Consider the following 57,671-nt stretch of genomic DNA (forward strand, 5'->3'; position numbering starts at 1 on the left):
ACGCTGGAGTCGCTCCACCTGGGCCTGCCGCTGTACGCCAGCGCGGTGCTGATGGTGGTGATCTCAGTGGGCATCATGCTGCCCTCCGCGCCGGGCTACTTCGGGCCCATGCAGGTGGCCTGCCAGGCCGGCCTGGCGATCTTCGGGGTGGACGCCAGCACCGCGTTCACCTACTCGTTCCTGTACATGGTGACCCAGCACCTCCCGGTGCTGGGCTTCGGGTTCTTCTACATGTGGAAGGAGAACCTGACCCTGGGAGACATTTCCCGCGTGGGCTCGCGGGAGGCCGAAAGGCCGCGATGAGCCCGCCCGCCCGCCTCGCCCCGATGTTCCCGCTGGCCGGCTCCGCCGCGCTGCTGGCGCTGACAATTACCGCCGCCGGGCCCGCGCCGGTGCGCATGGCGGTGGCGCTGGTGGCGCTGTGGGTGCTGCCGGGCTGGAGCCTCGCGCGCCTGTCCGGGCGCCGCGAGCGCGAGCCGGCGCCGGCGCTGGCCTATGCGTTCGGCGGCAGCGCCGCGTGGCTGGCGCTCGCCGCCGCCCTGTGCTTCCTGCTGCGCCTGCCGCCCGCGGCGATCGCCCACCTCACCGCGGGCCTGCTGGCGCTCTCGGGCGCGTGGATGCTGCGGCCGCGCGCGCGGGGGCCCGGGGATGACGGGGCTGCCGGCGCCCCGGGACCGGTGTGGAACCTGGCGCAATCGGTGGCCCTGGTCGGCCTGGGCGCGTTCCTGCTGCGCTGCGGCGGGTCCATCGGCCAGAGCTACGATTCGCTGGACCACCTGGCGTACATGAAGACCATCCTGCAGGACGGCTCGGTGCTGCCGCTGCGCGAGTTCTACCGCGAGGTCACCTCGGGGGCCATCGACCTGCGCAAGGGCTTCCTGCACGGGCCCCTGGCGGTCACCGCCGCGCTGGGCGGGGAGAGCCCGGCGGGGCTGTGGCGGGCGTGGCCGGCCCTGGCGGGGCCGGCGGTCACCGCGTGCTTCTACGTGCTGGCCCGCACCGTGGCGACCTCGCGCGCGGGGGCGGCCGCGGCGACGGTGCTCTTCGCCCTCCTGTACGGCGCCCCCGGGCACAGCTTCCTCCTCAAGCTCGGCTACCCGAACAAGACCGCGGACGCGCTGGTGTGGCTCGCGTTCGCGGGCCTGATCGCGGGGCTGCGTGCGGCCGCCTCGCGCGGGAGTGCCGCGTTGGGCGCCGGCGCGCCGCCCGGCGGGGGGGAGCGCCCGGAAGCTGGCGCCGCGGATCCGGACCCCGGCCCTTTCCCGGTGCCGTGGCTGCTGGCGGCCTCGGCCATGGTCCACGTGTTCGCCCCGGCGCCCTGGTTCTTCGTCGTGGGGGTCTTCGTGGCCGTGGCCGCCGCGACGGGCTCCATGCGCACCCACGCCCGGAGCGCGCTGCGCTCCCTGGCGGTGGCGGCGCTCTGCTGCGTGCCCATCCTGGCGTGGCGCTTCCTGGTTTCCTACGACCCGGTGAATCCCATGCACACGAGGCTGCAGGGCCTGCTGGTGCTGCCGGCGGGCTACGTGCTGGAACCGCTCTCGTGGCTGCGAATCCTGGGGCAGGCCACCTGGCTGTCGCTGCTGGCCACGCCCTTCTTCCTGGCGCACCGGCCTTCCCCGCAGCGGCTGCTGGCGTGCGTCGGCGTGTGGTCCGCCGTGGGGCTGCTGTTCAACCCTCTGCTGATGCCGCTGGTCGCGCCGAAGCTGGGGTACCTGGCGGTGCGGCTGTACTCGCCGGCGCTGGCGCTGTGCGTGCTCGGCGCCTGGCTTGCCGACCAGGCCGCGGAGTTCCGGCCCGGGCGCCGGGTGGCCTCCGCCGGCGCGTGGCTGCTGGCGGCGGCACTGCTGCTGGGCCCCGACATCAAGGCCGGCGCCCTGGGCTACGGCCCGGCGGCCCTGGCGGTGGAGGAAGCCCATTCGTCCGCGCCCTGGCGCGCCACCCTGGAGTTCCTGGAGCGCGCCTACCCGGATCGCCGGGTGGTCGTCTCCGACGCGATCACCTGCTACAGCGTGGCGGGGCTCACCCGTCACGATGTGATCGCCACGCTCAACCAGCACTCCTCGCCCAGCGATCGCGAGGCGCTGGAGCGCATGCAGGCCGCCTCGGACATCCTGAGCCCGGGCTGTCCGCCGGCCCGCGCCGTCGAGTTGCTGCGCCGCTACGGCGTGGACCTGGTGGTGCTGAACTTCACCCATCCGGGCCCGCGGCTGGACTACATGGTGTCGGTGGACCCCGCGGAGTACCCTGCGGTGGAGCGGAAGTTCGCCTCCCGCCCGGACGCGTTCCGCGAGGTGTTCCGTGCCCCCGGGCAGCGGGTCTTCGAGGTCCTTCCCGCGGGGCTGGCGGCGTACGCCGCGGAGCCCGTGCCGGCGTGGCCGGACCTGGCGCCGCCGGCGGGGTCTCCGCAGGTGGACCTGGGCGGTGGCAACCTCCTGGGCTGGCTGCGCCTGGAACCCCGGGCGGTCGCCGGCGGGGAATCGGTGTTCGTGCGCTGCCTGCTTCGCCGCGACCGGCCCCCCCGCGCGGGAGAGCGGTTCCGGGTGGAGCTGAGCCTGGCCCGGGAAGTGCCTGCGCGGCCCGCGTGGCTGCCCCCGCGCCTCGGCCGGGTCTTCGCCCAGAAGCGGGCGCACCGCCTGTACCGGCTGAACTACTACCTTCCGCTGCGGGCGGAGGGCGGGTTGCCCGAGCACTGGCCCGCGGGCCGGTGGGTGCGCTGGGCGCCGCCGCTGTACGTCCCCGGCGGCGCAGAGCCCGGCCGTTACCTGCTGCGCATGCGCGCCGTGACGCAGGACTTCCTGCCCAGCGTGAACCTTCGCCACTACCTCGAGGACGACGACGCCACACCCGGCGGGGTGCTGGATTCCGTGCAGGTGCTGCCCCCGGACGCGCGGGGAGGAAGGCGGACCGATGGCTGACGCAACCGAAACGCCCCGAGCGGGCGGCGAGGTCCGCACCGACGCCTCCGGGGAGCGCCTGGACAACGTGTACGCCTGGGGAGGGGACGAAGCCGGCCTCCGCCGGACGCAGCGGAAGTACGCCGAGCGATTCGCAGGCCGGCGCCGGGTGCTGGACGTGGGATGCGGCCGGGGGTTCTTCCTGGGGCTCATGCGCGAACTGGGCATCGGGGGTGCCGGGATCGACATGTCCGAGGCGATGGTGGAGGCCACCCGGCTGGCCGGGTTTCCCGTCGAGCTGAGTGAAGGGAGCGCCTACCTCGAGCGGCACCCGGGTGAATTCGACGGGATCTTCGCCAGCCACGTCATCGAGCACATCCCGGCGCAGGAAGGGGAACGGTTCATCCGGCTCGCCGCCCGGGCGCTGGCGCCGGGGGGGCGGCTGATCGTCATCACGCCGCGGACGCTGGTGATGCGGAGCATCGCGAGCGGATTCTGGCGCGATCTCACGCACCAGCGCCCCTACCCGCTGGACCTGCTGGAGGCGCTGTGCGAGTCGGCGGGCCTCTCCGTGGCGGAGTCCGGCCCGGACCCCGACACCGCCACCCGGCTCGGCCCCAAGGACTGGCTCATCGCGATGCTGCGGCGGCCGTTCCTGGGGCCGGTGCTGCACGATTTTCTGTACGGTCCCGGCGCCCACTTCGTGGTCGCGGACCGGCCCGAAGCCCGAGGCTAGAGCTTGGCCAGGTTCCTGAAGCGCCAGAGCATCTCCAGTTCCATCGGCGTGGTCATGTCCATGACCATCCTGCAGCGCGTGCTCTCGGTGCTGCGCCAGATGGTGTTCACCCGGATGCTGGGCCCGTCCGGCGTGGGGGCGCTGGGGCTGGCGGTGGACACCATCATGGGCACGCCGCTCAACATCGTCACCCTGGGGTTGCCCTCCAGCTATGCGCGCTACGTGCAGCAGTACGAGCGCAAGGGACGGCTGCGGGACTTCTTCCTGCGGACCATGCGCCCGACGCTGGTGCTGGCCTCGATCGCGGCGGTGGGCTGCCTGGCATTCTCCCCGCAGGTCTCGGCGCTGGTGTTCCAGGAGCGCACGCAGACCTGGCTGGTGGTGGTCACCGCGCTGGCCATCGTGCCCGAGGCCATGCTGCGCCACCTGCGCGCAGGTTTCGCGGGCATGCGGATGTTCTTCGTCACCTCCTCGATGGACTTCTTCCCGGTGCTGGTGTTCAGCGTGCTGGGCGCGGTGCTGGTGCTGTGCGTGGCGCGCACGCCGGTGGCCGCGGCCGGGGCCCAGGCCATCGGGTCGTGGACCACGGCGCTGGTCTTCGGCGGCCTGCTGTGGAAGCACCTCAAGAGCGCCGAACCGGAGCACCTGCGCATCGAGGAGCCGGACTTCGTGCCCAAGATCGTCCGCTACAGCGGCTGGTCCATGCTGATGCCTCTGGAACTTCAGCTGCTGGTGCTGGTGGACCGCTGGATGCTGGTGCGCCTGCGCGGGCTGCACGACGTGGGCATCTACACCGCCGCGGCCAGCGTGTCCGCCTACGTGTTCCTCCTCGGCGCGCTCACCGCCAACGTGCTGAGCCCGAACCTGAGCCAGATGTGGGAGGAGGGGGACCGCCGGGTGGTGATGCGCCGCATCAACTTCGCGGTGCGGGCCACGTTGCTGGCGCTGCTGGGGGTGGCGCTGTTCCTGCTGGCGGTGAGCCCCTGGGTGATCCCGTTCATCTGCGGCAAAGGATTCACGGAATCGGCCAATCTCATGTGGGCCTTCGTGATGTACCACCTGTTCTACTCCGCCTTCTACGTGCTGGGGCTGTACCCGTTGCTGATCGAGAAGCCGCAGATGGGCCTGCTGGGGGTGACCATGGGCCTGGTGGCGGACGTGGGTCTGAACCTGCTGCTCACGCCGCGCTATGGCGTGACCGGGGCGGCCATCTCCGCCTTCTGCAGCATGGCGGTGATTGCCCTGGTGATGCTGGCGCAGTGCACCATCTTCGTCCTGGCGCTGTTGTTCCTTCCGGCACTGCGCTCGCGCCGCATCCTGCTGGCGGCCTACGCCGCGCTGATCCTGGTCATCCTGTTCACGCCGTGGCTGCTGGACGCCGAGGAGAAGGCGCTGCTCAAGGCGCGGGTGCTCGGGATGCTGCGGCGGCCCGGCGGGGCGTGAGGTGCCGGGGATGAGGGTGCTGTTCCTGGCCGACGGCCCGCGCGGCCCGCTGGTCACCGGGGACCGCCTGCGCAACTGGCGGCTGGTGGAGCGGCTGGCCCGCCGCCACCGGATCACCTGGTGGAGCCTGCAGGAGCCCGGCGCGACGGATCCGGGCCCGGCGCCCGCGGGCGTGGAGGCCCGGGACGTGCGCGTTCCGCCCGGGTGGCAGGAGCCCGGCGGCAAGCTCGCGAAGTGGCTGCGGGCGCTGACCTCGCCGGAGCCGCTGCTGCTCATGCCGCCGCAGCTGCGGGGGGTGGGCGCGGAGGTGGAGCGGGCGGCGGCGGATTGCGACGTCATCCACGTCTCGCACCTGCAGGCGTGGCGCGCCGTCCCGCCGTCCCTGCACCGTCGCTGCGTGGTGGACCTGCACGATTCGATGAGCTTGCGCTACGACGCCTTCTTGAAAGCGTCCCCGGCCATGCGGTTCCGGGACCGCTCATTCTTCTGGTACAGCTTCCTGGGCCAGGCGGAGAAACTGCGCGCCTACGAGCGGGGGATGCCGGCCCGAGCGGGCGCGGCCGTGGTGGTGGCGGCCCGCGACCGCGACCACATCGGCTCGGCCTCCATGCGGGTGATCCCCAACGGCGTGGACACGGAGTACTTCCGGCACGACGGCGGTGGGCGCGTCCCGGGCCGGCTGGTGTTCTTCGGCAACCTGCGCTACCGGCCCAACGCCGACGCGGCCGGGGTGCTGGCGCGCGAGGTGCTGCCCGCGGTGCGCGCCCGGGTCCCCGGCGCGCACGTGCGACTGGTGGGTGCGGACCCCGGACCGCCGGTGCAGGCCCTGGCGGGCCTGCCGGGCGTCACGCTGGTGGGCTGGGTGGACGACATGCGCGAAGAGCTCTCGCGCGCCGAGGCGTTCGCCTGCCCGCTGCGGGTGGCCTCGGGACTGCAGAACAAGGTGCTGGAGGCGCTGGCGATGGAACTGCCCACGGTGGCTTCGCCCACCGCGGTGGCGGGCCTGGAGCTGCGGGACGGGACGGACCTCAGGGTATGCCCCACGGGCGAGGAGTTCGCGCGGGTGGTCGCGGAGCTGCTGGAGGATCCCGCAGCGCGGGCCCGTCTCGCGGACTCCGGGCGCGACGCCGTGCGCCGGGCCTACTCGTGGGACCGCGCCGCGGAGGCGTTCGGGGAGCTGTACCAGGACGTGGCTGCCGCAGGGCAACCCGCATGAATGCGCCGCTGCTGGTGCGGCGGGTCCGCGAGCTGGGTCCGGGGATGGTGGCCTACCGCGTGGGGCAGCGCCTGCGCCGGCGCATGGCGCGCGCGCGCGCGGACCTGCTGGGCCCGCGCCGTCCGGGTTTCGTGGAGCCGCCGGACTGGGAGCGCACGCCGTTCTTCGTGCGCGCCGCCGGGCGCGCCGCGCTGGCGCAGCTGCTTCGGGAGCGCTGCCCCGCGGCGCTCGACGCGGTGCTCCGGGACGCGGACGAGGCACTGCTCGGCCGGGTGGAACTGCTCACCGGCGAACGGCACGACTTCGGGGCGCGGGTGGACTGGCACCGCGATCCGCGCTCCGGCGCACCGGCATGGCCGGTGGCGCACTTCACCCGGCTCGACGCGCTCCGGCTCGGGGAGTCGTGCGACATCAAGATCCCGTGGGAGGTGGGTCGGGGCACGCACCTGCTGCGGATGGCCCAGGCGCACTGGCTCACGGGGGAGGACCGCTACGCCGCGGGTGCGGCGGCGGGGATCGAGGACTTCACCGGGTCCAACCCGCCGGAGTTCGGGCCGCAGTGGATCACCCCCATGGAAGTGGCGCTGCGCATCGCCCACTGGGTGTGGATCGACCGGTTGTGCGCCGGCTCGCCGGCGTTCCCGCGGGGCACGCGCGGAAGGCTGTGGTGGGGGGTGCTCGAGGGGGCCAGGTTCGTATCCGCCTTCCGGGAGCGCGATCGGTTCAGCGGGAACCACTACTGGTCCAACGGGCTGGGATTGTGGTACGCGGGGGCATTCCTGGGGCGGCGCGGCCGGGCCCTGGCCCGCATGGGACGGGAGATCACGCTGGGAGAGCTCTTCGCGCAGACCCGCCCGGACGGGACCAGCATCGAGTGCAGCACCGGCTATCACCGGCTGGTGACGGAGCTGGCGTTGCACGGGCTGCGCCTGGCCGATCTCGAAGGCCAGGCGGGCCAGGCCGCCGCGGCGCCGGAGGCGGCGCGGGAGAGGGTGCGGGCCATGGTGGGCTTCGTCGCCGCGACGCTGCACCCCGGGGGGCGCGCGCCGCAGCTGGGCGATCACGACGACGGGCGGATCCTGTCGTTTGCGCCCCGGCCGCCGCTGGACCATCGGCACCTGCTGGCCGTGGGCGGGGCGATGTTCGACGAGCCCGCGTGGCGGGATGCCGGCGCGGCAGCGCTGGACGAGGCCGCATGGCTGGCGGGCCTGGATGCGGTGGGCGTGCAACCGGCGGGCGCGCCCGCGGAGGGCGCGGAGGCTGTTTCGGACGCGCCGGTCACGCGGGGCGCTCGCCGCATATCCGCCGCCGGGGCGTCCGGGTGCGCGTTCCCCGACGGCGGGATCTATGTCCTGCGCGCCGGCGCGGTCCACTCGGTGTGGGACGCCGGCCCGCTGGCCAAGCCGGGAAACGGCGTCCACGGGCATGCCGACACGCTTTCCGGCGAGGTTTCGGTGGACGGACGGCCGGTGCTGGTGGATTCCGGCACCTGCGCCTACACCTCGGACCCGGCGGTTCGCAACCGCCTGCGCGGCACGGCCGCGCACAACACGGTGCAGGTGGACGGATTGGAGATGGCCGAACCGGGCACGGGCCTCGACCTGTGGTACTTCCAAAACGGCGTGCCGTGCACGGCGCGGCTGGCGGAAGGTCCGCAGGGCACCACGCTGGAGGCCTCGCACGAGGGCTACCGCGCCCGCGGGCTGCCGGTGACCGTGCGTCGCACGGTGCACCTGGCCGCGGGCGGCTCCGAGCTGCGCGTGCTCGACCGCGTGGAGGGCGAGGGCCGGCACCGCGCCACCCTCCGCTGGCACCTGGCGGCGCTCGAGTGGCACCAGGCCCCGGACGGCGCGGTAAGCTGCGGCGTCGGCGGCCGGTTGGTGCGGCTGCGCGCGGGAGCGCCGGCTCGCGGGCCGCGGGAGACGGGGTCCGGGGAGCGCGCCGGAGCACCGGGCGCCGCGGGCCCCGCCGCGCCCCGCGCGCGGATGGTGGCGGGCGAGCACAGCGAGCGCTGGGGCGAGCTGCATCCCGCGCCGGTGCTGGAACTGGAAGTCACGGGGGAACTGCCCCTGGAATTCGAGACCATCCTCGAGGTGGAGGACGCGAACCAGGCATGAGCGTCTTGAGCGACATCCGCGGCCACGCCCAGAAGCTGCGCAGCTTCATCCCCGCGAGCCTGCGCTACGGGGCGCTGTACCGGCGCACGCTGACCGCCCTCGAGAAGAGCCAGTCCTTCGACGAGGACCGCCTGCGCGACCTGCAGCGCGGGGAGTTGCGCCGCCTGCTGCGCCACGCCTTCGAGCAGGTGCCCTACTACCGCGAGGCCATGCAGGCCGCCGGGCTGCGGCCCGAGGAAGTGCGCGGGCCCCAGGACCTGCTGGCCCTGCCGTTGCTGACCAAGGAGATCATCACCACCCGCATGCCCGAACTGGTGGCCGGCAACTTCGGGCCGGCGCGCTGCCTGCGGCGCACCACCGGGGGGACCAGTGGCACGCCCCTGGGCTTCGTGGTGGAGCGCGGGCGCACCGACCCGCTGGAGCGCGCGTTCATCGCCCGGGCGTGGGGCTGGCTCGGGGTGCGCTTCGAGGACCGCTCGGTGATCCTCAAGGGTCAGGTGGTGGCCCCGAAGGACCTGCGCGCCGGCCGCTTCTGGCAGACCTGCTACCCGGAGCGCGACTGGACCTTCTTTTCGTCGCACCACCTCACCGCCGAGAACCTGCCGGCCTACGCCCGCAAGATCCAGGAGTTGCAGCCGGTCTTCATCCAGAGCTTCCCGGCGGGCCTGGACGTGCTGGCACGCCATTGGATCCAGGAGGGCCTGCCGCCGCTGGCGGGGCTGCGCCTGGTGCACGTGGCTTCCGAGACCCTCCGCACGGACCAGCGCGAGCGCTTCGAGCGGGCCTTCGGCGCCCGGGTGTTCTCCAACTACGGGCAGAGCGAGTGCGCGGTGCTGGCCAGCGAGTGCGAGCACGACCACGCCTACCACGTGTTCCCGGAGTACGGCGTGACCGAGATCCTGCGCGTGGACGGCACGCCCACGGCCCCCGGCGAGATCGGCGAGATCGTGGGCACCGGCTTCAACAACTACGCGCTGCCCATGATCCGCTACCGCACCGGCGACCTGGCCGCGTGGAGCCGCCGGCGGTGCGTGTGCGGGCGCGCATTCCCGCTGCTGGAGCGGCTGGAGGGGCGGGGCCAGGACGTGGTGGTGGCCCGTGACGGGCACATCATGCCGCTCAACGCCCTCATCTTCGGCACGCATCTCGAGGAGTACGCCCGGCTCAAGGAGATGCAGGTGCGCCAGGAGCGGCCCGGCGAGATCACGCTGGCGGTGGTGCCGTACCCGGACTACTCGGGGGACACCGCGCGCGGCATCCGCTCGAAGCTCGAGGCCGTGGCCGACGGGGGGCTGACGGTGCGGGTGGAGGTGGTGCCCGACATCCCGCGCACGAAGAGCGGCAAGTTCAAGCTGCTGGTGCAGAAGCTGCCCGCCACCTGGTGGGGCGGCTACGCCCCGGTGGAGCGGGAGGACTGACGTGCGCGTCCTGTACGTCGTGCCGGATCCGGGGGTGACGCCGCGTGCGCGCGGCGGAGGGTTCCAGACGCACGTCACGGAGACCATCCGGAACCTGGAAGCCCTGGGCCACCAGGTGAGTCTCCTGGACAGCGGCAAGGTGGAGTTCGAGGCCGACGGGCGGCCGCGCGGCGGCGGCGCGTACGGCTGGAAGGAGCGCCTGCCCCGGGGGCTGCGCGTGGTGGGCCGCGACACGCTCTACCTGCTGCACAACCGGCGCTTCCGGCGGCGGCTGCAGGAGTGGGCGCAGCGGGAGGGGCCCTTCGACGTGGTGTACGAGCGGTACCACGCGTTCGAGTGGGCCCCGGGCGCCTGGGCCCGCGCGGCCGGGATCCCGTGGGTGCTGGAGTTCAACGCCTCGGTGGACGAGTTGAAGCTCCTCGGGGGGCTGGGCCTGGGGACCATCGGCCGGGCCGTCGAGCGCCGCGTGACGCGTCGCGCGCACCACGTGATCGCGGTTTCGGGGGTGCTGGGCGAGCAGCTGCGGGGCATGGGGGTGGAGCCGCACCGCGTGCACGTGCTCCACAACGGCGTGGACGAGCGGCGCTTCCGCCCCGACCTGGACGGCTCGGAAATCCGCCGCCGCTTCGGGCTCGAGGGCCGCGTGGTGATCGGGTTCGTGGGCAGCTTCGCCGCCTACCACGGGGTGGACCTGTTCCTGGAGGCCGCCCGCCGAGTTACGGCGGCGCGGCAGGACACGACCTTCTTCCTGGTCGGGGGCCGCAGGGGGAACCTGCGTTACGAGGCCCTGCGGGCGGCCACCGCGGAGGCGGAGCGCCGGGGCTCGGTGGTGTACGCGGGCGAAGTGCCCCACTCCGAAATCCCCTCGTACCTGGCGGCCATGGACGCCGCGGTGATCCCCATGGCCGCGGACTATGGCTCGCCCACCAAGACCTTCGAGTACATGGCCATGGGGCGCGCGGTGGTGGCCCCCGCGGTGCCGGCGCTGCGGGAGGTGCTCGAGGACCGCGTCACGGCCCTGCTCACCCGCCCCGGGGACGTGGACGACCTGGAGCGCGCCTGCGCCGCGCTGGCCTCCGACGCGATGCTGCGCGCACGGCTCGGGCGGGGTGCGCGCGAGGCGGTGGTGGCGCGGCACACCTGGTCGGGCAACGCGAAGTTCATCCACGACCTGCTGGAGCGGGCGGTGGCGGAGGGCCCGCGATGAGCCCGGGGGAGGGCGCCGCGCTGGCGTCGGCCGCGCGGGAGGCCGCGGTCCGCCTCCACGCGTTCATGGAGGCGCGCTTCTGGGACGGTGCCACGCTGGGCGGGCCGGACCAGGGCGTGCGCTGGCACCTGCGGATCGGGCGCTTCGTGAAGAGCTACCTCCCCCTGCTCCAGCGCCGGGAGCGCTTCGTCTTCCGGCAGGGCCAGGGCTACTGGGCGATGGCCAACCGGGAGCTGGCGCGCGCCACGGGTGAGGCGCGCTATGGCGCGATCGCCCGGGCGGTGGCCGACGAGTGCCTGGCTTCGCAGCTGCCTGACGGCTCGTGGGAATACCCGCTGCGCGCGCGGCGGCACCTGAAGGCCACGGTGGAGGGCAATTTCGGGGCGGTGACCCTCCTGGGCGCCTGGGAGGACACCGCCGACCCGCGCTACCGCGACGGCGCCCTGCGCTGGCACCGCTTCCTGGAGGAGCGCATCGGCTACGAGCCGCACCCCTCGGGCGGCCTGGCGGTGCACTACTTCGACCGGCCCCGCGGGCTGGTGCCCAACAATTCCGCCGAGATGGTGTGGGTGCTGGGCCGCTATGCCACGTCGCTCTCCGACCCGGCGTTCCTGGCGCGGGTGCCCGCGCTGGAGACCTTCCTGGAGGCGGTCCAGGAGCCAACCGGGGAGTTCCCCTACGAGCTGCCCGGCCGGCATGACGCCCGCCATCAGCCCCATTACCTGTGCTACCAGTACAACGCCTTCCAGGCGCTCAAGCTGTGGTGGCACCACGAGGCGCACGGCGACGCGCGCGCCGGGGGACTCGCGCGCCGGGCCACCGCGTACCTGCGTGGCGGGGTGCGGCGGGGCGGGGCGTCCCGGTGCGACTGCTTCCACGACCTGCCCGAGGTCCTCTACTACGCCGACGTGCTGGCGCTGGCGCTGCAGTCCGGCGCGCGCCACGGCGTGGAGGGGGCCGCGGAGCTCTCGGATCGCGGCCTGCGCTGGACGCTCTCGCGCCAGCTGCCCTCCGGCGGCTTCCGCTTCTCGCGCGGCGACTACGGCCTCCTCTCGGACCGCCGCTTCTATCCCCGCAACCTGGCCATGACCCTCTTCCACCTGCTGGAGTGGGCCCGCCGGGAAGGGGGACGGGAGTGAAGGTCCTGTGCCTCACGAATCTCTACCCGATCCCCGAACGGCCGGCGTGGGGCACCTTCGTGCGCTCGCAGATGGAGTCGCTGCGCCCGCTGGGGGTGGACTTCGACGTGCTCCTGGTGCGCGGCTGGGAGGACCGGGCCAACTACTGGCGCCAGAGGGGCGAGGTCCGGGCCGCGCTGGCGCGGGGCTACGAACTGGTCCACGTGCACTTCGGCCTCACCGGCGTGCTGCTGGAAGGCATGCGCACCCCGCCCACGGTGCTCTCCCTGTGCGGGGACGACCTGCTGGGGCGCGCGCGCCCCGACGGCAGCATCGCGCTTTCCAGCCTGCCCATGGTGTGGCTGTCGAAGCGGGCGGCGCGACGCGCGGAGGCCGTGGTGGTGAAGTCCGCGCACATGCGCCGGGTGCTGGCGCCGGTGCGGGATTCGGTGGTGCTGCCCAACGGGGTCAACTTCGACGTGTTCGCGCCCTGCCCGCGCGAGGCGGCGCGCCGGCGGCTGGGTTGGGATCTCGAGGATCGCTACGTGCTGTTCGCGGCGGACCCGGCGATCGCCGCCAAGAACTTCCCGCTGGCCGAGTCGGCGATGCGGCTGCTCACCGCGCAGGGGGTGCACGCCACGCTGGTGCCGGTCCATGACCGCCCGCAGGCGGCGCTGGTGGACGCGATGAACGCCGCCGACGCCCTGCTGTTCACCTCGTGGCGCGAGGGCTCGCCCAACGTGGTCAAGGAGGCCATGTCGGTGGGCCTGCCGGTGGTCAGCGTGGACGTGGGGGACGTGCGCGAGCACGTGGAGGGCTGTGACGGCTGCGCGGTGACGGAGCGCGCCACGGCCCCGCTGGCGGCGGCGCTGCGGCCGCTGCTGGAGGGCCCCCGGCGCACCGCGGGGCGCGAACGGGTGGCGTACCTGCGCAATGAGCGCGTGGCGGAGCGGCTGCTGGATGTGTATCGCGGGGCCATCGAGGCCCGCGCGGGCCGCTGACGCGGGGTGCGCGCTGTGGCGGCGCGCGCCGGAGGCGCGACCGCGCGCGAGGGCGCTGCATCTTCGGGTGCGGACCCCGGGCGCGGTGCGCCGGTCAGACTTCGAGCGGGCGGCGTTCCACCAGCGAGCGCGCCGCCTGCAATGTGGCGCGCATGCTGTCCAGGAGCTCCTGCGGGGGCACCGGCGGCGGCGCCTCGCCGCGGGCGGCCGCGGCGAACAGGCGCATCTCCTCCGCGTGGCCCTTGTCGGGCGCGGCGGACTTCCAGCGCCTCTCGCCGGCAGGGCCCAGCAGTCGCGCCTCGCGATAGTCATCGAGGCGGGCCGAGAAGCCGCCGCCGAAGATCTCGAGGCACTCCTTGGGGAAAGTCGCCTCCCCGGAGGCCCAGTAGCCCAGCGTTCCGGCGCTGCCGTTCTCGAAGGCCAGGTTGAACGACGCGTTGTCTCCGGCCCACGCGGGCCGGCCGGGCTCGGGGAACGCCTCGCCGTGCACGCGCACGATGCGCGAGCCGGCCAGGTGCGCCAGCAGGTCCAGGAAGTGGCAGCCCTCGCCCAGGATCCGCCCGCCGCCCACCGCCGGGTCCTGCGTCCAGTGGGTATGCGGAATGAAGCCGGCGTTGACGCGAAAGGAAAGACCCAGCGGCGCGGCGCCACCCAGGGCCTCGCGGATTCCGCGGATCATGGGCGCGAAGCGACGGTTGAAGCCGACCAGCAGCAGGCTGCGGGACGCGCGCAGCGCGTCGGCGACCTGTTCCAGCTCGGCGTGGGTGAGGGCCAGCGGCTTCTCCACGAACACGCTCTTGCCGGCGCGCAGCGCGCGGCACACCAGCGGCGCGTGGGTGTCGTGCCGGGTGGCGATGACCACCGCGTGCACGTCTTCGCGCGCCAGCAGGGAGTCCACCGAGCCGGTGGCCTCCGTGAAGCCGTAGCGCGCGGCCACCTGGCGGGCGGTGAGGCCGGTGGCGTCGCACACCGACACGAACCGGACGCGCGGGTCGCGCTTCAGGTTGGGGAGCAGGTAGCTCTGCGCGAAGGAGCCCGGTCCGATCACTCCCAGGCCCAGCATCTCGCGGCGCGGCACCACCGGCTCGACGGCCTGCGGGCGGGCGGGAGCGCCCGCGGTGGCGGCGGTCGGCGGCAGGGGCGACGGTTTCGCCGGGCCGGCGGACAGGGTGCCGTCGGTCGCGGCGGCGGGCCCGGTGGAGCCGGGTGTGGCGGCCTCGCCCGTTCCCCGGGTCGCGGCCGGATGCTCGAGCACGATGCCCAGCGCACCGCTGTCTCCGGTGACGCGGGCATACGCCTCGGGGGCGCGCTCCAGCGGAAAGCGGTGGGTGAGCACCTCGTCCAGGCGGAGCGCCCCGCGGGCGAGCAGGGCCAGGAAGGCATCCAGGTTGCGGCCCTCGGTCCAGCGCACGTAGCCGGGCGGATAGTCCATCCCGTGCTCCTCGTATGCCGGGTCGTAGCGGCCCGGGCCGTAGGAGCGGGAGAGGAGCACGCTGAGCTCCTTTTCGTAGTATGGTGAGCGCGGGACCTCGCCGCCCACCGCGCCGACCAGCACCACGCGGGCGCGGTCGCGGGCCAGGGCGCCGGCCAGCTGGAGCGGTTCGCTGGACGAAGTCGCGGCGGTGAGGATCACGGCGTCGAAGCCGATGCCACGGGTGAGGCGGTCCACCGCGGCGCGCGGGTCGTCGTGGCCGGGGACCAGGCCGCCGGAGGCGCCGCAGCGCAGCGCCAGCTCCACGCGCGCGGGGGAAAGGTCGGCGGCCAGCACGCCGCAGCCGGATGCGCGCAGCAGCTGCACGGTGAGCTGGCCCAGCAGGCCGAGGCCGATCACGGCCACGTTCTCGCCCAGGCGCACGTCGGCCTGGCGCACCCCCTGCAGGGCGATCGCGCCCAGCGTGGCGGCGCAGGCGTGGTCCATGCGGACGCCGTCCGGGACGAGCGCGCACAGGTTCACCGGCACCGCCAGCATCTCGGCGTGCGGGGCGCCGGGCCCGGCGCAGGCCACCCGGTCGCCGGCGCGCAGGCCCGGGGCGCGGGGACCCACCGCCACCACGGTGCCGGCGGCGGAATAGCCGATGGGCTTGTAGGAAGCCAGCTTGTCCTGGATCTTCTCCAGCACCTTGCCGGGGCCCTCGGCCAGCGCCTGGCGCGCCAGCTCCCCGACCTTGGAGGGGTCGCGCATGGCCTTGGTGACCAGGCTCTCGCGGCCCGTCTCCACCATGGCGCGCTCGGTGCCGGTGCTGATCAGGGAGTACTCGGTGCGCACCAGCGCGCCGGCGTCCGGCACCGGCGGCTCGGGCACGTCGAGCACCACCATTTCGCCCGTCTTGCGGTCCTGGCTGACCTGTTTCACTTCATCTCTCCGTGGTTCGCGGACAGCTTCGTAAGGAAGGCGCGGCCAGCGTACAACCCGCCCCGAGGGGCGTCAATCAAGGAGCCGGAACGGCCCATGTGCGGCATCTGCGGAGTGTGGCACCCCGGTCGCCGGGCGGTGGACGGCGCGCTGCTGCGGCGCATGAACGCATGCATCGCGCATCGCGGCCCCGACGACGCGGGCTTTCACGAGGCGCCGGGAGTGGGCCTCGGCATGCGGCGACTGGCGATCATCGACCTGGCCGGCGGCCACCAGCCCATGTCCACCGCGGACGGCGCGCAGTGGATCGTGTTCAACGGCGAGATCATGAACTTCCTGGAGGTGCGCGCCGAGCTGGAGGGGCTGGGCCACCGCTTCCGGACCCACTCGGACACCGAGGTGCTGCTGGAGGGCTACCGCCAGTGGGGCATGGCGGCCTGGCCCCGGTTCGCGGGGATGTACGCGGCCGCCATCTGGGACGAGCCGGCGCGCCGCCTGGTGCTGGCGCGCGACCCGCTGGGGATCAAGCCGCTGTTCTTCGCCGACCTGGGGCCGGGGGGGGTGGTGTTCGGCTCCGAGCTCAAGTGCCTGTTCGAGTGCCCCGGCGCGGTGGGCGAGCCCGACCCCGCGGCGCTGGACGAGTACCTGGCCTACGGGCACGTGCACGCCCCGCGCACCTTCTACACCCGCGCCCGGAAGCTGCTGCCCGGCCATGCGCTGGTGCTGGAGGAGGGCCGCGCGCCGCGCGCCGAACGGTTCTGGGACCTGCGCCTGGGCGGCGCCGCGGCGCGCTCCGAGGCCGCCTGGGAGGACGAGCTTCGCGAGCGCTTCCTGGACACCGTGCGCCGGCACCTGATCTCGGACGTGCCGCTGGGGGCGTTCCTCTCCGGAGGCGTGGATTCCAGCGCCGTGGTGGCGGCCATGCGCCGCGTGCATCCGGGCGGCGTGCGCACCTTCACCATCGGCTTCCGCGAGCAGGCCTTCAACGAGATGCCCTACGCGCGCCGCGTGGCGGAACACCTGGGCACCGAGCACACCGAGGAGATGGTGGACGCCGGTGACGCCACCTCGGTGGTGGCCGACCTGGCGCGGCACTACGACGAGCCGTTCGCGGATTCCTCGGCCATCCCCACCTGGTACGTGTCCCGTGCCACCCGCCGGCACGTCACCGTGGCGCTCTCGGGCGACGGCGGCGACGAGCTGTTCGCGGGCTACCCGCGCTATCTCAACGAGCGCTGGATGGAGCGCTGGGCGCGGGTGCCGGCCCCGGCGCGGGCCCTGGCGCGGGCCCTGGCGGCGGCCGCGCCCCGGGGCCTCGGCGCGGGACTGGCCGCCTGGCGCCAGCGCGTGCTCAAGCGCTTCGAGGACGCCGAGCTGGGCGACGCGTTCCTGCGCAGCTTCTCGAAGAACCAGCTGGCCGGCCCGGCGCTGCGCCGGTCCGTCTACCGTGCGGACTACGCCGGGGGGCTCGACTTCTCCGGCGAGCTGGCGCGCTACGTGGCGCTCCACTCGCTGGCCCCGGTGAGCCGCGACCCGGTGGAGAACCTCCTGTACGTGGACACGGTGATGCGCCTGCCCGACGACATGCTCACCAAGGTGGACCGCGCCAGCATGGCCCACTCGCTGGAGGTGCGCGTCCCGTTCCTGGACCACACGCTGGTGGACTTCGTGGCCTCCATGCCGGTGGGGATGAAGCTGCGCGGGACCACCCGCAAGCACCTGCTGCGCAGGATCGTGCGCCCGTGGCTGCCGCCGGGAGTCCTGGACCGGCCCAAGCGGGGCTTCGCCGTGCCGCTCTCCAGCTGGTTCCGCGACGGGCTCGGTCGCCTGGCGCTGCGCCGGCTGCGCGAGTCGGGCGTCCTGGAGGACGGACAGCTGGACGCCGCGGGGCTGGAAGGGGTGGTGGCGGAGCACGAAAGCGGGCGCGCCGATCACGCCTCGATGCTGTACTCGCTGCTGATGCTGGCGGAGTGGAAGGACGGCCCGGACCGGGTGCGCCGGGACCGGGCCGCGGCCGGCCAGGAGAGCTAGGCCGCCAGCGGGCCGGACCGCGAGGTGCGGGGTGTCGAGGCCAGCACGCGTCGCACCTCGCGCGCCAGGGCGTCGGGTGTGAAGGGCTTGGCCAGGAACGCGTGGCCGCGGATCTCGGGCGAGGTGGCGGACTTTCCCACGTGCCCGGAAAGGAGCAGCACCCGCGTCCCGGGCCGGCTCGAGGCGATGCGCCGCGCCAGCTCCGGCCCGCCCATGCCGGGCATCACCACGTCGGCCAGCAGCAGATGGATGGGGCCCGGATGTGCGGACGCGAGATCGAGCGCATGGGCGCCCGTCGCGGCCTGGAGCACCCGGTAGCCGCGCTCCGCGAGCACCCGCGCCGCCACCTGTCTCACCGGTCCGTCGTCCTCGGCCAGGAGGATCGTCTCGGAGCCGCCGCCCCCGTCCGCGGAAGCGGGGGTGGGTTTATCCGCGAGGCTCACCGCCTCCACCACCGGGAAATAGAGGCGGAAGCGGGTCCCCACGCCCAGCTCCGAGAGCACCTCGATGTGCCCCCCGGACTGCTTCACGATCCCGTACACGGTGGCCAGCCCCAGCCCGGTGCCGTGGGCGCCGTCCTTGGTGGTGAAGAAGGGTTCGTAGATGTGCTGCAGCGTCTCCGGGGCCATGCCGCAGCCGGTGTCGGCCACATCCAGCACCACGTGCGGGCCGGGGGAGAGCGCGCCCATGCCGCGCACCGCGTCCGCGTCCAGCTCCCCGCGGGCGAGCGAGATCTTCAGCGTGCCGCCGTGGGGCATGGCGTCGCGGGCGTTCACCGCCAGGTTCATCAGCAGCTGCTCCATCTGGCCCGGGTCGGCCAGGACCGTCCCCACGCTCTCCGCGCGCTCGCACACCAGCCGGATGTCCTCGCCGATCAGGCGCCGCAGGAGCTTCTCCACGCCCGCAAGGGACTCGCCCAGGTCCATGGCCCGCGGCTCCGGCGCCTGCCGCCGGCTGAACAGCAGCAGTTGACGGGTCAGGGCCCCGGCCCGCTCGGCGGCGCGCCGGATTTCCGTCACGTCCTTGCGCAGGGGACTGGGCTCCTCCAACTGATCCTCCACCAGCTGGCTGTAACCCAGCACCACGGCCACGAAGTTGTTGAAGTCGTGCGCCACGCCGCCGGCCAGCCGGGCGACCGCCTCCAGTTTCTGGGACTGCAGCAGCTCCTGCTCCAGGCGGTGGGTCTCGGACACGTCGGCCACGATGCCCAGAAGCGCGTCGGTCTCGCCCTTCGAGTTCCGCAGCCCGGTGTGCCAGGCGTGGGCGCGGATGGTGGTGCCGCCCTTGCGCAGCAGCTCGCCCTCCCATTCCTCCAGCGGGGCGCCGCACTCGATCGCCCTCCGGCAGCGCCGCTCGAAGAGAGCGCGCGCGGCGGGCGGAAGCGTGGGCAGCGGCCGGCCCAGGACCTCCTCGGCCTTCCATCCAAAGATCCGCTCCGAGGCGGGGTTCCACAGCCGGACCCGGCCCTCCAGGTCCACGGCCTGCAGCGACACCGGCGCCGCCTTGACCAGGATCTCGAGCGTGGCGGTGCGGGCCCGCAGCTCCTCCCGCGCGGATTCGCTCTCGAGCTGGCGGGCCTGCAGCGCGGCGGCCATGTCGTCGAACGCACGGGCCAGCTGGTCCAGCTCGCCGGTTCCCCCCGCGGAGCCCGTCCGAACGGACAGATCTCCCCGGCTCAGCCGCCGCGTGACGTGCAGCAGGCGCCGGATCCGGTTGAGGACCAGCGGCCCCGACGCGGCCGAGGCGGCCAGCAGCGAGAGGGCCAGCACGCCCAGGATGGCGATCAGGTCGCCGCCGAACCGGCGCCTCGCCGGGGCGAGAGCGGTGGTGCGCGGGATGCCGACGAACAGATAGCTCCGCTGCCCGGATCGTGGTTCCAGGCCGCAGAAGGCGAACAGGCGCGGGATGCCGTCCACGCCCCGGGCCTCGAGCGTCCCCTCGTCGGGCGCCGCGCGAAGCGCCGCCACGATGGCCGCGGGGGCCTCGCCTCCCGCCCAGCGGCCCTGGTTCGGGAAGCGTGCCAGCAGGGCTCCATCCCCGCGTACGACGGCGACCGAGGTCCCCTCGGGCAGTTTCATGCGGTCCATGACCGATTCGAGGAAACCCAGGCTGACGGTCAGGCTCACCACCCCCGTGACCCGGCCGCCCGGGCCGGGCACCGGATGGTGCAGGTCGGCCCGCGCCGCGTCCTCGCCGGGGAGCAGGCGGAACTCCCCCACTCCCGGCTCACGGGTCGCTACCGCCCGGCGCACGCCGGCCAGCATCTGGAGTCGCTCCGACTCCGGCACCGGCCGCGCGCTGGTGGTCACCGCGCCCTCCGGGCTCATCAGGCAGATGTTGCGGAAGGCCGGGTCCTGGGCCCGGACGCCTTCCAGGAAGCGGTTGCCGGGTCCGGTGACGCCCGCGAGGACGCTGGGGTTGTCGGCGAGGGAGCACAGCACCTGGTTGGAGTGATCCAGGAGTGACTCCACGTTGATGCGGGCGAGCGCGTGGGACAGCTGCAGCGCGCGCTCGCGGGCGTTCTCCATCATCTGGGCGCGCTCACGCAAGGCCGCCAGCACCAGCAGCGCCACCACGGGCAGCGCCCCGAGCAGGCACAGGGTGATGAGCTGGAACCGGATCCGCTGGAAGAGTGGCTTCAAGGGCTTCGGCCCTCCGGGGACGCGCGTCCCGAGGAGGGCGGACGGCGCTGGTGACTGGGAGTGGTTGGGCCCGATGAGGGCCGTGGGGCGGAGGTTCGATGGGGGAGGCAGGAAGTGTCCGCCGCTGGAATACACTATCGGCCACGGGAGGGTGGAAGGTTAGAATCGGGCGCGAAATGGGCGCTCCGGGGCGGATTGGCCCGCCTCAGGGGTTCATGGAGTCCCGCCAGCGGCGGTACAGCTCGGCGGTGGCGCGGACGTCGCCGTGGCAGTAGCGGGCGATGTCCGCCCCGCGGCCCTCGGCCCACATGGACTGCACCATGTTCCCGTGCATCTCCGCGGTCTTGGGGCTCTCGATGCCGAACATCCGGCACGCGAGGTCCAGGTTCACCCTCCAGCGGGCGGCGCCCTGGAACTTGAGCTGGTCCATGAGATCCACGTGGACGTCGCCGCGGTACCGGTTGCCGAGGATATCCCGGGAAGGCTTCACGCCCAGGATTCCCGAGCGCACCAGCAGGAAGGGCACGTCGAAGGAGCGGCCGTTGAAGGTGACGAAGGGCAACCGGGAATCCCGTCCCCCGGTCTCGTCAGGGCGGCGGCTCACGGTGCTCCAGAAGCGCTCCAGCAACTCGCGCTCGTCGGCCGCGGAGATCCACGCCAGGCCGTCGCCGGCAGGCGCCGCCTGGCTTCCGCAGCGGGCCACCACCACGCCTTTGTCCTTCTCGACGTGGTGGAACGCCACGCACACGATCTGCGCGGTGAAGGGGCTGAGCCCGGTGCGCCCCTTCTCCTCCTCCTGGGCGCCGGGAGTCTCGCAGTAGCGCAGCAGGAACTCCTGCGCGCTCTCCGGAAGCTGATCGAAGGGAGTCCCCACGGTTTCAATGTCGAAGACCAGCGCCATGATCGTCTCTCCGGGTGATGTCCGGCAGGGCCGGGGGGTGGAGGGGCGCGCCCCGGCCGCTGCGGGTGGTGCCGCGGCGATCTCCAGGGCAGCATAGTCCCAACGGCTGCCGGCTGGACAGGGGGATTCCTCCCGGCCAGGCGCGTTACCATGCTGCCCGCCATCCTGTAACGCACGCAGGCATAGGCGATTCCAGAGGTTGATTCATTACGGACTTGACTTCTTCTTGAGAGGGATCTATACTCTTTTCAGTCGAAACCACGCAGGTGTCGCGTGGTCCTTCCGAAAACCAGTTGGAGGGCCCGAGCATAGGCCGATCTGCTACCGGGTACCACGTTGGGCTCCAGGACGTGCGGGAGCGAATGTCGCTCTCAAGCCTCCTGCAGTCACTCAACGACGACAGTCATGGCCACAGGCGCAACCTCTCCCGAGCCTCGAATGTCTTGGAGGCATGCTCTGGCTCCCAAGGTGGTCCCCTGCGCAGGTGCCTGGTGCCGGCTGTCCGACCCTTCGGGGTCGACTTCGATGGTGAGCCTCGGGAGTTGCGTGTGGGGTAGTGTGCCCCATGGCAGCTCCGTTTTTGTTGCGCCGGCAGCCATCGCAGCGTGTGCACCCACGGGAGCGTGACACCATGCTTGAGCATCCGACCGGGTCCGCCTTGCTCGACTCCCAGCCCGACGTGCGACGCCGGGGCCCCCAGGCCGCAACCGCCGGGGTGCTCGCCAGGGAGCACGTTCTGCCCACCACGCTCGCCTACCGGCAGGGGTTCTACCTCCGCTACGGCAAGCGCCTCTTCGATCTCGCAGCCTGCACCCTCGGGATGATCGTCGTGGGCCCGGTGATGCTCGTCCTGGGAATCCTGATCAAGCTCGACTCCCCCGGTCCCATGTTCTACCGCTCCCGCCGCACCGGGCTCGGGGGCCGGCTGTTCACCTTCTACAAGCTCCGCTCCATGCACGTCGGCGCGCACCTGCGCCGCTCCGAGCTGTGGCACCTCAACGAGGCCGACGGGCCGATCTTCAAGGTGCGCAAGGACCCCCGCGTCACCCGGATCGGCCGCTGGCTGCGCCACACCAGCCTGGACGAACTGCCGCAGTTGCTGAACGTGCTCAAGGGCGACATGAGCCTGGTGGGCCCGCGCCCGCCGCTGCCCGAGGAAGTGGAGCACTACGAGCCGTGGCAGCTGCGGCGCCTGGATGTGAAGCCGGGCATCACCTGCCTGTGGCAGATCAGCGGGCGCAGCCGCCTGGGCTTCGACGAGTGGATGCGGCTGGATCTCGAGTACATCCGCCACCGCTCGCTGGCGCTGGACCTCAAGATCCTGGTGCGCACGATTCCCGCCGTGCTGTCGCGCGAGGGAGCGTACTGACGGCCCGACCGGGCGCCGCGGTTGACATCCCCGGCGTGGCGGGCCACGCTGGGCGCGGCAAGTACACACTCAGGGCTGCCCCGGTGAGCCCGGCCCCCCCGCCGAGCGAGGATCGAGATCTGGCCGCGTCCCGACCGTTCCAGGACCATAACCAGGCCCCATGACCCAGACCCAGAACCAGCCCCCGCAGCCTCGGAGTCTGCCCGGCCCCGGCCTCGCCTGGCTGTTGCTGGGCCTTGCCACGCTGCTGCGCTTCTACCACCTCGGTCGCCAGAGCATCTGGGTGGACGAATACACCTCCTTCCTGTGCGCCAACCCCTACGGCACCCTGAGCTTCGCCGACCTGTGGGAGAACCTCCACGGGCCGCTGCACGCCGTGGCGGTCAACGCGATGGTGCGCTGGCTCGGGATGACCACGCTGGCGCTGCGGCTGCCCACGGCCATCGCGGGAGCGCTCACCGTGGGGGTGGTGTACCGCGTCGCGGAGCGGGCCCTGGGGCGCGGGGGGCTGCTCGCGGCGGCGCTGGCGGCGTTCTCCCCGTTCCTCATCTGGTACTCGCAGGAGGCCCGCAACTACGCCTTCGTGGTGCTCTTCGCCGCCACCGCCACGTGGGCGTGGGTGGAGATCCTCCAGACCCGGCGGCTGGCGTGGTGGGGGGTGTACGTGGCGGCGTGCGTCGCGGGGATCCTGTCCAATCTCTCCATGCTGTTCGTGATCGCCGCCCATTTCGGCCACTGGGCCTACATGGCGTGGCGCGAACGACGAGCCTTCCGGGCCGTGCGGCCCTGGACGTGGTACGTGCTGCTGGTGGTGGCCGCGGTGAGTCCGTGGCTGTGGCAGCTGTCCCAGGCGGTGGACTGGCGCATCCTGTTCATGCACGTGCCGGCCTCCGACAGGCTGGAGCGGGCCGTGGGCATGACCTGGCTGGCGGTGCCCTATACCTTCTTCACGTTCTGCCTGGGGTTTTCCATGGGACCGTCCCCGCGCGAGCTGCACGGGGCGCGGAGTCTCCCGGTGTTCGCCCACCACCTGTGGTGGATGATCCCCGCGGCGGTTTTCTTCGCCTGGCTCACCGTGCGGGGCATCCAGCGGCTCTCACGGCGGCGCAACGCGTTCGTGCTGGTGATGTGCTGGCTGTTCGTGCCGCTGGTGCTCACGCTCTACATCACCATGCGCAACGTGAAGGTGTTCAACCCCCGCTACGTGGCGGTGAGCCTGCCGGCCCTGTTCCTGGTGTGGACCGAGGCGCTGCTGACGCTGCGCCGGCGCTGGGTGGCGTGGGCTGCGGGGGTCGTCCTGGCCGCCTTCTGGGGGGCGGCGCTCTTTCAGCACTACTACGACCCCGCCTATGACAAGGACGACGTCCGTGGCGCCGGCGCCTACGTGGCCCGACACTGGAAAGAGGGCGACTTCGTGCTCACCGCCGGGGCGGCCACACCGATCCGCTTCTACCTGCCGCGGCACTACCCCTCGGGTCATTTCTGGCTGGGGTTCGCCGCCGACACGGTGCGACTGGAGCCCAACTTCCGGAGATTCCTCCCGCCGGCCGGTGGCAGGGTGTGGGTGGTGAGCGGCCGGCCGCGCTGGTATGACCCGGACGACAACTTCCAGCGCTTCATGGAGCGCCGCAAGCCGCTGGACCGGCAGGAGTTCCTTGGGTGTACGGTATACCTGCTGGGCAACGATTCATCTGGAGTCTCCGGGCCTGTGGGCCGATAATCGCGGGGTCATGGACACACGTCTCGAAGGGTCGCTGGATGCGCGCGGAATGCTGCTGCTGGGGGTCGTGCTGGTCGGCCTGGTAGGCAGCCAATTGTGCGTGAAGGCCGGCCTGGAGCGGGCCGGAGGCGTGAGTTTCGGAGGCCCCCAGCCCCTGGCCGGGGTCTTGCGGGTCATGGCCCAGCCGCTGTTCTGGGCCGGGCTGGCGCTCACGGGCATGGCCTCGGTGGTGTGGCTGGGAGTGCTCTCGCGCCTCAGTCTCTCGGTGGCCTACCCGCTGCTCAGCCTGAGCTACGTGCTGATGCTCTTCGCCGCCCGGTGGCTCTACAAGGAGCCCATCACCTGGCCGAAGCTCGCGGGTGTCCTGCTGGTGTGCTGCGGAGTGGCCCTCCTGGGCCGCCGGGGGTGAGATGGGAGTGAGCGGTCTGGGAGCCCCCGCCACGGAGTCCCGCTGGAGTCCCCCCGCCGGCACGCGCGTGCTGGTGATGATGCCCGGGTACAATGAAGAGCGCAACATCGGGCCGAGCATCGCCGCGGTGCGCCGGGATGCTCCGTACGCGGACATCCTGGTGGTGGACGACGGATCGAGGGACGCGACTTCCCGGGTGGCCCGCGAGGCCGGGGCCATGGTGGTCCCGCTGCCGGTCAACCTCGGCATCTTCGACGCCATCCACACGGCGTTCATCTACGCCCACCGGGCCGGTTACGACGCGGCGGTGCAGGTGGACGCGGACGGGCAGCACCAGCCCTCCGAGATTCCGGCCATCCTGGTCCCGGTGCTGAAGGGGGAGGCCGACGTGGTGATCGGCTCGCGCTACCTCGAGGACCGCGGGTACCGGACCCCGGTGTCGCGCCGCCTGGGGATGATCCTGTTCGCGGGCGTCACCTCCCTGCTGATCGGCCGGCGCGTGACCGACACCACCTGCGGCTTCCGGGCGTACAGCCGGGAGGCCATCGCCGCCTTCGCACAGGAGACGGGCGTGGAGGCCCTGGATGCCGTCGGGCTGGTGATCCTGGGGCGGGCCGGATACCGCATCTCCGAGGTGCCGGCCACGGTGCACACCCGGCTCACGGGCAAGAGCAGCATCAACTTCCTCCGCTCGCTGGTGTATCCGTTCAACGGCCTGCTCTCGCTGATCCCGGTGCTGCTCAACCGCAAGTACGTGAAAGCGAGGCCGACGCGGTGATCATCGAGCGCTACAAGGAACTCGCGCTGCTGGTCTGCCTGGGGCTGGTCCTGGTCATCCTGGAACTGGTCCGGCGCAAGCGGCTCGGGGTGCGCTATTCGCTGGTGTGGCTGGGGGTGACCGTCGGCATGGCGGTGATGGCGCTGTGGGACGGGATGCTGGACCTGGTGCGCCGGTCCATCGGGGCCACCCAGCTCAGCTCCACGCTGTTCTTCCTGGGGATCATCTTCTCGCTGGTGATCCTGCTGCACTTCTCGATCAAGATCTCCGAGTTCTCCCAGCAGATCCGGATGCTCGCCAAGGAAATCGGACTGCTCAAGGCCCGGGGAGGGCCCGGCAGTCCCCCCGATCCGCCGGAGCCCGGGGCCTAGGGACGCGTGGCGATCCTGAGCCGGGCGAGGGACTTCTCGGCGCGGGAGGCGGCCTCGTCCGGGGTGGAACCGGTGGCCACCACGTGGCCCACGCGGCTCAGGCTGTTCTCCAGCGGCGGAACCCTGCCGCCGGGCTTCAGGTCCAGCACCCAGTCGGTCACGCCTTCCACGGCGCGGGACTCCGCGGCGCCCTCGATCGCGACCACCGCGCCCGGTTCCGGCAGGAAGTAGCGGATGGCGGCGCCGCGCGAAAAGCGGCGGGACACGTCCGGGACTTCGCCCAGCGCCACGCGGATCGCACCCGCGAAGATGTCCACGCCGGTCGCGAGCGGCACCAGGTCCGAAGTGATGCGGTCCCCGCCCAGCCGCGCGCCGATCTCCATGATCCGCGGGCCCTGCGCCCCGAGCTTGATCTCGGTGTGGGTGGCGGCCTGGTCGATCCCCAGCGCCTCCACGCCCATGCGGGCGGCTTCCAGGATCTGCGCCTGCGCCCCGTCGGGAAGGCGCGACACCTCGGTGTGGCCGGTCTCCACGAAGTAGGGCGGGCCGCTGGTGAGCTTGTCGGTGATGGCCACCAGGTGCGTCTCGCCCTCCCACGTCAGCCCCTCCACGCTCACCTCGGGGCCCTCCACGTACTCCTCGCACACCAGCACGCCGGTTCGCGACACAGCCTGCGCGCGCTTCCAGGCCAGGTCCAGTTCGTCGGGCCGCGTCACCCGCGTCACGCCCTTGCTGCCCACGCCGTCCACGGGCTTCACGATCACGGGAAAGCCCAGCCGGCCCGCGGCCGCGCTCAACTCGTCCTCCGACGCCACGCGGCGCGCCCGGGGGGCCGGCGCGCCGAAGCGGGCGAAGGCCTCCCGCATGCGGAACTTGTCGGTGGCGCGCTCGGCGGCCTCGGGCGAGAGCCCGGGCAGTCCCAGGGCGTGGGCCACGGCGGCCACGGTGCGCACGGCGTGGTCGGTGCACACGCTCACCACGCCGCGCACCTCCTCGGCGCGGGCCAGCTCCAGGGCCGCGGCGGCGTCCCGGATGTCGGCCGCCACGGCGCGGTCGGCCAGGCGCATGCCCGGGGCGGCGGGGTTGGCGTCCATCACCACGGTGCGCAGGCCGAGGCGGCGCGCTGCCTCCACCGCGGGGACCTGCAGCGGCCCCGCGCCCAGGAGCAGGATGGAACGGGGACTCACGGGTTCCGGACGATGGCGAGCACGTGCGTGTCGTGGTAGCGGCCGTCGCGCCACACGTCGTCCACGAGCACCCCCTCGGGCATGAAGCCGCAGCGCTGGAAGGCCTTCAAGGCCCGCTCGTTGTAGGAGAAGACCCGCACCCACACGCGGTGCAGGTTCATGCGCTCGAAGCCGAACTTCACCAGCTCGTGGATGGCGGCGGTGCCCAGCCCGGCGTTCTGCTTGCTCTTGTCGCCCACGTAGATCCAGAGCTCGGCCTTGCGCGGCACGGACTGGATGTCGCGGAAGCCCGCGTTGCCCACGTGGCGCCCCCCGTCGGTCTCCAGCGCGAACGCCCGCTGCGTGGGATCGTGCAGCATCCTGCGGTACCATTCGTCCTCTTCCACCGAGGAGATGGGAAAGAGCGTGCCGGTGAAGCGGGTGATCTCGGGGTCGTTGACCCACAGCAGGGCGCGGCCCAGGTCGCCGGGTTCCAGGGCGCGCAGGCGCACCGCGGGGCCGGTTCGGGGGGCCTCAGGAGCTGCGGGCCGGCCGGCGGGCTGGCTCTTCATTCTGGGAATCCTCCATGCGGAATGCGAATCGCCACAGGGTCCAGGCGGCGACCGCGAGGATACAGGGTTCCACCGGCACGCGGTAGCGGATGGAAACCCCGAACATCGCGTTGGCCAGCCCCCACGAGAGCGGCACCAGCACCCACAGCGCCGGCAGCCGGCCGCCGCGGCGCAGCAGCGGCCACGCGCCCAGCAGCGCCAGCAGCAGCACCGGCCCGCTGGTCACGCCCACCACGATGCGGGCCAGGAAGGAGTTGTGCCCGTGCCGCGTGAACGTGGTGGGATAGAAGTCGAAGAAGTGCCCCAGGCGCTTCATGTAGAAGTACAGCGCGCGGCCCGGCTGCGTCCGGATGAACTCCATGGCGTGGCGGAAGTACACGCCGTTCTCGTCGCCGGTGCGGGCGATCTCGGCCTGGATCTCGGGGGTGTACACGCGGGGCAGGATCGAGAGCTCCTTGCAGTCCGGGTCGGCGTTGGGGTTGTTGGCGAAGAAGAGTATCTGGGAGCCCACCGTGGCGATGGGGATGAAGCGCTTCTCGACGACGTAGTTGCGCGCCACCCACGGGGCGATGGCCAGGGCGCAGCAGAGCGCCACCGCGGCGATCTCGGCCAGCGCCCGGGCGCGGAATCCCCGGGCCCACCACAGCCACCCGGCCACCACCGGGCTGACGGTGAGCACCGTGGGCACGGTGAGCGCGGTCAGCCCCATGCACAGCCCGGCGGCGGCGGCGCGCGCCAGCGAGGGGCGCTGCACGTGGTCGGACAGCAGGTTCAGGCAGCCCAGCAGCAGGAACAGCGCCAGGCTCTGCGGGTACAGCGTGCCCGCCGTATAGACCACCAGCGGGTAGAGCGCCAGCATCCACGCCGCGAGCGCGCCCGCGCCGGGGGAGAAGCGCCGCACCAGCCGGTACAGCAGCCACACCGAGGCCGCCGACAGGCAGGCCTGGAACAGCCGCGCCGCGAGCAGGGACACCCCGGTGGCGTGGAACAGCAGCCCCAGCGTGTAGTACTGGCCGGGCGGAATGAGGGTGAAGCCGTGCGGGCCGAGCCACTGGTTCTCGGACACGCGGGCGGCGTGCGCGAAGTAGGCGCGCTCGTCGGACCAGTGGAGTCGCGACCCGAACAGGGCCGCAGACGCCACGCGGACGAGCAAGCCCGTCAGCGCCGCCCACGCGGCGGCGCGGCGGGCGCCGCGCTCCTCCGCGAGCCGCCTCAGGAAGCGCGGCGTTTCCAGTGGCAAAGCTTGAGCACCGCCTTCGCGACATCCTGCACGTCGGAAGGCGTCATGCGCGGGTAGAGGGGGAGGGAAATCTCGCGTTCGTACACCCACTCCGCCACCGGGAACTGGCCGGCGCGGAAGCCCAGCCGGTCGCGGTAGTGCGGGTGGAGGTGCACCGGGATGAAGTTGACGGTGGTGCCCACGTTCTCCGCCTTGAGGGCCTCGATGAACCCGCCGCGGTCCACGGTCAGCTGCTCCGGGCGGATCAGCAGCGGGTAAAGGTGCCGGGCGTGGCGGACCGGTCCCGTCACCACCGGGGTGATCAGCGCGGGGTGGCCCGCGAAAGCGTCGTCGAAGGCGCGCGCGTAGCGCTCCCGGGTGGTGGTGAAGCCCTCCAGGCGCCGCAGCTGGTGGATGCCGATGGCGGCCGCGGGATCGGTGAGGTTGTACTTGTAGCCGGGGGCCACCACCTCGTAGTACCACGAGCCCGCGTTGGTGAAGCGCTTCCATGCGTCCTTGGACATGCCGTGCAGCGCCAGGACGCGGATGCGGTCGGCCAGCTCGTCGTCGTCGGTGGTCACCGCCCCGCCCTCGCCGGTGGTCATGTTCTTGGTGGGGTAGAAGCTGAAGCAGGTGGCGTCCGAGAGCGCGCCGATCTTGCGGCCCTTGTACTCGGCGCTGATCGCGTGCGCCGCGTCCTCCACCACCTTGATCCCGCGGGGCGCCGCCAGGGCGTGCAGCGCGTCCAGGTCGCACGGGTAGCCGGCGAAGTGCACCGGCAGGATGACCTTGGTGCGCGGCGTCAGCGCCGCTTCCACGGCCTTCGGGTCGATGTTCATCGTCTCGCGCTCGATGTCGGCGAACACCACCGTCGCGCCCAGGTGCAGCACCACGTTGGCCGTGGAGCAGAAGGTGAGCGGCGAGGTGATCACTTCGTCGCCGGGCCCCACGCCCAGGGCGGCGAGCGCCAGGTGGAGTGCGCCGGTGCACGAGTTGAGCGGGATGGCGTGCTTCGCCCCGACGTAGGCGCGCAGGTCCTCGGCGAATCTCTGGGTCCGCGGGCCGGTGGTGAGCCAGCCGGACTCCATGGCGGCCAGCACCTCCTGCTTCTCCTCCTCGCCGATCAGCGGCAGGCCGAAGGGCAGGAACTTGTCCCGGACGGGCGGACCGCCGTCCACGGCGGGCTTTTCGAACTCGGTGGTGGGCAAAGGATACCTCGGGGTTCCGTGGACCGGGCTCCGGCGGGGCCGGGGCCTACTTGTACATGTACTTCACGTTGTAGTAGCGGTCGTCCAGGTAGTTGGCGATCGCACCCGACTCCAGCAGCTTCGCCGTCTCCAGCACCCCCTGCGCCACGGTGTGGTGCACCTCGAAGCCCAGCACGTGGCGGGCCTTGTCGAAGGCGACGTGGTAGCTGCGCTTGTCGGGGCTGTCCTTGACCATCTCGATGCCCACGCCGGGCAGCGTGCGCGCCACGATCTCGCCCAGCTCGCGGATCTTGTAGTTCTGGTCGTTGCTGCCGATGTTGAATACCTCGTTGCGGGCCCGGTCCTCGGGCGCCTCCATGCAGGCGATCAGGCCGCGGGCCGCGTCCTGCACGTGCACGTTGGGCCGCCACTGGTCGCCGCCGAAGACGCGCACCTTCTTGTCGTAGTGGGCCTTGGCCGACATGATGTTCACCACCAGGTCGAACCGCATGCGCCGCGAGACGCCGTACACGGTGGCGAAGCGCACGATGGTGGGCACGGTGCGGGAGCCCTCGAATCCGCGCAGGATCACCTGCTCGGAGCGCAGGTTGGTCTCGGCATACAGCGAGACCGGGTTCACCAGCGAGCCCTCGTTGAGCACGTAGTCGTCGGCCGCGCCGTACACCGAGCAGGTGGAGGCGAACACGAAGCGCTTCACGCTGGCGTACTTGGCCACCTCGACCATGATCTTGGTGGCCTCGTAGTTGATGGTGTGGGTGGCCTCGGTGTCCAGCTCGCACGCGGGGTCGCCCACGATCCCGGCCAGGTGGATGACTCCGTGGCAGCCCTTGGTGGCCGCCACCACGTCCTCGACATGGCGGATGTCGCCGCGGATCAGTTCCAGCCTGTCGGAACCGTCCATCAGCGGCTTCAGGGCCTCGTCGCCGAACAGCAGGCTGTCCAGCACCCGCACCGAGTAGCCCTTTTCCAGGAGCATGCGGACGCAGTGAGAGCCGATGAACCCGGCGCCGCCGGTGACCATGATCTTCATCTTGGCAGCCATGATTTCTCCGAGAGAGGGTTGGAACGCATCGATGCTCGAGAATCCATCGGCCCGGGCGGGGCGGAACTTCTGCGGCCGCAGGCCGTTCGAGGTGCACTGGGCGACAGCGGGGCGTCGGAAAGCCACCTAACTCTAACACGCAAAGGGGCCTACCGCAACCGGGGCGGGGGGTTCCCGGGAACCGCCGGGAGGGCCCTGGTGTCTGGGCATTGCGGGGCAAGTTCCGATGTGATAGCGTGATAGGGCTTTCGAGCCGCCCCGGCACGACCGCCCCCGCATGCCCCGGGCCTCAGTTTCCAGCCGCGGCAGGCCGACAACCCGAAGGACCGGTGCCGCGCCCCGTGGCGGCCCGGCCCGCCGGCCGGGCGGCACCGGCCCGATTCCAACCCAGGACCCTCCATGTGCGGGATTTGCGGCCTCATCGACCTGCGTGAGAAGCCCCACCTCGACCCGTCCACCTTCCGGCGGATGCGGGACGTCATGGCCCACCGGGGCCCCGACGACGAGGGGGAATTCGCGCGCGGGCCGGCCTACCTGGGCTTTCGCCGCCTGAGCATCGTGGACCTGGCCGGCGGCCACCAGCCCATGCCCAACGAGGACCAGACGCTGTGGCTGGTCTTCAATGGCGAGATCTACAACCACGAGGAACTGCGCGCGGAGCTGGAGCCCAAGGGCCACGTCTACCGCAGCCGGGCCGACAGCGAGAGCATCCTGCACGGCTACGAGGAGTGGGGACCGGACGTGGTCCACCGCCTGCGCGGGATGTTCGCGCTGGCCATCTACGACACGCGCACCGGGCGGCTGTTCGCCGCCCGCGACCGGCTGGGCGTCAAGCCGCTGTATTTCTACCACCACGGGCCGTTCCTGGCCTTCGCCTCCGAGATCAAGTCGCTCCTGGTGCACCCGGACGTGCCGCGCGAGGCGGACCGGGTGGCGGTCTCGGACTACCTGACCTACCGCTACGTCCCCGGCCCCGACACGATCTTCCGCGGCATCCGCAAACTGTTGCCCGGCCACCGGCTCACGTTCCACGAGGGGCAGCTGGCGGAGGAGCCCTACTGGGATCTCGACGGCAGCTACCGCGAGCGCTACCGGGGCAGCTACGACGACGCCTACGCCCGCGTGAAGGAGCTGGTGACCCAGTCGGTGAAGCTGCGCCTGATGAGCGACGTGCCGCTGGGCGCGCTGCTCTCCGGCGGGGTGGACTCCTCCGTGGTGGTGGGCGTGATGGCCGGACTCATGGACCGCCCGGTGGACACCTACTCGGTGGGCTTCCGCGCCCGCGGCAACTACAGCGAGCTCAAGTATGCGCGCATGGTGGCGGAGCGGTTCGGGACCCGCCACCACGAGCTGGAGGTGGGGGAGGAGGACGTGCTGGAGGTGCTGCCGAGGCTGGTGTGGCACCAGGACGAGCCGGTCACCGAACCCTCGGCGCTGCCCACGTACCTGATCTCGCGCGCCGCGCGGCGGGACGTGACCGTGGTCCTGACCGGCGAGGGCGGCGACGAGCTCTTCGCGGGTTACGCCAAGTACGCGCACGACCGGTTCGCCGGGCTCTACTCCGCGGTGCCCGCCCCCGTGCGCCGCGTGCTGCTGGACCGCCTGGGCTCGCGCGGGCGGCGGCTGCACGTCGCCGAGCGCAGCCTCAGCATCCGCGACGAGGCGGAGCGCTGGAGCAGCTGGTTCGCCGGCTTCGACGCCCCGGAGAAGCAGGCGCTGCTGACCCCGGAGTTCGCGCGGGAGACGGCCTCCTCGCCCTCCAGCCGCATCTTCGCCGGCTACGTGGAGAAGGTCGCGGGGGAGCCGCCCCTGCACCAGATGCTGTACACCGACACCAAGGTGTGGCTGCCCGACGACCTGCTGATGAAGATGGACCGGATGAGCATGGGCGCCTCCCTCGAGGCGCGCGTGCCGCTGCTCGACCACAAGCTGGCGGAGTTCGCCGCCACGCTGCCGCCCGGCTTCAAGCTGCGCGGGCTGCGCGGGAAGCGGATGCTCAAGCAGTGGGCGCGCGAGATGCTGCCGCGCGAGGTGGTGGAGCGGCGCAAGGTGGGCTTCACCGTGCCGGTGGGCGAGTGGTTCCGCGGGGGGCTGCGCGAGCCGCTGCGCGACGCGCTGCTCTCGCCCCGCGCGCGCGCGCGCGGCTATTTCAACACCGCGCGGGTGGAGATCCTGGTGCAGGAACACCTTTCGGGCGCGCGCGACCACGCGCGGGCCCTGTGGACGCTGATGCAGCTGGAAGCGTGGCACCGGCAGTTCGTGGACGTGGCCAGCGTGACGGACGCGGCCCCGGCCGAGCTCGAGCTGAGCGCCTGAGCCGCCGGGAACGCATGGGGAGGATGGCTTGAAGATCGCGGTGTACGGTTTGGGGTACGTGGGCAGCGTCACCTCGGCATGCCTGTCGAAGCTGGGGCACGAGGTGGTCGGGGTGGACGTCCAGCAGTTCAAGGTGGACCAGATCCAGTCGGGGCGCACCCCGATCGTGGAGAAGGGCATGGCCGAGCTGGTGGCCTCCGGGGTGAAGACCGGCCACCTGCGGGCCACCACCGACTACCGCGACGCCATGCGCAACTCGGAGGTCTCGATCCTGTGCATCGGCACCCCCAGCGCCGAGGACGGCTCGCTGTCGCTGGACCAGGTGGCGAAGGTGTGCCGCAGCCTGGGCGAGGTGCTGCACGAGAGCCCCGGCCACCACCTGTTCGTGCCGCGCAGCACCATGCTGCCCGGCAGCTGCGAGGACTTCCTGCTGCCGGAGCTGGAGCGGGCCAGCGGACGCACGGCGGGACAGGGCTTCGACATCGCCTACGTGCCGGAATTCCTGCGCGAGGGCAGCGCGGTGTACGACTTCATGGAGGCGCCGCTGACGGTGATCGGGGTCCGGACGCCGACAGCCGCAGAGCCCCTGAAGCGCCTCTTCGCGGCCACCTCCGAGCAGGTGGAGGTGACGGCCGTGCGCACCGCGGAGATGATCAAGTACGCCTGCAACTCGTGGCACGCGCTGAAGGTGGTCTTCGGCAACGAGATCGGCAACCTGTGCAAGGCCCAGGGCGTGGACAGCCACGAGGTGATGCGGATCTTCTGCCTCGACCACCGGCTCAACATCTCGCCCTACTACCTCAAGCCCGGCTTCGCCTTCGGCGGCAGCTGCCTGCCCAAGGACGTGCGCGCCATCCTGCGGCGCGCCGAGGCGCTGCGCGTGGAGGTGCCGGTGCTGAACTCGGTGATCGCCAGCAACGACCTGCAGGTCGCCAACGCGGTGAAGCTGATCGAGAAGACCGGCCGCAAGAAGGTGGGCATCCTGGGAGTGTCCTTCAAGGCCGAGACCGACGACCTGCGCGAGAGCCCCATCATCCGGGTGCTCGAGTCGCTGGTGGGGAAGGGCTACCAGCTGTGGGTCCACGACGAGAACGTGGAGATCTCGCGCGTGCTGGGCGCCAACAAGCACTTCCTGGACTCCGAGGTGCCGTATCTCGAATCCATCCTGAAGCCCCGCGTGGAGGAGGTGCTGGAGAACGCCGAGGTGGTGGTGGTGGCCAATGCCGGCCAGGCCTACCGCGGCGTCGCCGGCCGGCTGCGCGAGGACCAGGTGCTCATCGACCTGGTCCATATCCTGGGCCCGAAGGAACCGCGCCCGAGGGGATACGTTGGCCTCTCCTGGTAGGGTCCTCATCCTCGTCGAGAACCTGACCGTGCCGTTCGACCGGCGCGTGTGGCTGGAGTCGCGCGCGCTGCGCGACGCCGGCTGGCACGTGTCGGTGATCTGCCCCGAGGGGCCGCCGTGGGTGCGGCGCCACGAGTGCCTCGAGGGGGTGCACATCTACCGCTACCCGCTGCCGCCGCCCACCCGCGGGACGCTGGACTACGTGCGCGAGTTCCTGCACTGCTGGCTGTGGACGTTCCGGCTCGCCTTCCGGGTGCGTCGCGAGCAGGGCTTCGACGTGATCCACGCCTGCAACCCGCCCGACACCTTCTTCGCCATCGGCTGGTGGTGGAAGACGCGCGGGGTGAAGTTCGTGTTCGACCAGCACGACGTGTGCCCGGAGGTGTACCTCGCCCGCTTCGGCGCCGGCAGGGGGCTGCTGTTTCGCGCGCTGCTGCTGCTGGAGCGGCTCACCTACGCCGCCAGCGACCTGGTGATCGCCACCAACCTGAGCTACCGCGAGGTGGCGCGCCGGCGGGGCGGGGTCCAGGACGGGCGCGCGGCGGTGGTGCGCAGCGCCCCGGACCTCAGCCGCTTCCGGCAGGTGGAGGAGTGCCCCGAGCTCAAGCGCGGCAAGCGCCACCTGGTGTGCTACCTGGGGGTGATGGCGCCCCAGGACGGCGTGGACTACCTGCTGCGGGCCATCCGGCACGTGGTGGAGGTGCGGGGGCGCCAGGACATCCACTTCGCGCTGATCGGTTCGGGGGACTCGTTCGAGGACCTCCGGGAGCTCTCGAAGCGGCTCGGGATCGAGCCATTCGTGGAGTTCACCGGCCGCATCCCCGACGAGGACGTGATGCGCTACCTGTCAAGTTGCGACCTGGGCGCCGCGCCCGACCCGCGCAACCCCCTCAACGACATATCCACGATGAACAAGGTGCTCGAGTACATGGCGACCGGACGCGCGCTGGTGGCGTTCGACCTGAAGGAGACCCGCTTCTCGGCCGGGGACGGCGCGCTGTACGCCGAACCCAACCGCGAGGAGGACTTCGGGGACAAGATGCTGGAGCTCCTCGACGACCCCGAACGGCGCGGCGCCATGGGCGCCCGCAATGCCCGCCGGCTCCGCGAGGAGCTGGCCTGGGACAAGAGCGCAGCCGCCCTGGTGGCGGCCTACGCGCGGCTCGGAACGCGCGGGTCCCCGCGCTGAGGCGCACCATGCGCGTGTGGTCGCGCGTGTCGGGCCTGGAGCCCGGAGGCTCGGAGCAGGTGGCGGGCGCGCTGGCCGCGGAGGCCGTGCGCGCGGGCCACGAGGTGACCCTGTCCCTGCGCCCGGCGGCCGCGCTCGACGCGTGGGCCGCGGGGATGCGCGCGGGCGGCGTGGGCGTGGAGCGCCTGGCCGAGGCGGAGTCGAAGTGGGACTGGGGTGGCATGATCCGCACCCGCGCGGCGATGGCCGTGTGCCGGCCGCACCTGGTCCACCTGCACCTGGTGCACCCCACCGCGGACCGCTACGCGCCGTTCCTGGCGCCGCGGGCCGCGGCGGTGATCGCCACCGAGCACGTCCGCCACGAGGTGCCCGAACGCAGCCAGTTGTGGCTCAAGCGCGCCGGGGCGCGGCGGCTGGCGCGCGTGGTGGCGGTCTCGGAGGCGGTGCGCCGCTCGCTGGTGGAGCACTACGGGCTGGCGGAGTCCCGGGTGACGGTCATCCGCAACGGCGTGGACCTGGCGCGCTTCGCCCCCGGTGGCGACCGGGCACGCGCCCGGGCGGCGCTGGGACTGCCCGCGCTGGGCTTCGTGGTGGGCAGCGCCGGGCGGCTCACCCGCCAGAAGGGCTTCGACCTGCTGCTCGCGGCCTGCGCGCGGATGGAGGGCGCCTTCGTGCTGGCGGTGGCCGGCGACGGGGAGGACGCCGCGGCGCTGCGCCGGCTGGCCGGGGAGCTGGGCCTGGCCGGGCGGGTGCGCTGGCTGGGCCGCGTGGAGCGGATGGAGGACTTCTACGCCGCGATTGACGTGTTCGCGCTGGCCTCCCGGTGGGAGGGCCTGCCGATCACGCTGCTCGAGGCGCTGGCCAGCGGGGTGCCCTCGGTAGCCACGGCCGTGGACGGCACGCTGGAGGTGCTCGCGGCCGGCGGGGGATCGGCCGTGCCGCCCGAGTCGGCCGAGGCCCTGGGCGCGGCGCTGGACCTGTGGCGCCACTCGGACAACCTGCGGGAGCAGGCGGCCGGGGATGCCGCGCGCGTGGGCCGCCTGTTCGACTGGCGCAACACCTGGGCCGCGTACGCCGCACTCTACGAGGAGGTGACCGCGTGGAAGCGGACCGTCTCGCCGCGGTGGTAGTGGCCCGCAACGAGGCCGTCCGGCTGCCCGCCACGCTGGCGGCGCTGGGCCGCGCGCTTGAGGGCGTTCCGGGCGCGGCGCGGCTGGTGGTGGACGCCGGCTCCACAGACGGCACCGCGCAGTGCGCCCGCGCGCACGGCTGGCCGGTGCTGCGGCTGGACCCGGCGGGCGCCACCTGCCCCGGTGCCGCGCGGGAGGCCGCGCGCCGCCACGCCGGTGCGGCGCGGCTGCTGTACGTGGACGCCGACGTCCGGGTGGAGCCGGGCTTCGTGCGGGAGGCCGCGGCGCTGCTGGACCGCGATCCCGGGCTGGCCGGGGTGGGCGGGGCGCTCCGCTTCGACGAGGGCGCGGGCGCGCCGCCGGCCTGGTGCGGCCCGCCGCGCGCAGCGCGCATGCTGGCCGCGCTGGCGATGTACCGCGCGTCCGCGCTGGAGTCGGCGGGCGGCTTCGTGCCGTGGCTCGAGTCCGAGGAGGACGCCGACATCGGCCTGCGCATCACCCGCGCCGGGAGCCGGCTGGCGGTGATCTCCCCGGGCGGGGTGCACGTGAGCGGCCCGCGCGGCGGGCTGCGCGAGACGTTTCGGCGTTACCGGGCGGGCCTGTACTTCGGACAGGGCCGCGTGCTGCGGCTGCGCTGGGGCGGGGCGCTCTTCGCCGCCACCGTCGCGCGCCAGGCGCCGTACCTCGGGGTGTTGGGGCTGTGGCTGGGGGCGGGGGTGGCCGCGTGGTTCACGCGGGCCGCGGGGCCCTGCCTGGCCGTGGCGCTGTGCGTGGCGTGGCTGGCGGTGGCGGTGCGCAAGCGCAGCCTGGTGTCCGGTTCCGTCTCGCTGGTGACCTGGCACGTGATGGCGTGGGGCCTGCTGGCGGGCCTGGCGGGGACGCCCCGCGCGCGCGAGTTCCGCGTGGAGGCCGTGCCGGACCCCGGGCCCGCCGGAGGTGGGGCGTGAACATCCGCGGGGTGTACGACAACAACCTGTACCCGCCGCTGTTCGGGGGGGCGGAGCGCATCTTCCGCATCTACCGCGGACTGGCGCGCCGCGCCGACGTGAGCGTGCTGAGCCTGCTGCGCACCCGGGATTCCGGGGCCCGCTCGGAGACCGTGGACGGCATCCGGCTGGAGCGGCGCAAGCCGGTGTACCCGACGCTGGTCTCGGTGGGCGAGCGGCTGCGCCTGTGGCCCACGTTCTGGACCTTCGGCCTGCACCGCGCCCTGGGCGGCCGGTACGCGTGGCACTTCCGCGACCCGGGCGCGGTGTACCAGTTCGACACGTTCCTGATGAGCGCATTCTACGACCGCGTGCCGGCGGGCGCCCTCAAGGTCTACCATGCGGTCAACGTGGAGACCGAGTGGTACGAGCCGCTGCTGCGGCGCCTGTTCGCCCGGCGGCGCTGGGAGGGCGTGCTGCGCGACATCGAGCGGCACGCGCTGCAGGGGGCGGACCTGGTGGCCCACGTCTCGCCGCGCGACGGCGAGCGGTTCGTGGCCGAGTTCGGGGCGCGGCGCGAGAAGCTGTTCCTGGTGCCCAACGGCCTCGAGCCGGAGCGCTTCGGTGCCCGCGACGAGGAGGCGCGCGCCGGGGTGCGCGCCCGCCTGGGATTCAAGCCCGGGCAGCTGGTGGCGGTGTTCACCGGCTCGCCGATGGTGCACAACCTGGAGGCGGCGCGGTTCATCCTGCGGCAGCTGGCGCCGGCGTGCGCGTCCCGCACGCACCTCAAGTTCCTGCTGGTGGGGGACGTGGCGCGCGGGGCGCTGCCACCCAACGCCCGCGCCGTGGGCACCGTGCCGGACGTGCTGCCGTACCTGTCCGCCGCGGACGTGGCGCTGAACCCGGTCACCTCCGGTTCCGGGACCAGCCTGAAGGTGCCGGAGTACCTGGCCGCCGGGCTGCCGGTGGTGACCACCGCGTTCGGCATGCGCGGGTTCGAGGACCTGGCCGACGCCGTCACCACCACCGACCTGGCGGGCATGGAGCGCGCGGTGGACCGCGCGAAGCCGCTGCCGCGGGACATCCGGGAGCGCCTCGCGCGCTACGCCTGGGACCGGCAGGCGGAGCGGCTGCACCGGGCCTACGAGGCGTGGTTCCAGGATCCGGGGGAGGCGCCCGCGCGATGGGCCTGTATCGACTGATCGAGACCCGGGTGCGGGACGCGCGCGACTATGCGCGGCTGGACCCGGTGAAGTCCCGGCTGGTGACGGTGCTCTCCGCCGGGGCCGCGCGCTGCCCGGCGGGCCGCTGGCTGGACATCGGGGCGGGCTCCGGCATCCACCGCGAGATCTTCGCCGGGCGCGCGGAGAGCTACGTGGCGCTGGACCCCCGCCCCCGCGGCCCCGGGGTGGTTCCGGGCACCGGCGAGGCGCTGCCGTTCCGCGACGCGGCCTTTGACACCGCGGTTCTGGCAGAGGTGCTCGAGCACGTGCCGGCGGTGGAGCCGGTGCTGGCCGAGGCCCGGCGCGTGCTGCGCCCGGGCGGCGGGCTGCTGGTGACCGCGCCCTTCGTGTTCTACGAGCACGAGGCGCCGCACGACTACCGGCGCTTCTCGCGGCGCGGGCTGGAGGTCGCGCTGGAGGCGGCCGGCTTCGACGTGCTGGACACCGGAAAGGTGTGCGGCCCGGTGGCGGTGCTGGGGCTGTTTAAGTCGCTGGCATTCCTGGCCACCGTGGGGCGGATCCCGGGGATGTGGGAGCCGGCCCTGGCGATGAACGACTGGTGCGCGCGCGTGTGCGTGCTGCCCCTGGACGGCGTGGTGGACCGCGCCGGGCGCTGGGCCCAGGGCCACTGGGCCGTGGCGCGGAAGCGGGACTGACGTGCGCGTGGTGGCGGTCAACAAGTTCCACTACCTGCGCGGCGGCGCGGAGCGCTACTTCTTCGAGGTGAACGACCTGTTGCGGCGCGCCGGGCACGAGGTGCACGTGTTCTCCATGCGCGACCCGCGCAATGAGCCGTCCACCGACGCGGCGGGGTTCGTGAGCCGGGTGGACTTCGCCCCCGGCGCGGGCGCGTGGGAGGGGCTGCGCGGCGGCGCGCGCGCGGTGTACTCGTTCGAGGCGCGGCGGCGCCTGGCGCGGCTGCTGCGCAGGGTGCGGCCGCACGTGGTGCACCTGCACAACATCGCGCACCACCTCTCGCCCTCGGTCATTGACGCGGCGGTGGCGGAGCGGGTGCCCCGGGTGCAGACGCAGCACGACTACAAGCTGGTGTGCCCGGTGTACGTGCTGATGCGCGGCGGCCGGGTGTGCGAGGAGTGCCGCGGCGGGAAGCTGTGGAACGTGCTCCGTCACCGCTGCAACCGCGGTTCGTGGGCGCGGAGCGCGGGCAGCTACGCGGAGGCCGCGCTGCACGCGGCGCGCGGCACGTACCGGAAGGTGGACGTCATGATCTGCCCCAGCAGCTTCCAGCGGGAGACGCTGCGGCGCTTCGGTTGGCCGGACGCGCGCACCGCCTTCGTGCCGCACTTCGTGCGCACCGAGGGGGTGGAGGTGTCGCCGGGTGGGCCGCTCACCGGGGGCTACCTCGGCCGGCTCTCGGCGGAGAAGGGGCTGGACACGCTGCTCGAGGCGCTGCGCCGGGCGTCGCCGCGCCTGCCCGCGGGCTGGGAGTTCCTGGTGGCCGGCGACGGGCCGCAGCGCGCGGGACTGGAGTCGGCGGCCGCGGGCCTGCCGGTGCGCTTCCTGGGCCCCCTCGCGGGGGAGGCGCTGGACGCGTTCTGGCGGCGGGTGCGCTTCACGGTGATGCCCTCGGTGTGGTATGAAGTGCGGCCCATCGCGCTGCACGAGGCCTTCGCCCGGGGCAAGTCGGCGGTGGGCTCGGACCTGGGTTCCATTCCCGAGCTGGTGCGCCCCGGCCTGACCGGGCTGCTGGCGCCTCCCGGGGATGTCGGGGGCTGGGCGGCCGCACTGGAGCGCGCCTACGCCGGGCCGGACGAGATGCTGCGCATGGGGCGGGAGGCCCGGCGGATGGCCGGGGCCGAACTGACGCCGGAGCGCCACCTGGAGGCGCTGCTGGCGGTGTATGAAAGGGCGCGCGCGTGAGCGCGGGCCGGCGGCGCGCCGGGCGCCCCATCCGACGGAGAGGCTGCGCGTGAAGATCGCCATGATCGGCCAGAAGGGCGTGCCCGCCACTTACGGGGGCGTGGAGCGTCACGTGGAGGAGCTCTCCCGGCGGCTGGTGCAGCGTGGCCACGAGATCTCGGTGTACTCGCGCATGTACTACACCGCGGTGCGCGGGCGGCACCACGGGGTGCGGATCCTGAGGCTCCCCAGCGTGAACACCAAGCACCTGGACGCCGCCACGCACTGCCTGATCTCCACCGTGGACTCGCTGTTCCGCAACTTCGACGTGGTCCACTTCCACGCCCTGGGCCCCTCGCTGCTGTCGTTCCTGCCGCGCCTGCGGGGAACCGGCACGGTGGTCACGGTGCACGGGCTGGACTGGCAGCGGGAGAAGTGGGGGCCGCCGGTGCGGTGGTTCCTGCGCCAGTGCGAGTACCCGGCGGTGGCCTTCCCGGACCGGACCATCGTGGTGTCGCGGGACCTGCAGAAGCACTTCAAGGAGCGCTTCCGCCGGCAGACCACCGTGATCCCCAACGGGACCAACGTGCCGGTGCCGCGGCCGGCGTCCAAGATCCTCAAGTTCGGGCTCGAGCCGGACAAGTACGTGCTGTTCGTGGGGCGCCTGGTGCCGGAGAAGGGGGTCCACCTGCTGGTGGAGGCCTTCCGCCGCATCCCCGGGGACATGAAGCTGGCCATCGCCGGAGGTTCAAGTTTCTCAGAGGATTACGTCAGTAAGCTGATGGAATACCGCAGCGACCGGATCTTGTTGCTGGATTATGTGTTCGGGGATGTGCTCGAGGAACTATGGAGCAACGCCCATTTTGTGGTACAACCATCCACGATGGAGGGCCTCTCGATCTCGCTGATCGAGGCCATGAGTTACGGCAAGTGCGTCCTCACCAGCGACATCCCGGCCAACATGGAGGTGGTCGAGGACTGCGCGGTTCCCTTCCAGAGCAACAACGTCGAAGACCTCGAAGGCAAGCTGAGGCACCTCCTCGGGCACCCCGAAGTGGTCCATTCGTTCGAGGAGAAGTGCAGGACTCACGTGGTCAACCGGTTCTCCTGGGACCGGATCGTGGACCAGACGGAGTCGTTGTACCGGGAAGTCGCCCGGCGGCGCTAGAGCCGCGGGACACCAAGGGGATCATCCATGCGTTACGCGGTTCTTCTGGCGGGGGGCAAGGGGGAGCGTCTCTGGCCCTTCAGCCGGGAAGCACATCCCAAGCAGTTCCTCGAGCTCCTCGGCCCGCACAGCATGCTCTCCGAGACCTGGGAGCGCGTGAAGCCGGTGGTGGGGCCGAAGCGGGCCATGGTGGTCACCTCGGAGCCGCTGGCCAAGCAGGCGGCCCGCCAGATGAAGGGCCTGCCGCCCGGCCGCGTCATCGCCGAGCCGGAGGGCAAGAACACCGCCCCGGCCGTGGCCCTGGCCGCGGCGCTGATCTCGCAGGAGGACCCCGAGGCGGTGATGCTGGTGCTGCCGGCCGACCACTCGGTGGAGCCGGTGGCGCAGTTCCGCAACGACCTGAAGCTGGCCTTCGAGGTGGCGGAGTCCACCGACGTGCTGGTCACCTTCGGGGTGCGACCCAGCCGCGCCGAGACCGGTTACGGCTACCTGGAGCGCGGCGAGCCCTTTCCCAGCTTCGAGAGCGGCCGGGTGTACCAGGTGAACTCGTTCCGCGAAAAGCCCGACCCGCGCACCGCCTCGGACTACCTGCGCCAGGGCCGCTTCTACTGGAACGCGGGCATCTTCGCGTGGCGCGCCGACGTGATCCTGGACGAGCTGGAGCGGTACCGGCCGGCCATGGTGCAGGCCGCCCGCCGCGTGGCCGGCGCGGCGAAGAAGGACTTCCCGCGCGCGCTGCGCTCCTACTACTCGCGCGTGGAGCGCATCTCGATCGACTACGCGGTGATGGAGAAGAGCACCCGGGTGGCGATGGTGGAGGCGGGATTCAACTGGGACGACCTCGGCTCGCACCTGGCGTGGGAGCGGCTGCTCAAGCGCGACCGGGCCGGCAACACCTACCGTGGCGAGGCCGTGGCGCTGGAGACCGAGAGCTGTGTGCTCATGTCCGACGACGGCCTGGTGGCCGCCCTCGGGGTCCAGAACATCGTGGTAATCCGCACCAAGGACGCGACCCTGGTGTGCGCCAAGGACCGGGCCGACGAGGTGCGGGCCCTGGTGGCGCGCATGGCCACGGAGAAGCGCTTCAAGAAGTATCTCTGATGTCCTCGCGCGGCCGGGTGTGCGGGGGAGCGGGAGGGGCGGCGCTGCCGGCCGCCCTGGTGCTGCTGTCCGCCCTGACCCTGTTCTTCGCGGCCGGCTGCACCCGCGCGCCGCGCCCGGCAGCCGCCATCACCGCCGCGCCGGTCTTCCCGATCACCGGGGACACATCCGAAGTGCTCGCCACCATCCCCGATCCGGCCACCCGGCCCCGCCCCGCGGCGCCCCTGGAACCGGAATCCGGCGACGCGACGGAACTGTCCGCGGACCCGGCCCCCGAAAGCCCGGAACTCCCGGACTCGGCCGTCTCGCCGAACGGGCAGGGGTCCGACGTCCGGCCCGACGCCCGGCCCGACGCGCCGGGGACTCCCAGCGGCCACGCCTCTGCGCCCTCCAGCGCTCCCGCCCCGCCGGAGGGCCAGGGAACGCTGTGGGTGGTGCAGGTGTTCGCCGGCGGCGACCGCGCCGCTGCCTACCGCGAGGCCCAGCGGGCCGCGCGGGAGCTCAAGCTCGGGGACGACGAAATGACGATGTCCCAGGACGGCCGCATGTGGAAGGTGCGCATCGGCTCCCCCGGCCCGCGCGAGCCCGCGCAGGCGCTCCTCGAGCGTGCGCGGCGCGCATTCCCCCGGGCTTTCCTGCTGCCGCTGCCCCCGGGCGGGGGGGATTTCCGGTGACGCCCGCGGCCGCGCCGCGGTGCGCCGGGTCCCGCCGATGAGCCGCCCCGCGCTGGTGCTGTGCGAGGACGCGCACGCGCGCACGTTCCACCCGCTCACCGACACCCGGCCGGTGTTCGAACTGCGCGCCGGCATCTTCTCGGCCCGCGAGCGCCTCGCGCGCGCCTTCCCGGACCACGCGCTCACGGTCCTGGCGCGGCCCGGAGTGGGCGCGGCCTTCGCCGCGACCTCCGGGCTCGCGTGCGGATGGATCCACGTGCCCGACGGCGCGGTGCTGGTAAACGGTCGGATCCTCGGTGGCAACGAGTGGCATGCGGTCCTGGGGCAGTTGCGGCCCGGGCAGGCCGCCACCGTGGAAGGCGAGGTGGCGGCGGCGCGGATACCCCCGAAGATGCGGGAGCGCTGCGTCGCCGCCGGTGTCCCCTGGCCCGCGGAGTTGCTGGCGGAGCTGGAGGCCGTGCCGGCTGCGGGAGAGTGGTTGCGCCACCCGTGGGACCTGGTGTCCCGCAACCCGGATTGGATCGCGCGCGACGCCGCTGCGTTCGCGCTGGGCAGCCACGCCGGGACGGTGGCGGCGGGCGCGCACCTGGAGCGGGGGGACCGCATCCACCTCGCGGCCGGCTCGAAGGTGGAACCGGGCTGCTTCCTGGATGCCACCGGCGGACCCATCGTGCTCGCCGCGGGGGCGTGGGCGCAGAGTCACACGCGCATCGAGGGGCCCTGCTACGTGGGGCCCAACACCCAGCTGCTGGGCGGTCGGATCGGCGAGGGCACCTCGCTGGGGCCGGAGTGCCGCATCGCGGGCGAGATCGAGGAGAGCGTGGTGCAGGGCTACTCCAACAAGCGCCACCACGGGTTCGTGGGGCACAGCTACCTGGGTGAGTGGGTGAACCTGGGCGCGCTGACCACCACCAGCGACCTCAAGAACAACTACGGCCCGGTGCGCATGTGGCACGACGGGGCCATGAAGGACACCGGGCTGATGAAGCTGGGCTCCCTGGTGGGCGACCACTCCAAGACCGCCATCGGCACGCTGCTGGGCACGGGCACCGTGGTGGGCGTGATGTCGAACGTGTTCCGGGTGAGCCCGCCCTCGCGCGTGGGCTCCTTCCGCTGGGTGGGCGCCTCGTCCGAAGAGGCCCACCGCTGGGACAAGGCCCGCGCGCTCCTGGCCACCGTGATGTCCCGCCGCGGCCTGCGGCCGTCCCCGGAAACCGTGGCCCTGTACGAGGCGCTGGCCGGGGAGGCCGGGGCCATTTGACACGCGGGCCCGCGGGGCCCCAATATCGAATGTCCGCCCGTCCCGGGCCGGGGTGCGGCCCCGCCCCGGGACGCGCCGCCCGCCAGGCGGCGTCCCGGGACACTCCTGGAGGATCCAAACCGCATGCCTGAGCTTCGGAAGGACCCGGTCATCGGCCGGTGGGTGATCATCTCCACCGAACGGGGGAAGCGGCCCAGCGACTTCGGCGGGCAGCCCCCCAAGCGCCGCCAGGCGTTCTGCCCGTTCTGCCCCGGCAACGAGGACAAGACGCCGCCGGAGGTGCTGGCATTCCGCGAGAACGGCTCCGCGGCCAACACCCCGGGCTGGAAAGTGCGCGTCGTGCCCAACAAGTTCCCGGCCCTGCAGATCGAGGGCAGCCTGAACCGCCGGGGCGAGGGGCTGTACGACAAGATGAACGGCATCGGGGCGCACGAGGTGTTCATCGAGACCACCGACCACGACCAGGACATGGCCGAGATGGACGTGGAGCACATCGAGTCCATCCTGTACGCCTACCGCGAGCGCATCCTGGACCTCAAGAAGGACACCCGCTTCCGCTACCTGCTGCTGTTCAAGAATCACGGGGAGGAGGCGGGGGCGTCGCTGGAGCACTCGCACACCCAGCTGATCGCCACCCCCATCGTGCCCAAGCGCGTGATGGAGGAGCTGGAGGGCTCCCGCAAGTACTTCGAGCTGAAGGAGCGCTGCATCTTCTGCGACATGGTGGACCAGGAGCTGGGCGCCGGCAGCCGCCTGGTGTCCCAGAACTCCGAGTTCGTGTCGTTCGAGTTCTTCGCTTCGCGATTCCCGTTCGAGACCTGGGTGCTGCCCCGCGACCACGGCACGTCCTTCGAGCACATGCCGGTGGAGCGCCTCCGCGGGCTCGCCGAGGTGCTCAAGGACACGCTGCTCAGGCTCAAGCGGGCGCTCAACGCGCCGCCGTACAATTTCCTGTTCCACACCGGGCCGATGCACGAGCCGCACCTCGACCACTTCCACTGGCACATCGAGATCCTGCCCAAGCTCACCAAGGTGGCCGGATTCGAATGGGGCAGTGGTTTCTACATCAACCCCACGCCGCCGGAGGATGCAGCGGCGTACCTGAGACAGATGGAGATCCATGCCACCCAGGAAACCCGCTAGCAGGAGCGCCACGGAACCGGCGCCGGCCGGCGGGCGCGCGCGCACCGGCGCACGCGCCACCGCCCGGACCTCCGGAGGCGCCCGCAAGACCAACGGCTCCACCCCCGCGCGCCGCGCGGGCGGATCGCGTCGCAGCGCACTCGAGGCCCCGGCCCGCAGGGCGCCCCAGAAGGGCAAGCTCAAGGTGGTGATGGTGTCGGCGGAGATGGTGCCGCTGGCCAAGGTGGGCGGGCTGGCCGACGTGATCGGCTCGCTGTCGCAGGTGATGAGCAAGGCCGGGCACCGCACGCTGGTGCTCATGCCCCACTACCGGAAGCTCACGCTCCCGCCAGGTTTCGAGCTGGGCCGGCCGATCAGCTTCCCGGTGCTCATGGACCGGGGCCCCGAGACCGCCACGTTCACCCCGGTGCACTGGAACCACCTGGCCTGCGAAGTCTACCTGGTGGGCGGGGGCGGATACTTCGATCGCGACGGGATCTACCTCGATCCCGCGACGGGCCTCGACTACCCCGACAACGCGCGCCGCTTCATCTTCTTCCAGAAGGCGGTGCTCGAGGGGCTGAAGACGATCGACTTCCGGCCCGACGTGCTGCACCTCAACGACTACCAGACGGGCCTCATCCCGGCGTACCTGAAGCTCTACTACGCCGAGGACTCCTACTACAAGACGTGCGCCACGGTGTACTCGATCCACAACCTCGGCTACCAGGGCCTGTACCCGCCCGAGGCGGTGCGCGAGGCGGGCATCCCGGAGAGCCTGTTCTACCCGGCCAGCCCGTTCGAGTTCTGGGGCCGCCTCAACTTCATGAAGGCCGGGGTGGTGTACGCCGACCTGGTCACCACGGTCAGCGAGCGCTACGCCTCCGAGATCACCGAGTCCAACGAGTTCGGCTTCGGGCTCGAAGGGGTGCTCAAGGAACTGGGGGGACGGCTGCGCGGAATCCTCAACGGGATCGACACCTCGGTGTGGAATCCCCAGACCGACCGCCACATCGCTCAGACGTTCGGGCCCCAGAACCTGCACCTGAAGCGCCGCAACAAGGAGGCGCTGCTCCGGAAGATGGGGCTGCCCCCGGGGCGCGCGGACGCCCCGCTGCTGGGGATCATCTCGCGGCTGGCCGACCAGAAGGGCTTCGACCTCATCGAGCAGATTTCCGGCGACCTGATGCAGCGGGACCTCTCGCTGGTGGTGCTGGGGGACGGGCAGGAGAAGTACCGCCGGCTCTTCGAGCAGCTGCGCGCCGAGCACCCGCACAAGGTGGGCTTCGAGTGCGGCTTCAACGACCCGCTGGCGCACCTGATCGAGGCCGGTTCGGACATGTTCCTGATGCCGTCCCGCTACGAGCCGTGCGGCCTGAACCAGATGTACTCGATGCGCTACGGCACCATCCCGGTGGTGCGCGCGACGGGCGGGCTGGCCGACACCGTGAAGGACTTCGACCCGGTGCGCCGCACCGGAACGGGATTCTCGTTCGAGGCCTCCACCGGGGAGGCCTTCCACGACGCCATCCGTCGGGCGCTGGACGCCTACGGCGACCCCGACGCCTGGCGCGGCCTGATGCTCGCGGGCATGAGCCAGGACTTCTCGTGGGCCGCGTCCGCGGGGCGTTACGTCGAGGCCTACGAGCAGGCCCTGGACCTGCGCCGCCGGCAGTCGTTCACTTCGTGGCTGACCGGGGTGGTGGAGGTCGGAGTCTAGCGATCCGGCGCCCCCGGGCCCGCGCGTCCCGCGCGCTGAGCCCGGGGGAGCAACCGCCGCCACGCTGCGGTCGAGGCGGACCGCAGCATCCATGCCGCGGGCAGCAGCATCGGGGGCTTCACGGGCACGCAGTTCCCGGCGCGGCCCCGGGCTTCAGGATCATGCGCCGCCTTCGCCTGGAAGCGCCAGCAGGTCCCGGTGCCAGGCGGCGCACAGCGCGGCGCCCCGCCCCGGCCGGACCAGCAGCGAATAGTGCCCGGGGCCGGCAAAGGACGCCAGCGCCCCGATGCCCTCGGACTCCGCGGTGGCCCGGGCGCGGCGCGCCAGCTGCGCAGCCGGCCCGCCGCTGGTGACCAGCGACGCCAGGTCCCCGGCGGCCAGCACCCGTGCGCCCTTGGGCCGGGGGGTCCCCTCGGGCGCCTGCGCGAGCACGCGGGCGGGGGCGCCGGCGTCCTGCTGGAGCAGCAGCAGCTGGTAGCCTTCGAGTTCCTCGCCGCCGCGTCCCGCCGGCAGTTCGAGCCACTCCACGGAGGCGGCGCACGTCACCGCCACGGGCCGGATGCCTTCCACGGATACCTCCCCGTCAATGCGGGTGCCGGGCCCGTCGTCCCACGACGAGCGCACCACGATGGGAACCGAGAGCGAATAGCCCAGGCACGCGGCGCGCGGCACGAGCACGCCCGCGCCCAGGCTGGTCAGGGTGAGCGCGCTGCGGTAGTCGAGGTGGGGGATGAGGCGCGCGCCGGGGACATGGCGCGGGTCGGCGGTCATCACGCCCGGCACGTCGGTGTAGATCTCGCAGCACTCCGCGCCGAGGGACGCCGCCAGCGCCACGGCGGTGGTGTCGGAGCCGCCGCGACCCAGGGTGGTGACCTCGCGCTCGCGGGACACGCCCTGGAAGCCGGCCACGATGACCACGCGACCCCGCGCAAGTTCCTGGCGAATGCGGTCGCCACGCACCTCGAGGATGCGCGCGCGCCCGTGCGCGGTGTCGGTGATGATCCCGCTCTGGGAGCCGGTGAACGAGATGGCCTCGATCTGCTCCAGCCGCAGGGCCATGGCCAGCAGGGCCATCGAGATACGCTCCCCGGTGGTCAGCAGCATGTCCATCTCCCGCCGGGGAGGGTCGGGGTGGATGCGCCGGGCCAGCTCCACCAGCTGGTCGGTGGTCTCGCCCATGGCGGAAACCACCACCACCAGGTCCTGCCCGGTCCGCCTGGTCCGGGCCACCCGGGCGGCCACCGAGCGGAGGCGCTCCGGGCTGCCGACGGAGGTTCCCCCGTATTTCTGAATCAGCAGGCTCATGGCCGCCCGAGGATACGGATTCCGCTCTTGGAATTCCAGCTTTCCGTGTGATTTGAGGGCGGGGATCGCGCGCTCCCGGCGGCTCGCCGGTGGCCCCGAGGGAGCGACCGGCCCCCCTTGACACCTTCCCGGGGCTTCCCGTATCTTTGAGCCTCGAACAAGCGGAAGTAGCTCAGTCCGGTAGAGCTCCACCTTGCCAAGGTGGCTGTCGCGGGTTCAAATCCCGTCTTCCGCTCCATCGGAAATCACGGCCCTGGCGGACTCCGCCAGGGCCTTTTTTCACCCTTCTCAGCGCCCGCGCGCCGCGCCTAGACTGACCCGCCACGTCGGGATCGCCTGCGGGCTTGGAGGCCAGCCGATGAACATCCCCCTGAACCCCATGCCACGCCCCGCGGCTCCCCCCAAGCCCGCGGGCCCGGAGCCCTACCGGCTGCTGTTTCCCCTGGGAGTGGTCTATGGCCTCGCGGCCGCGCTGGTGTGGCCGCTGTTCGCCGCCGGCTGGATCCCCTACCCGGGGCTGCTGCACATGCAGCTGATGATCGAGGGTTTCGAGCTGTGCTTCGTGCTCGGGTTCTACCTCACCGCGATGCCCGCCTTCACGCACGCGGAGCGCTGCCGGCCGATCGAGCTGGGGCTGGCGGTGGCGAGCGCGATGCTGCTGGGAGCGTGCGCCGCGGGCGGCTGGGCCGCCGGCGCGCACGCGTGCTTCACCGCGGGCGTGGTGCTCCTCGTGGCCGCGACCGCGCGCCGCACGCGGGGCAATCCCATGCAGCCGCCCGAGGAATTCCAGTTCGTGTACCTGGGGCTGGCCCTGGGCCTGGCGGGCGGTGCGCTGCAGGTGGCCGCCTCCACCGGCTGGTTGGTGGAGCCCGCGCCGCGCCTGGGGCTGCGCCTGGCCTCGCTGGGCATGGAGCTCTCGATGGTGCTGGGGCTGGGCAGCCTGCTGGTGCCGACATTCGCCGGCATGCCGCGACCCATGGTGATCCGCGGCATCGCGCAGCCCGGGGAGCGCGCTCCCCGCCGCCGCCTCTACCTGCCCCTGGCCGCGGCGATGCTGCTGGCGTTTGTCTCCGAGGCCCTCGGGCTCCCCTTGGTCGGCGCGTGGCTGCGCGCGGCATCGGCCAGCGCGGTGGCGCTGATGGTGTGGAAGATCTACCTGCTGCCCGGGCGCCGCGACGCCACCGGCTTCTCCCTGTGGGGCTCCGGGTGGATGGTCGTGGCCGGGCTGTGGGGTGCGGTGGCATTCCCGGCCCGCGCGGTGGCCTTCCACCACGCGGTGTTCATCGGGGGCTTCGGCCTGATCACCCTGGGCATCGCGACGCGGGTGGTGGTGACCCACGGCGGCTACGCGCTCACCCGGGAGAAGCGGCTGCTCGGGCCGGCCACCGCGCTCGCGGTGTTGCTGTCGCTCGCGGCGCGGCTGGGCGCGGAGGTGCCGCTGCAGCAGAGCTCGCGCGCCTGGGTGATGGGGTTGGGAATCAGCGGGGCGCTGTGGGCGGTGGCGTGGGTGCTGTGGAGCTCCGGCGCCGCCGGGCCCATCGTGCGGCGAGATCCAGCCGGGCCCCATGCCCCGGCCCCCCCTGGAGAGCCAGCCGCGCGGGTAGAAGCCCTCCCGCGGGGCGCCACGTCCCGCCTCCGGGAGGGCTAGGCTTCGTCCAGTTGCCGCTCCAGCCACGCGAGGTAGGCGGGGGAGCCCGCCGACACCGGCAGGGCCAGGATCTCGGGTGTCTCGTAGGGGTGCAGCTCCTCGAGCCGGTCGCGCAGCGCCGGCCAGTGGTCCAGGTCGGTCTTCATCAGCACCACCACCTCGCGGTCGTCCTGGAGCTTGCCCTGCCAGCGGTAGATGGAGCGCGCCCCGGGCAGCAGGGTGCCGCAGGCGATGAACCGCTCGGACACGAGCTTGTTCACCGTGAGGGCGGCGTCCTCCTCCGTGGCGAAGGTGCTGATCACGACGACTTTGCCGGTCATGGTGCCTCCATCATAGCAGTCCCGCACGCGAAACGGCCACCCGGTCGGGCCGTGCCCGGGTGGCCGTCGAATTCGCAGGAAGCGCGCACTGCCGGGTGTCCCCCGCTAGGGGATATTGGCCACCAGGTGGCACTGGTCGCAACCGCCGGCGCTGTAGCCGCTGGGCGAGGCCGGAAACACCAATCCGAAGGCCTGGTCGGACCCGTGGGCCTTGTGGCAGCTGAGGCAGAAGACGCCGTTGGTGCTGGCGTTGATGGTGCGGGCGGAAGCATAGCTTGAAGACCCCTCGTTCAGCGGCCGCACCCGCGCGGTGGAACCGAAGCCGGAGCCCGTGCCGCCCTCCCAGTGGGCCGGCACCGTGGTGCCCCGGACTGCCCCCTGGGCGATGTTGTTGGTGGAGCTGCGCTCACTGTCGTAGGTCGGGTGCTTGGCGAAGTCCGCCGAACCGTGCGGGTCGTTGATGTAGTACCCGCCCGAGAACACGTGGTGGCAGTCCAGGCACATGTTGGAGGGTTCCCGGAGGCTGACGCTGTTGAGCGAGCCGTAGGCCACGTTCTCGGTCTCGTAGCGCTGCATGCCGTTGGCGGCGGGGTTCGTGAGCACACCCAGGTCCGGAGTCCCCTCGGGCCAGCTGATCCACTGCAGATTTCGCGCGATATTGTTGCCGTGCGGCGTGTGACAGTCGATGCAGGTGACCTTCTTCTGGTCCCCAGCGGAGAAGTGGCAGCGGTAGCAGTAGTCGTTGGGGCCCATCGGCAGGCCGCGGCCCAAGTCGTGGCCCTTGATGTTGGTCACCTCGGGCTGGTCGAAGTAGCCCGCGGAGCGGTTTGTGAGGCCATTGGCGTCGGCGCTGACCACGTCGGGCGCGAAGGTCTGCCCATCGTGGCAACTCAGGCACAGGTCCAGCGGGTCGGCGGCCTTGAGCAGGTTCCTGTTGGCGCCATTGGTGTACGGCACCTGCTCGTTCACGGCCGGCGAGGCGAGATTGTAGTAGTGGCTCTGCGATGCGTGCATGATGTGACAGTCGGTGCACACCAGTTGCGCCTGGTTGTGATAGTGGGGCAGGGCGTCGGGGTAGAGCCCGCTCCCGTCCATGGCGCCCGACGGCAACGCCACCCGGCCGCCGGAGCGGTGGATCTGGGTCTTGAGGATGTCACGTGAATCGGCGGCGGAAGCTTGCGAAGCGAAGGCGGAACATCCCAGCCCAACCCCAAACGCGATGACGAAGATGCAGCGTACCCAGCCCATTGCGGCCCCCCATGGGATGAGGTTCTCAGTTATCGCCCGGCACGAGGCCGAGCTCTTCCAATGTCTATTGGTGAATTTTATCACAAGCATGACAAGTCCGTCAAGCGGTTGTGAAAGTGGAAATTGGGGGCAGGAGGTGTAATTCGGAGGGTGGCCTGGCGGTGCGGGAATGGGCGTGCGGTCCCGACTTTGTTGCCATAAGCCACGGCATCCGAGAGGCTTCTGGTTCCGCTGGGGCCGGCGTTGAGCCCCGCGGGAGGGAGTAGTAGGCTGCGGAAATGAACCCCACCCCGTTCAACCCCGGTCCTCCGGAGTCTGCGGCCCCCCGCGCCGGTGTCCGGCCCGCAGCCGCCCCGCGCTTCTCTGTGATCCTGCCCACGCGCAACCGCAAGCTGCCGCTGCTCCGGGCGCTGGCATCCCTCGAGTCGCAGTCGCTCCCCCGGGAGACATACGAGATCATCGTCGTGGACGACGGCTGCGTGGATGGCACGGCCGCGGCGCTGGAAGCGCGAGCGCGGGCCGGGGGGCTGAGTGTGGCGCGCACCCCGGGCCTCGGCCCTGCGGCGGCGCGCAACGCGGGACTGGCGCTGGCCCGCGGGCGGATCCTGGCGTTCACCGACGACGATTGCGAAGTCCCGAGGGAGTGGCTGGAGCGCCTGGCCGACGCCCTGGGGCCGGGCGGAGCCGACGCGGTGGGGGGGAGCGCGCGGAACGGGCTGCCCTCGGCGCTGGCCGGGGTGTACCAGGACATGGCCGGGCATTTCTATCGCGTCCACAACCGGGAACCGGGGCGGGCCCGCTTCCTCACCACCAACAACTTCGCGTGTCGCCGGAGAGCGCTCGATGCAGTGGGGGGCTTCGACGAACGGTTCCGGCTCGGAGGCTCGGACCGCGAGATGGCCCAGCGGATGGTGGAGCGGGGACTGCGGGTGGACTACCGGCCGGAGCTCACGGTGATGCACTTCCACCATTTCCGCCTGCTCACGTTCCTCCGGCACCTGTACCTCCAGGGGAAGGGCTCCCACCTGTACCGCCGCGTGATCGCGCGCGAGCGGCCTTCTCCGGCCGGCGGACTCGGCGTCGCCGGATATGCCCGCATGCTCGCGGGCGTGGCCCGCGGGCACGGGTGGCGGGGAGGGGCGCTGCGCGTGGGCCTGGCGCTGCTGGGGCAGGCCGCGGTGCTGGCGGGCTTCGCGGTGGCCGCGGCTCAGTCCCCGGGCTCGGGAAAGAACATCGAGCGGGCGCGGGCGTAGCCCAGCGGTTCGCGGGCGAAGCGCGGCAGCCGGGCCAAGACCCAGCGGGCGGCGTGGAAGGCGGGCGGACGGCCCCGTTCGGCGAGCCGGTCCAGGCTGGTCTCCGCCTCCCGGGAGGCGAGGGCACGGAGCGGAACGCCCGAGTCCGCGGCGGCCCGCAGCAGCCGCTCGACCTTGCGGCGGTAGCCGCCCTCGAGAAGGGCGAAGATGTGCGCCGGCCCCAGGTGCCCCTCGAGGGTCGTGCCCAGCACGCCGCCGCAGTTGGCCACGAAGTCAGGCACCACCGCCACGCCGCGCTCCCCGAGCGCCACCTCGGTCTCCGGGTCCATCGCCACGTTCGCGGCGCACACCACCGCGCCGGCCCGCACCGCGTCCCGATTGGCCGCGTGCAGGGCCCAGCAGCGCGCGGCGGGCACCAGCACGTTGGCTGAAAGCTGCAGGAGGTCCTCGGGCTGCACGCGCCGGGCCGGCGGCGCGTGCAGCACCCAGTCGTCCCCGAAGGCGCGGCGAAGTTCCAGGAGCGCGTGGAGGTCCAGGCCGTCCAGGTCGGCCAGCGCGCCGGCGCGCGTGGACACGCCCACCAGGCGCGCGCCCGCGGCGTGCATGCGCCGCGCAAACTCCGTGCCCACGCGCCCGAACCCCTGCACCACGTACGTGGCGCCCTTCGGGCCGCGGCCCCGGTGGGCGAGGGCGGCCAGGGCGGCAAAGTACACCGTCCAGCCGGTGTAGACCCCCGAGGTGTCGGACCCGCGGGCGGCCCGGCGCGGCTGCCCGGCTCCCAGGAGCAGCGCGCGCAGATCGTCCAGGCTGCAACCCATGTCCAGTCCCGGGTTCCAGCCATCGCGCAGGTGGCCGCTCCAGCGGGCGCCGAGCTCCGCCAGCAGCCTCCTGCGCACCGGCTCGTGTTCGGGGGGCAGGCGCAGTGCGGCCTTCGCGCCACCGGAGCACAGCCCGAGGAAGCCGTACTTAATGGTCATGCAGCGGGCGCTGGCGGTGATTTCCTCCAGCGTGACGTCGGGCAGCACGCACAGGCCGCCCCAGGCGGTCCCGCGCACCCGGCGGTCCACGACCAGGTAGCCTTCCACACCGGGAAGCCCGAGCGGGGTGACCACCGTGAGCTCGGGCGCGGGCGCCGGGTCCGACAGTGTGGGTCCCGCGGGGGTCACGGTCGGGCTCCAGCCGGTTCCGCCGGCACTTCGGAGACCACCGCCGCCAGCTTCCCGTTGGGCGTGCGCGGTACCCGCTCCACGCGGACCACGTCCACGCGGATCCCGGGCTCGCGGCAGCCGTCGCGGATCGCCGACTCGATGGCCCGCTCGGACGCGGCCCCGAAGCCCGCCCCGGCGCGCACCTGCACTTCGAAGCGGTCCGGGGCCTTCTGGACGATGCGGTACTCCAGCACCCCGGGCACGTCCTCCATCAAGTTCACCGCCCGGGCGGACACGTGCCGGCCGCCGGGCAGGGTCAGCAGGTCGTCGCAGCGGCCGGCCACGCCGCGCAGGCCCTGGAACGGCAGCCCGCACGCGCACGGGCTCTCCGCGAGACGCACGCGATCCCCGAGACGGTAGCGGATCAGCGGCATCGCGCGCAGGTACAGCGGCGTGACCAGCACGTCGGCGAACCCGTCGGCGTCCCGCGTGGCGGGATCCGCCTCCACCACCGCCACGGTGGGCGGCACGTGCAGCGTGCCGTGATCGCATTCGAAGGCCAGCCGGAAGACCTCGGCGCTCCCGTAGCACTCGCGCACCGGGCAGCCGAAGGCGCGCTCCAGCAGCGCGCGCGTCGCGGGCGTGAGCACTTCGCCATGCGTGATCAGCCGCCGGGGCCGCGGCAGCGGCAGGCGCTGCTCTTCGGCGGCGCGCGCGGCGAGCGCCAGGAAGCTGGGGTATCCGTAGACCACCTCCGGTCGCAGCCGGACGAGGTCGGCGAGGACCGCTGCCGGGCCCTCGCGCAGGTCCACGTAGATCTGGCGCATGAAGCCCAGCCGCTCGATGGGCGTGGGGCGGCGGGCCGGGCCGGGCACCTGCACCTGGGCGTACCGGTCGCGCAGGCGGCCGCCGCAGGCCAGCAGCCCGTAGGCGAAGAAGGCCCAGCTCCGCGCGAAGTCGGCGTTCGAGAGCCGCAGCTGCAGCGGCGTGCCGGTGGACCCGGTGGTGGAGACCTTGACCAGCCGGGAGGGATCGCGGGCGACGCGCTCGTCGAGCAGGAGTTCGCCGGCGTCGCGCACCGCGGCCCGGTCCAGGACCGGCAGGCGGGCGAGATCGCCGGCGCATCGGATGTCGCCGGGTCGCACGCCGGCGCGGCGAAACCGCTCGCGGTAGAACGGCACGCGGGCCGCGGCGTGCTCCACGAGGCGCCGCAGCATGCGGGACTGGCGCTCGCGCACGGCCGCGGGGCTCCAGCGCTCCATGAGGCGCAGGGTCAGCAGCGTGCGGGCGCCCTCGGCGGCCAGCAGCAGCGGAAGGGAGCGGGAGTGGACCATGACAGGCATTGTAGCCTCCTGCTATAGTCGGCGCCATGAGGCGCTTCCCTCGCGAGACGCACCCATGACCTCCGAACGCCCGGCCGCCCCGGCGGCGGCCGCGATTCCCGCCGACTGGAACCCCCGGCGCGATCCTCCCCTCGATTTCCCGGACCTCGAGCCGTTCGAGATGACCCCCGCGGACTACCGCACCCTGGGCTTCCTGTCGGGGCTGGAGGTCCACCAGCAGCTCCTCACCCGCGGCAAGCTGTTCTGCCGCTGCCCGGCCGGCCGGCGCGTCACCCGGGTGGACGCCGAGGTGCTGCGGCACATGCGTCCCACGCTCAGCGAGCTGGGCGAGTACGACGGCTGCGCGCTGATGGAGTTCAAGACGAAGAAGGAGATCGTCTACCTGCTGGAGCGCGGCTCGGTGTGCACCTACGAGATGGACGACACGCCGCCATTTCCCATCGACGAGGAGGCCATTCGACTGGCGCTCGAGGTGGCGCTGCTGTTCCACCTGAACCTGGTCTCCGAGCTGCACGTGATGCGCAAGCAGTACCTGGACGGGTCCATTCCCACCGGGTTCCAGCGCACCGCCATGCTGGGGCTCGCCGGGGAGATCCCGTTCCGGGTGCCGGCGCTGGGGGTGGACCGGCCCCTGCGGATCCGGCAGTTCTCGCTGGAGGAGGATTCCTGCCGCGAGGTGAGCGACGTGGGGCACCGGATCACATTTCGCACCGACCGCCTGGGCACGCCGCTGATCGAGACGGTGACCGAGCCGGACTTCCTCACCCCGCTGGAGGTGCAGGCCGGCGGGCGGCTGCTGGCGCGGGTGGCGCAGGCCAGCGGCAAGGTCCGGCGCGGGGCCGGGGCGGCGCGCCAGGACACCAATGTGTCCGTGGCCGGCGGGCGGCGCGTCGAGATCAAGGGAGTGGGCCACCACCGCGGCCTGCCGCTCCTGACGCACGTGGAGGCCTTCCGCCAGCTCAACCTGCTCCGCATCCGCGCGGAGCTGTTGCGCCGCGGCGTGACCGCCGCGCAACTTCCCGTGCCCGGCCCCGGGCTGCCGTGGGAGGGTGCCGCCGGGGTGGTGGACGCCACGTCCACGCTCCGGCGCTGCGACTACATGCCCATCCGTGACGCGCTGGACCGCCGCGAGTCGGTGGTGGCGCTGCGCCTGCCGGGGTTCGAGGGCCTGCTGACCCGTCGCACCCAGCCGGGCGTGACCTTTGCGCGCGAATTCGCCGGGCGCGTGCGGGTGATCGCCTGCCTCACCGGGCGACCGTTCCTGATCCACTCCGATCTTGCCGACTACGGACCCAGCCAGGCCGAGTGGCGCTCGCTCCACAAGGCCGTGGGCGCGGAGCGCGGCGACGCGGTGGTGGTGCTGTGGGGTGCGGCGGCCGACGTGGCCACCGCCGTGCGCGAGGTCTACCTCAGGGCGCGCGACGCGCTGGAGGGCGTTCC

The 57,671-nt window shown here is 72.5% G+C and carries 46 protein-coding genes and 1 tRNA gene (2 of these 47 cut by a window edge); 34 read left to right on the top strand and 13 right to left on the bottom strand.

What is annotated here, in order from left to right; genetic code table 11:
- The 10 genes in view from HZB25_11220 to HZB25_11265 are tightly spaced (at most 10 nt apart) and all read left to right on the top strand, a layout consistent with a single transcriptional unit that may run on beyond the window.
- On the top strand, positions 1–303 hold the final stretch of the coding sequence (locus HZB25_11220; protein MBI5837808.1) for a flippase-like domain-containing protein. It extends 696 nt beyond the left edge of the window; only the last 303 of its 999 coding nucleotides appear in the window; the start codon falls outside the window, past its left edge; the stop codon is at positions 301–303.
- A complete protein-coding gene (locus HZB25_11225) occupies positions 300–2,915 on the top strand; it encodes a hypothetical protein (protein MBI5837809.1) in 2,616 nt (871 codons plus the stop codon). Before HZB25_11220 ends, HZB25_11225 begins: the two co-directional genes overlap by 4 nt.
- Complete coding sequence (locus tag HZB25_11230; GenBank protein MBI5837810.1) at positions 2,908–3,630, top strand: class I SAM-dependent methyltransferase; 723 nt, start codon at positions 2,908–2,910, stop codon at positions 3,628–3,630. Before HZB25_11225 ends, HZB25_11230 begins: the two co-directional genes overlap by 8 nt.
- A gap of 3 nt (positions 3,631–3,633) precedes the next feature.
- A complete protein-coding gene (locus HZB25_11235; GenBank protein MBI5837811.1) occupies positions 3,634–5,073 on the top strand; it encodes an oligosaccharide flippase family protein in 1,440 nt (479 codons plus the stop codon).
- A 10-nt stretch (positions 5,074–5,083) separates the two neighbouring features.
- Positions 5,084–6,289, top strand: a complete 1,206-nt coding sequence (locus HZB25_11240) for a glycosyltransferase (GenBank protein MBI5837812.1) — start codon at positions 5,084–5,086, stop codon at positions 6,287–6,289.
- Positions 6,286–8,406, top strand: coding sequence for an alginate lyase family protein (locus HZB25_11245; GenBank protein MBI5837813.1), 2,121 nt, complete (start codon positions 6,286–6,288; stop codon positions 8,404–8,406). The genes HZB25_11240 and HZB25_11245 overlap by 4 nt, the downstream gene beginning before the upstream one ends.
- Positions 8,403–9,824, top strand: a complete 1,422-nt coding sequence (locus HZB25_11250) for a phenylacetate--CoA ligase family protein (protein ID MBI5837814.1) — start codon at positions 8,403–8,405, stop codon at positions 9,822–9,824. The genes HZB25_11245 and HZB25_11250 overlap by 4 nt, the downstream gene beginning before the upstream one ends.
- A gap of 1 nt (position 9,825) precedes the next feature.
- Positions 9,826–11,031, top strand: a complete 1,206-nt coding sequence (locus HZB25_11255; GenBank protein MBI5837815.1) for a glycosyltransferase family 4 protein — start codon at positions 9,826–9,828, stop codon at positions 11,029–11,031.
- A complete protein-coding gene (locus tag HZB25_11260) occupies positions 11,028–12,170 on the top strand; it encodes a hypothetical protein (GenBank protein ID MBI5837816.1) in 1,143 nt (380 codons plus the stop codon). Before HZB25_11255 ends, HZB25_11260 begins: the two co-directional genes overlap by 4 nt.
- Positions 12,167–13,150: a glycosyltransferase family 4 protein gene (locus HZB25_11265; GenBank protein ID MBI5837817.1), complete on the top strand. Its 984-nt coding sequence runs from the start codon at positions 12,167–12,169 to the stop codon at positions 13,148–13,150. Before HZB25_11260 ends, HZB25_11265 begins: the two co-directional genes overlap by 4 nt.
- A 94-nt stretch (positions 13,151–13,244) precedes the next feature.
- Here HZB25_11265 and HZB25_11270 read toward each other — a convergent pair whose 3' ends face one another.
- Positions 13,245–15,503 carry a bi-domain-containing oxidoreductase gene (locus HZB25_11270; GenBank protein MBI5837818.1) on the bottom strand — a complete coding sequence of 753 codons (2,259 nt, stop codon included), beginning with the start codon at positions 15,501–15,503 and terminating at the stop codon, positions 13,245–13,247.
- A 96-nt stretch (positions 15,504–15,599) separates the two neighbouring features.
- Between HZB25_11270 and asnB (HZB25_11275) the strand changes: the two genes are divergently transcribed.
- Entirely contained in the window at positions 15,600–17,534 is a 1,935-nt protein-coding gene (gene asnB / locus HZB25_11275) for an asparagine synthase (glutamine-hydrolyzing) (protein ID MBI5837819.1), read from the top strand.
- On the opposite strand, the gene HZB25_11280 is transcribed toward asnB (HZB25_11275), so the two are convergent.
- Both HZB25_11280 and HZB25_11285 read right to left on the bottom strand, forming a co-directional pair.
- Positions 17,531–20,176 carry a PAS domain S-box protein gene (locus HZB25_11280; GenBank protein ID MBI5837820.1) on the bottom strand — a complete coding sequence of 882 codons (2,646 nt, stop codon included), beginning with the start codon at positions 20,174–20,176 and terminating at the stop codon, positions 17,531–17,533. The two genes, asnB (HZB25_11275) and HZB25_11280, sit on opposite strands and share 4 nt — an antisense overlap.
- Before the next feature lie 205 nt (positions 20,177–20,381).
- On the bottom strand, positions 20,382–21,077 hold the full coding sequence (locus HZB25_11285; GenBank protein MBI5837821.1) for a ribonuclease H-like domain-containing protein: 696 nt from the start codon (positions 21,075–21,077) through the stop codon (positions 20,382–20,384).
- 565 nt (positions 21,078–21,642) lie between these two features.
- Here HZB25_11285 and HZB25_11290 point away from each other — a divergent pair.
- From HZB25_11290 to HZB25_11310, 5 genes are all read left to right on the top strand, one after another.
- On the top strand, positions 21,643–22,446 hold the full coding sequence (locus tag HZB25_11290) for a sugar transferase (protein MBI5837822.1): 804 nt from the start codon (positions 21,643–21,645) through the stop codon (positions 22,444–22,446).
- Positions 22,447–22,606: 160 nt separating this feature from the next.
- Positions 22,607–24,166 (top strand): glycosyltransferase family 39 protein, encoded by a 1,560-nt coding sequence (locus HZB25_11295; protein ID MBI5837823.1) that lies wholly within the window; start codon positions 22,607–22,609, stop codon positions 24,164–24,166.
- Between the two features lie 10 nt (positions 24,167–24,176).
- Positions 24,177–24,575 carry an EamA family transporter gene (locus HZB25_11300; GenBank protein ID MBI5837824.1) on the top strand — a complete coding sequence of 133 codons (399 nt, stop codon included), beginning with the start codon at positions 24,177–24,179 and terminating at the stop codon, positions 24,573–24,575.
- Positions 24,576–24,582: 7 nt separating this feature from the next.
- Complete coding sequence (locus HZB25_11305) at positions 24,583–25,353, top strand: glycosyltransferase family 2 protein (protein MBI5837825.1); 771 nt, start codon at positions 24,583–24,585, stop codon at positions 25,351–25,353.
- Positions 25,350–25,724: a DUF2304 domain-containing protein gene (locus tag HZB25_11310; GenBank protein MBI5837826.1), complete on the top strand. Its 375-nt coding sequence runs from the start codon at positions 25,350–25,352 to the stop codon at positions 25,722–25,724. The genes HZB25_11305 and HZB25_11310 overlap by 4 nt, the downstream gene beginning before the upstream one ends.
- On the opposite strand, the gene HZB25_11315 is transcribed toward HZB25_11310, so the two are convergent.
- From HZB25_11315 to HZB25_11335, 5 genes are all read right to left on the bottom strand, one after another.
- Positions 25,721–26,911, bottom strand: a complete 1,191-nt coding sequence (locus HZB25_11315; GenBank protein ID MBI5837827.1) for an ATP-grasp domain-containing protein — start codon at positions 26,909–26,911, stop codon at positions 25,721–25,723. The genes HZB25_11310 and HZB25_11315 overlap by 4 nt on opposite strands.
- Positions 26,908–27,462, bottom strand: coding sequence for a GNAT family N-acetyltransferase (locus HZB25_11320; GenBank protein MBI5837828.1), 555 nt, complete (start codon positions 27,460–27,462; stop codon positions 26,908–26,910). Before HZB25_11320 ends, HZB25_11315 begins: the two co-directional genes overlap by 4 nt.
- Positions 27,425–28,702, bottom strand: a complete 1,278-nt coding sequence (locus tag HZB25_11325) for a glycosyltransferase family 39 protein (GenBank protein ID MBI5837829.1) — start codon at positions 28,700–28,702, stop codon at positions 27,425–27,427. Before HZB25_11325 ends, HZB25_11320 begins: the two co-directional genes overlap by 38 nt.
- Positions 28,675–29,769 carry a DegT/DnrJ/EryC1/StrS family aminotransferase gene (locus HZB25_11330; GenBank protein ID MBI5837830.1) on the bottom strand — a complete coding sequence of 365 codons (1,095 nt, stop codon included), beginning with the start codon at positions 29,767–29,769 and terminating at the stop codon, positions 28,675–28,677. Before HZB25_11330 ends, HZB25_11325 begins: the two co-directional genes overlap by 28 nt.
- A gap of 166 nt (positions 29,770–29,935) precedes the next feature.
- Entirely contained in the window at positions 29,936–30,931 is a 996-nt protein-coding gene (locus HZB25_11335; GenBank protein ID MBI5837831.1) for an NAD(P)-dependent oxidoreductase, read from the bottom strand.
- Positions 30,932–31,330: 399 nt separating this feature from the next.
- Between HZB25_11335 and asnB (HZB25_11340) the strand changes: the two genes are divergently transcribed.
- The 14 genes from asnB (HZB25_11340) (at position 31,331) to glgA (ending at position 47,966) form a co-directional block, all read left to right on the top strand.
- Complete coding sequence (gene asnB / locus HZB25_11340; GenBank protein ID MBI5837832.1) at positions 31,331–33,247, top strand: asparagine synthase (glutamine-hydrolyzing); 1,917 nt, start codon at positions 31,331–31,333, stop codon at positions 33,245–33,247.
- A gap of 28 nt (positions 33,248–33,275) precedes the next feature.
- Positions 33,276–34,592: a UDP-glucose/GDP-mannose dehydrogenase family protein gene (locus HZB25_11345; GenBank protein ID MBI5837833.1), complete on the top strand. Its 1,317-nt coding sequence runs from the start codon at positions 33,276–33,278 to the stop codon at positions 34,590–34,592.
- Positions 34,576–35,781, top strand: coding sequence for a glycosyltransferase family 4 protein (locus HZB25_11350; GenBank protein MBI5837834.1), 1,206 nt, complete (start codon positions 34,576–34,578; stop codon positions 35,779–35,781). Before HZB25_11345 ends, HZB25_11350 begins: the two co-directional genes overlap by 17 nt.
- Before the next feature lie 8 nt (positions 35,782–35,789).
- Positions 35,790–36,911 (top strand): glycosyltransferase, encoded by a 1,122-nt coding sequence (locus HZB25_11355; GenBank protein ID MBI5837835.1) that lies wholly within the window; start codon positions 35,790–35,792, stop codon positions 36,909–36,911.
- Positions 36,881–37,858, top strand: coding sequence for a glycosyltransferase family 2 protein (locus HZB25_11360; protein ID MBI5837836.1), 978 nt, complete (start codon positions 36,881–36,883; stop codon positions 37,856–37,858). Before HZB25_11355 ends, HZB25_11360 begins: the two co-directional genes overlap by 31 nt.
- Positions 37,855–39,039: a glycosyltransferase gene (locus HZB25_11365; protein ID MBI5837837.1), complete on the top strand. Its 1,185-nt coding sequence runs from the start codon at positions 37,855–37,857 to the stop codon at positions 39,037–39,039. The genes HZB25_11360 and HZB25_11365 overlap by 4 nt, the downstream gene beginning before the upstream one ends.
- Complete coding sequence (locus tag HZB25_11370; GenBank protein ID MBI5837838.1) at positions 39,021–39,716, top strand: methyltransferase domain-containing protein; 696 nt, start codon at positions 39,021–39,023, stop codon at positions 39,714–39,716. Before HZB25_11365 ends, HZB25_11370 begins: the two co-directional genes overlap by 19 nt.
- A gap of 1 nt (position 39,717) precedes the next feature.
- Positions 39,718–40,941, top strand: a complete 1,224-nt coding sequence (locus HZB25_11375) for a glycosyltransferase family 4 protein (GenBank protein MBI5837839.1) — start codon at positions 39,718–39,720, stop codon at positions 40,939–40,941.
- Positions 40,942–40,990: 49 nt separating this feature from the next.
- A complete protein-coding gene (locus HZB25_11380; protein ID MBI5837840.1) occupies positions 40,991–42,088 on the top strand; it encodes a glycosyltransferase family 4 protein in 1,098 nt (365 codons plus the stop codon).
- Positions 42,089–42,115: 27 nt separating this feature from the next.
- Positions 42,116–43,189: a mannose-1-phosphate guanylyltransferase gene (locus HZB25_11385; GenBank protein MBI5837841.1), complete on the top strand. Its 1,074-nt coding sequence runs from the start codon at positions 42,116–42,118 to the stop codon at positions 43,187–43,189.
- Entirely contained in the window at positions 43,189–43,863 is a 675-nt protein-coding gene (locus HZB25_11390; GenBank protein MBI5837842.1) for an SPOR domain-containing protein, read from the top strand. The genes HZB25_11385 and HZB25_11390 overlap by 1 nt, the downstream gene beginning before the upstream one ends.
- A 37-nt stretch (positions 43,864–43,900) precedes the next feature.
- Positions 43,901–45,124, top strand: coding sequence for a hypothetical protein (locus HZB25_11395; GenBank protein MBI5837843.1), 1,224 nt, complete (start codon positions 43,901–43,903; stop codon positions 45,122–45,124).
- Positions 45,125–45,247: 123 nt separating this feature from the next.
- A complete protein-coding gene (gene galT / locus HZB25_11400; protein MBI5837844.1) occupies positions 45,248–46,267 on the top strand; it encodes a galactose-1-phosphate uridylyltransferase in 1,020 nt (339 codons plus the stop codon).
- Positions 46,245–47,966: a glycogen synthase GlgA gene (glgA, locus tag HZB25_11405; GenBank protein ID MBI5837845.1), complete on the top strand. Its 1,722-nt coding sequence runs from the start codon at positions 46,245–46,247 to the stop codon at positions 47,964–47,966. Before galT ends, glgA begins: the two co-directional genes overlap by 23 nt.
- Positions 47,967–48,125: 159 nt before the next feature.
- On the opposite strand, the gene HZB25_11410 is transcribed toward glgA, so the two are convergent.
- A complete protein-coding gene (locus HZB25_11410; GenBank protein ID MBI5837846.1) occupies positions 48,126–49,271 on the bottom strand; it encodes an aspartate kinase in 1,146 nt (381 codons plus the stop codon).
- A 161-nt stretch (positions 49,272–49,432) separates the two neighbouring features.
- Here HZB25_11410 and HZB25_11415 point away from each other — a divergent pair.
- Both HZB25_11415 and HZB25_11420 read left to right on the top strand, forming a co-directional pair.
- Positions 49,433–49,509: transfer RNA gene (locus HZB25_11415), tRNA-Gly, on the top strand.
- A 120-nt stretch (positions 49,510–49,629) separates the two neighbouring features.
- Positions 49,630–50,919, top strand: coding sequence for an NnrS family protein (locus HZB25_11420; protein ID MBI5837847.1), 1,290 nt, complete (start codon positions 49,630–49,632; stop codon positions 50,917–50,919).
- Here the strand turns inward: HZB25_11420 and HZB25_11425 are convergent.
- Positions 50,916–51,239 carry a divalent-cation tolerance protein CutA gene (locus HZB25_11425; protein MBI5837848.1) on the bottom strand — a complete coding sequence of 108 codons (324 nt, stop codon included), beginning with the start codon at positions 51,237–51,239 and terminating at the stop codon, positions 50,916–50,918. The two genes, HZB25_11420 and HZB25_11425, sit on opposite strands and share 4 nt — an antisense overlap.
- Before the next feature lie 105 nt (positions 51,240–51,344).
- Positions 51,345–52,487, bottom strand: a complete 1,143-nt coding sequence (locus HZB25_11430) for a hypothetical protein (GenBank protein MBI5837849.1) — start codon at positions 52,485–52,487, stop codon at positions 51,345–51,347.
- Between the two features lie 278 nt (positions 52,488–52,765).
- Between HZB25_11430 and HZB25_11435 the strand changes: the two genes are divergently transcribed.
- Positions 52,766–53,740, top strand: coding sequence for a glycosyltransferase (locus HZB25_11435; GenBank protein MBI5837850.1), 975 nt, complete (start codon positions 52,766–52,768; stop codon positions 53,738–53,740).
- Here the strand turns inward: HZB25_11435 and HZB25_11440 are convergent.
- Positions 53,695–54,906 carry a Glu/Leu/Phe/Val dehydrogenase gene (locus HZB25_11440; GenBank protein MBI5837851.1) on the bottom strand — a complete coding sequence of 404 codons (1,212 nt, stop codon included), beginning with the start codon at positions 54,904–54,906 and terminating at the stop codon, positions 53,695–53,697. The genes HZB25_11435 and HZB25_11440 overlap by 46 nt on opposite strands.
- Positions 54,903–56,231, bottom strand: a complete 1,329-nt coding sequence (locus HZB25_11445; protein ID MBI5837852.1) for a phenylacetate--CoA ligase family protein — start codon at positions 56,229–56,231, stop codon at positions 54,903–54,905. The genes HZB25_11440 and HZB25_11445 overlap by 4 nt, the downstream gene beginning before the upstream one ends.
- A 55-nt stretch (positions 56,232–56,286) precedes the next feature.
- On the opposite strand from HZB25_11445, the gene gatE reads away from it, so the two are divergent.
- A protein-coding gene (gene gatE / locus HZB25_11450; GenBank protein MBI5837853.1) for a Glu-tRNA(Gln) amidotransferase subunit GatE crosses the window boundary here: on the top strand, positions 56,287–57,671 show its 5' portion. It continues 697 nt past the right edge of the window; only the first 1,385 of its 2,082 coding nucleotides appear in the window; it begins with the start codon at positions 56,287–56,289; the stop codon falls past the right edge of the window.

The sequence above is a fragment of the Candidatus Eisenbacteria bacterium genome (assembly GCA_016235265.1).
GTDB lineage: Bacteria > Eisenbacteria > RBG-16-71-46 > RBG-16-71-46 > JACRLI01 > JACRLI01.

Excerpts from the sequence above, each read along its gene's own strand:
- HZB25_11250 (MBI5837814.1), top strand. The coding sequence starts at position 8,403 with ATGAGCGTCTTGAGCGACATCCGCGGCCACGCCCAGAAGCTGCGCAGC.
- HZB25_11295 (MBI5837823.1), top strand. The coding sequence starts at position 22,607 with ATGACCCAGACCCAGAACCAGCCCCCGCAGCCTCGGAGTCTGCCCGGC.
- asnB (MBI5837832.1), top strand. The coding sequence starts at position 31,331 with ATGTGCGGGATTTGCGGCCTCATCGACCTGCGTGAGAAGCCCCACCTC.
- HZB25_11435 (MBI5837850.1), top strand. The coding sequence starts at position 52,766 with ATGAACCCCACCCCGTTCAACCCCGGTCCTCCGGAGTCTGCGGCCCCC.
- HZB25_11445 (MBI5837852.1), bottom strand. The coding sequence starts at position 56,231 with ATGCCTGTCATGGTCCACTCCCGCTCCCTTCCGCTGCTGCTGGCCGCC.
- glgA (MBI5837845.1), top strand. The coding sequence starts at position 46,245 with ATGCCACCCAGGAAACCCGCTAGCAGGAGCGCCACGGAACCGGCGCCG.
- HZB25_11425 (MBI5837848.1), bottom strand. The coding sequence starts at position 51,239 with ATGACCGGCAAAGTCGTCGTGATCAGCACCTTCGCCACGGAGGAGGAC.
- asnB (MBI5837819.1), top strand. The coding sequence starts at position 15,600 with ATGTGCGGCATCTGCGGAGTGTGGCACCCCGGTCGCCGGGCGGTGGAC.
- HZB25_11420 (MBI5837847.1), top strand. The coding sequence starts at position 49,630 with ATGAACATCCCCCTGAACCCCATGCCACGCCCCGCGGCTCCCCCCAAG.
- HZB25_11285 (MBI5837821.1), bottom strand. The coding sequence starts at position 21,077 with ATGGCGCTGGTCTTCGACATTGAAACCGTGGGGACTCCCTTCGATCAG.
- HZB25_11390 (MBI5837842.1), top strand. The coding sequence starts at position 43,189 with ATGTCCTCGCGCGGCCGGGTGTGCGGGGGAGCGGGAGGGGCGGCGCTG.
- galT (MBI5837844.1), top strand. The coding sequence starts at position 45,248 with ATGCCTGAGCTTCGGAAGGACCCGGTCATCGGCCGGTGGGTGATCATC.
- HZB25_11230 (MBI5837810.1), top strand. The coding sequence starts at position 2,908 with ATGGCTGACGCAACCGAAACGCCCCGAGCGGGCGGCGAGGTCCGCACC.
- HZB25_11355 (MBI5837835.1), top strand. The coding sequence starts at position 35,790 with ATGCGCGTGTGGTCGCGCGTGTCGGGCCTGGAGCCCGGAGGCTCGGAG.
- HZB25_11290 (MBI5837822.1), top strand. The coding sequence starts at position 21,643 with ATGGCAGCTCCGTTTTTGTTGCGCCGGCAGCCATCGCAGCGTGTGCAC.
- HZB25_11395 (MBI5837843.1), top strand. The coding sequence starts at position 43,901 with ATGAGCCGCCCCGCGCTGGTGCTGTGCGAGGACGCGCACGCGCGCACG.
- HZB25_11240 (MBI5837812.1), top strand. The coding sequence starts at position 5,084 with ATGAGGGTGCTGTTCCTGGCCGACGGCCCGCGCGGCCCGCTGGTCACC.
- HZB25_11370 (MBI5837838.1), top strand. The coding sequence starts at position 39,021 with ATGGGCCTGTATCGACTGATCGAGACCCGGGTGCGGGACGCGCGCGAC.
- HZB25_11385 (MBI5837841.1), top strand. The coding sequence starts at position 42,116 with ATGCGTTACGCGGTTCTTCTGGCGGGGGGCAAGGGGGAGCGTCTCTGG.
- HZB25_11430 (MBI5837849.1), bottom strand. The coding sequence starts at position 52,487 with ATGGGCTGGGTACGCTGCATCTTCGTCATCGCGTTTGGGGTTGGGCTG.
- HZB25_11260 (MBI5837816.1), top strand. The coding sequence starts at position 11,028 with ATGAGCCCGGGGGAGGGCGCCGCGCTGGCGTCGGCCGCGCGGGAGGCC.
- HZB25_11225 (MBI5837809.1), top strand. The coding sequence starts at position 300 with ATGAGCCCGCCCGCCCGCCTCGCCCCGATGTTCCCGCTGGCCGGCTCC.
- HZB25_11330 (MBI5837830.1), bottom strand. The coding sequence starts at position 29,769 with ATGGAGTCCGGCTGGCTCACCACCGGCCCGCGGACCCAGAGATTCGCC.
- HZB25_11300 (MBI5837824.1), top strand. The coding sequence starts at position 24,177 with ATGGACACACGTCTCGAAGGGTCGCTGGATGCGCGCGGAATGCTGCTG.
- HZB25_11410 (MBI5837846.1), bottom strand. The coding sequence starts at position 49,271 with ATGAGCCTGCTGATTCAGAAATACGGGGGAACCTCCGTCGGCAGCCCG.
- HZB25_11335 (MBI5837831.1), bottom strand. The coding sequence starts at position 30,931 with ATGGCTGCCAAGATGAAGATCATGGTCACCGGCGGCGCCGGGTTCATC.
- HZB25_11245 (MBI5837813.1), top strand. The coding sequence starts at position 6,286 with ATGAATGCGCCGCTGCTGGTGCGGCGGGTCCGCGAGCTGGGTCCGGGG.
- HZB25_11320 (MBI5837828.1), bottom strand. The coding sequence starts at position 27,462 with ATGAAGAGCCAGCCCGCCGGCCGGCCCGCAGCTCCTGAGGCCCCCCGA.